Origin of the sequence: Archangium sp. Cb G35 (assembly GCF_001896145.1) — a bacterium.
Classification (GTDB): domain Bacteria; phylum Myxococcota; class Myxococcia; order Myxococcales; family Myxococcaceae; genus Archangium; species Archangium violaceum.
In genome coordinates, this window is the sequence record NZ_MPOI01000018.1 from 57,672 (window position 1) to 115,342 (window position 57,671).

The following is a 57,671-nucleotide window of genomic DNA, read 5'->3' on the forward strand; positions in this document are numbered from 1 at the left end:
TCGGGGTACACGAAGAAGGCCCAGGTGCTGATGCAGTGGTACCGGCTGATGAACTTCGAGAAGGGCGGACTGGATCCAGAACCCATCCTCACCGAGTGGACCGCCACCGCCGAGCGCGCCGTGAAGCTGAACCCTCGGGACGTGTACGCCTACGACATGCTGGGCTACAGCCACTTCATGCGCGCGCTCCGGTTGGCGCGGGACGGTGCGGCTCCGGACGCCTCATGGGACGCGGCCATCTCCTGGCTGGGCAAGGCACTGGAGCTCCAACCCGAGTACCCGTGGGGGCACAACGACCTCGCGCAGGTCTACCGCTGGAAGGGCAACCACGAGCGGGAGCACGGCAAGGATCCCCGCGAGTCCTACGCCCGCGCCGAGCACCACTTGAACCAGGCGGCGCGCAGCGACCCGTCGTACCTCCTGGCGCACACGAACCTGATCGAACTGTACGGCGCGAGGGCGGTGTACGAGTTCTCGCACGGGCGCAGCCCCCAGGAGGATGTGGACAAGGCGCTCCAGGCGGGCGAGCGGGCCCTCTCGCTCGATGGCAACTACTTCCTGGCGCTGAACCAGGTGGCCCTCACGGAGCTGACGCTCGCGCGCTACCTCGTCGCCAGCGGCGGAGACCCGCGTCCGGTACTGGAGCGGGCATTCCAATACCTGGAGCGCTCCGCGGCCATCAACGCCACCTACGGGCGCACCCCGCTCTACCGCGCCATGGGCCACCTGGTGGAGGTGGAGCACGCGATGCGCGAGGGCCAGGAGCCCACGGCCTCGCTCGAGGCGGGACGGCGGGCCCTGGCCGAGGCCTACCGCCATGACTCCGGTTGGGTCGAGTGCCGGCTGGTGGGCTCGAGGCTCGCCCTGGCGGAGGCGGAGTGGGCGAAGCGGCGGGGACAGCCGGAGTTGCCGCTGCTCCAGCAGGCGCTCGCGGAGGCCCGGCGCGCCGTGGAGATGTATCCCTATTACGAGACCCACCAGCAACTGGCGCGCGTCCACTGGCGGCTGGCGGAGGCCTTGCCCGCGAGCAAGGCGTCCGGCTCCATCTCCGAGGGCCTGGCCCAGGTGGACCTGGCACTCCGGCTCGACCCGAACCTGGCGCACGCCCAGGCCCTGCGCGGAGGACTGCTCCTGGCCCGGGCCCGGACGATGCGCGAGGCGGAGCGCCCCGACACCGTCCAGCGGGCCCGGACCGCGCTCGCCCGGGCCCTCGAGCTCAACCCGCTGCTGCGGCGGGAGTACGAAGCGCCGCTGCGCGAGGCGGAGTCAGGGCAGCGTTGACGGGTCCTCCACGGGGCCGGTGAAGACCTTCCCCTGAAGGGTGTAGTCCTCGGGCGAGCACGGTCCCACGCCGTAGGTCTTCAGGTTGTTCTCATTCTGCCCGAGCCAGGGCTCGGCCGTCGGACGGCGGCGGTTCTTCGTGTTGAGGCACACCGCACCGAGCGGGCTCCAGAGTGCCTCGACGTCCTCGAACGAATCCTGTGGCTTGCCGAAGCCGTACTGGTCCCGCCTGTAGATCTTCGTTTTGCGCTTCGTGTAGCTGCGCCAGTCCCCCTTGCCGACGAAATAGGCGGCACGCTTCGCCTGCAGGCAGGACTGATAGACGTAGTCGCGAGTCTCGTCCCGCAGGCCCGTGGCGGGATCCCATGGCGTGTAACCCCAGGCCAGGCAGGTGACGATGGAGCCCTGCTCGCAGCCCATGGTGACCACGGTGGCGTCGTCCTTGACGTAGCCGGTCGCGCCACTGACGCGCTGCCCCGGGAGGAAGGAGACGACGGTGTCGTCATCCCCCGAGCAGAGCCGGAGCCAGGTGTTGTTGCCCGGACGGACTTCCCGGTAGTTGAGCCTGTAGCGGTGCACCCCATCCTCCGCGGTCTTCTCCTTCTGGTCGGGGGCGAACCGCATGTCGTAGGAGATGAGCTGGGTCGCGTCTCCATGTCCCATCGGCATGGACTTGAGGCTGAGAATCACCTTGCTCACGTCGGCTCCCGTCAAGGTGTGCTCCACGCCGTTCTGCCGGTACTTGAGGGTGAGCTGGGTCCGCTCTCCCTCGACCGCGAGCATGTACACAGGCGAGGAATCAGACGCGAGCCTGGCCTCGACAGGAAACTCGACGACGCCAAACACACCGTTCAGATAGCGGACGGAGAGCATGAGCCCCTTCGGCCTGTGGACGAAGGCCTCCGGGCAGAAGTACTTCGTGTCTCCGACCATGAAGCAGTAGTTGCCGCCCTCGGCGGTGTAGAGGCCCTTGGCATTGCCATTGCCGCCCGGGTCGCAGTTTCCCGTGGGGCACTCGTCGGTCACGGTGATTCCCGCGATCAGCGCCTTGTCGATGCCGCAGACGGGCCCACCAGGGCAGGTCGAGACCGGGCCCGTGGTGGGCTCCGCCGGCCGGATCACCTGCTGGCACGCGCCGCATCCGCTGGCCACCGTCACCAGGGCCATGCAGATGAGCCATGCCGGCCAACGCCCGCTGCCCTCGCGGGTACCCACTCGCTGTGTCTTCGCCGTCTCCATATCCATGATGAACTCCCCCTCGTGCGGCGGTACGGGCGGGCTCCCCCCTGCTGCGAACCCACCCGCGCCACCGCGAACACTGGTTGGCAGGCGGCTTAGCCAAAGGCATGCCAGCACGTCAAAACACGAGGCGCCGAGCAATCCCGGGCACATCCCGCGCACCTCGAGCCAGGAGACACCCGACTGCTGACGAAGTGGCACGGCACCGGGCACAGGTGCTGACACAACGAGCCGTGCCAGACACACCGGCTTATAATGCGCGCGCATGGAACAGGACGGGTCGACCCTCAAGCCAAGCGGAATTTTGAATGACAAGAATGCCGCCGTGGAGCGAGTCCCGGGCCTGATGCGGCTGTTCGCCGCGGGGGCGGCGATGGCGGTGGCTCTGCCTCTCAAAAATGGAGAACTGGAGCTGGGGCGGGGCTCGCCTGCGTTGGGCGAGGCGCAGGACCCGCGGATGTCCCGCCGCCATGCGCGGATCCACTTCGACGGGCGGCGCTTCTGGGTCACCGATCTGGGCAGCCAGAATGGCACCTTCGTGGATGGAGAGCCCGTGCCCGCCAACACGCCCCGCGAGGTGCAGCGGGTCATCCGCATGGGGGACTCGCTCTTCGTGCCTGGCGCGGATGTGCATCCCCTGGAGCAGCGTGGCGTGGTGACGCGCGAGGGCTTCATCCGGGGCCCGGCCCTGCAGGGACTGCTCGACGAGGTCTCCCGCGCGGCCCGGCTCGGGTTCCCGCTGCACATCCACGGCGAGAGCGGCACGGGTAAGGAGGGCGTGGCGCGCGCGTTCCACGAGAACGGACCACGCGGCACGGGCCCCTTCGTGGCCGTCAACTGCGCGGCGATTCCCCAGAGCATCGCCGAGCGGCTGCTCTTCGGAGCCAAACGCGGCGCCTACTCGGGGGCCGATGCCGATGCTCCGGGCTATCTCCAGACGGCGGACGGCGGGACGATCTTCCTCGACGAGGTGGTGGAGCTGGACCTGGCGGTGCAGGCGAAGCTGCTGCGGGCGCTGGAAACCAAGGAGGTCCTCTCGCTCGGAGCGGCGAAACCGAAGCAGGTGGACATCCACATCTGCTCCGCGAGCAACCGGGACCTGCGCGCACTCGTGGCGGCGGGAAAACTGCGGGAGGATCTGTACTTCCGCATCGGCCGGCCGGAGGTGACGCTGCCGCCCCTGCGCCAACGCCCCGAGGAGATCGCCCTGCTGCTCCACCGCGAGGTGCGGCAGGTGGCGCCCCAACTGACACTGCATCTGTCTTTCGTGGAGGCATGTCTGATGCGGCCCTGGCCGGGCAACATCCGGGAGCTGCTCGTCGAGGCCCGCAGCGCCATCCAGGCAGCGCTCATGCAGGAGTCCCCGCGCGTGGAGGCCCGCCACCTGAGCCCGAGTGCCGGCACCGCGTTCGGCGCCACGGCGCCGGTCCCTGCCCCACCCTCTCCACCGCCAGAGCACCGGGAGCCCTCGAAGGAAGCGCTGTCGCGAGCGAAGCCGCTCGATACGGACGAGCGGACGCGCATCGAGGAAGCACTGCGACAGAACGGCGGCAATGTGGCCGCCACGGCCCGGGCGCTCGGCATGCACCGCACGCAGCTCCGGCGATTGCTCGAACGCCACGCCATCTCCGCTCCCGCCGACAACGAGCAGGAATAGGCGGGTTCGATTTCCGCCGCTGGTCACGGCCGGAAGCAGAGGAGCCCTTGCCTGCTTGCTCCCTGATTCCGGATTGCCACCCCCGCTCGCATCCTCCTGCGCAGTCCAAAAGAGGGGGTTCAGATGTCGATTCGTCTGATGTGGTGCGGTGTTCTCGTCATTGGCGCGGCACTCTGTGGCACGGGCTGCGCTCCCAGCGCCGAGGCCCAGCAAGAGTTGGGAATCCAGCAGCAGAATGCCGCGGGAGACTTCTGCGGTGGTTTCGCCGGCACCCCTTGTTCCGAGGGCTATGCCTGCATCGACAATCCCAGCGACAGTTGTGACCCGGACCAGGGCGGCGCCGATTGTGCGGGCACCTGTCAGAGGGAGACTCCCGCCGCCTGCACGGGTCAGGAACCGGGCCTCAAGTATGTCTCCCGCGACCCCGCCCAGTGTGCCCTCATCCGCTACACCTGCAAGGAGGGTTACGTCCCGTTCTCCAACGAGTGTGGTTGTGGCTGCCAGAAGCAGCCGCCGGCCTGTGACTACAACGACCCGAACCGCGACTACATCTCGAGGGATCCCGACGCGTGCGCCGCCATCACCTTCATCTGCGAGGGGAACACCCAGGGGTTCTTCGACCAGTGCGGCTGCGGCTGCGAGGTCATTCCGTAGCGCGTCCCAGGTCTGAAAACACAACCGGCGCGGCCGCCAGCAAAGGCGGCCGCGTCCTGGAAGTGAAGCACTCCCGCTAGAACAGGACGACCATGGCGCCCTCGGGGATCTTCTCGTAGAGGGCGGCGATGTCCGGTGTATGCATCACCACGCATCCCCAGGACAGCCGGCCGCCCGTCTCCTCCCGCGTCCAGGGCCCCACCCAACCGTGGAAGCCAATGCCGCTGCCCAGGCGCGTGGAGCTCTCGGTGGGTTTGCGCTCCGCCCACGCGCGGGCGATGCGGTCGCGCACCTCGCGGGTGATGAGTCCTTCCGCGAGGCCCCGATCCGCGTCCCACGTGTTGGGATAGTTCAGGCGGATCCAATGGCCGCCGTAGTACTCGGCATAGGGTCCCGTGAAGGTGCCCCGATGCTTCTGCACCACGTGGTACATGCCCATGGGCGTGCGGTTGTCCCCGCGGACCTGCTTGCGGCCCTCGGCCTGGCCAAAGCCCACCTCCACCCGAGCCATCTCCCGCCCCCGCGTGTACAGCCGCATGGCTTGGTCCGTGTGTGAGACGAGCAGCAGCACGGGCTCCTGGGCGGGTTGGGGCAAGCGCGCCCGCGCCTGGAGGAAGCTCCGGGCCTCGGTGTTCGACAAGCGTTTGCCCCCATGCAGCGTCACCGACAGCCGGCCCTTCGGGGCCACCCGCCCCAATCCCTGTCCGCGCTTGACCGTGTCACCCGGGCCCAGCTTCCGCTCCGCCAGCGGGGCGTACTCCGCGCGGATGCGCAGCAACTCGTGGTTTTCGTAGAAGAGATGCTCCAGCGTGAGCGATTGGGCCTTGGCATCCACCGCCACCACACGCCCGTGGGCCAGGGCGCGGACCTCGCTGCCCGCGGGTGCACGGGAGGGAGCCGGCAACGGATCGAATCCATCCGCGGGCGGTGTCGAGGGGTGGAGCCAGGCATCGAAAGCATCCACGGTCGGGGTGGCCTGGGCCCCCAGCGGCAGGAAGAGGCCCAGGGCCCACATCACGGCAAGGACGGGGAGCGGGGACGAGGACATGGAGGCAGCTCAAGGGGAGCAGCACGATCCACAGGACTGACGTAACCCAGTGTCGAGTGCCGCATCTGGCGGTTGTAAAAGACCTCAATGTACTCGACAGGCGCGGGGCTTACGCCCGGTTCTTGCTCCGGCCGAACGGATGTCCAGGCTGCGCCGACTCGACCGGTACCGCGCGCCGGACATTCGGCGCGCGGCTTGGGGCCGGAGGGTTCCCGCTGCCTCAGTACGGGTGCACAAACACACCCGCATGGCCGAAGCCGATGACGTCGGCACGACCATCACCGTTGACGTCCGCCACGGTGCGCGGGTGCTGCTCCACACGCCAGGTCTGGTTGTAGCCGAATTCCGCCAGCCTGCGTTGGAGCGGGGCGAAGCCTGTTCCCGTGGACAGCGCGACCGTCACGCCCCAATCGCTAAAACCGATGACGTCGGCACGGCCATCGCCGTTGACGTCCGCCACGGTGCGCGGGTGCTTCGCCACCCGCCAGGTCTGGTTGTAGCCAAAGTCCACCAGCCAGAGTTGGAGCGGGGCGAAGCCTGTTCCCGTGGACAACGCGACCGTCACGCCCCAATCGCTAAAGCCGATGACGTCGGCACGGCCATCACCGTTGACGTCCGCCACGGTGCGCAGGTGCTTCTCCACCCGCCAGGTCTGGTTGTAGCCGAAGTCCGCCAGCCAGAGTTGGAGCGGGGCGAAGCCTGTTCCCGTGGACAACGCGACCGCCACGCCCCAATCGCCAAAGCCGACGACATCGGCACGACCGTCGCCGTTGACGTCCGCCAGGGTGCGCGGGTGCTTCGCCACCCGCCAGGTCTGGTTGTAGCCGAAGTCCACCAGCCAGAGTTGGAGCGGGGCGAAGCCTGTTCCCGTGGACAACGCGACCGCCACGCCCCAATCGCCAAAGCCGACGACATCGGCACGACCGTCGCCGTTGACGTCCGCCAGGGTGCGCGGATGCAGATCCACGCGCCAGCCCTTGTCGTAGCCGAAGTCCGCCAGCCAGAACTGGGCGCTGGTGAACTGGCTTTCCGTGGACAACCCGACCCATACGCCCAAATGACCGAAGCCGACGACGTCCGCACGGCCATCCCCATTGACGTCCGCGACGGTGCGCGGGTGCTGCTCCACACGCCAGGTCTGGTCGTAGCCGAAGTCCCGGCTCCACAGGACATCACCATAGAGTTGGATGACGCCCGCGATATCGGTCGCGCTCAACTGCCCGTTCCCGCTCCAATTCGGGTTGCAGTAGTTCATCACCGAGTGGAGGTCCCAGGCGCCAATCATCAAGTTGCCGTTGGAGCCCTGGGCGGGCTCGGTGCAGGAAGAGGGCCGGTCCGGCCGATTCTGCTCGTGCGCGAAGCCGAGCGCATGGCCGAACTCATGCACCGCGATGGTCCGGATGCAGAACTCCCGATCGGACTGGCAGCTCGGGCTCCAGTTCACGAAGGTGAAATTGAGTTCCATGCCGTTGACGAAGCCGTCCAGTCGACTGCCGAGCTGCTTCACGTGCGGCCCCGTGTCCGCGATGCGGATGCGGATGCCGCGTGAGGCCGATGTGCACTCATCCCAACCGATGAAATCCACCCGCGAGACATTGCCCCACGTGCCCTCGGCCGCGTTCTGCACCCAGTCCCGCTCGGTGAGGTTCGCGTCAGACGGGTTCTCCCAGCAGACGCTGATGACCGGAGAACTCCAGAGCGAAGTGGTGTCGACGTAGAGCTCGCTCGCTTCGGACGCGAGGGACTGCCGCGGCTCGGCGCTGGTCAATGACTGCTCGCTGGGACCACATCCTGAGCCAAGGAGGGTTCCCGATACGGCAAGGAGGAACGGCAGGACGGAATAGGGGGTTGTTCTCTGCACTATGCTCTCGCTGTTGAGGGGGAAGGACTGTCCGGCCCCGGCGGGAACAAACCAAAAAACGGAACGAGCTGGACGAAAGCCTCGTGCCAAACCAACATCCACCTCCACGGCGCCTGGGGACTGGGACAGTTCGGCAGCGATTGGCCCCTGGTCCAGCGCATAAGAGGAATGGGGGAGCCGTGGCTGCTCGAGGCTCAACTCCACGCGGCGTTCCCCGTCGGAGTGGAGCCGCCTTCCCGACGAACGTGCTGGGAAGACGGCTCCGCCGCAATCCACGCCCCGAGCAGGCGGCCGGGACGGCTTCAGTCCGCGGTATACACGCGGGGCTGTTGACCTCCTCCCAGGTAGACGGCGTCGATCGGCCCGGACGCCTGGGTCCCGGTCGCCATCCTCGTCCAGCCACCATTCATGACGGCCGTCTGGTACAGGTTCCCCGCTTCGGCGGTGAACACCTGCGGCCACCCACCGCCCATGTTCAGTGCCGACAAAGCCGCGCCGGGCGCAATCGCGATACCCGTCGACATCGTCACCCACTGCGTGCTCGTGGCCCAGATCTGATGGAGCTGCCCGTTCAGCACGGTCATCACCTGAGGTGCGCTGCCCCCCATGTACACCGCCTCGAACGCATCGCCGACCGGCTGTCCGGTCGACCCGATGTGCCAGGCGCCGCCGCCGGTCCACACCTGATACAGCGTTCCACCCTGATTGATCATCGCCTGGATCGAATTGTCCGCCATCACCACAGCGGAGACCTTGCCCGTCGTGCTGATGCCGGTCCAACCCTTGTGCCACCCGTTCGAATCGCCCCAGACGTGCATGAGCCGGCCATCCTCCACCGCGAGGATCTGCGGCGACGCCTGCCCGACATGCACAGCGGACATGCTCGTGGCGTTCAATGCGAGCCCGGAGTTGAGGGTGACCCACCGTCCACCGTTCACGAACGTGTGCCAGAGGTAGCCGCCGGAACTGCTGAGGATGTCACCCCATCCCGTCCCCATGTTCACGGTCGTGAAGACACTCGAGAAGATCTGCTGCCCCGTGCTCATCTTCTGCCACGCGCCACCGTGTACCGCCGTCTCGTGAATCGTCCTGGCCGTGCTGGACTGGAGCCCGGGGAAGTCCATGGGGATCGGGTAACCCCTCGTCACCGTCTGGCCGCACGAATAACCCTGGTTCGCGATGTTCGCCCCGCTCCGCTTGAGCTCGAAATGCAGGTGCGCTCCGAATGAGTTTCCGGTGTTGCCAACGACGCCAATCGTCTGGCCTTTCGTCACGGTCTGGTTCAATGCGACGGCCGGAGCCTGCTGCATGTGCGCGTAGAGCGTCGTGTAACCGGACGCGTGTGTAATGATCACATAATTTCCATAGCCTGACGTGCCGAAGTTGACGACGCGAGTGGTGACAACCCCGTCGTACGCGGCCACGATGGGCGCGCCCGCCGGGCCCGCGATGTCGATTCCCATGTGCGTCGGCCTGGGGTCGGAGGGGCAGCCGCCAACGACATACGTGACCTTGCCCGAGGCCGGTTGGATCATCGCCGCGTAGTCGGCCCGGGCCGGCGACGCGCCGACGAGCGTTGTCGCGATGATCCCAAACACCGCCAGGGTCGCCATGAAGCGCCTACGTACCGCGGTGTCCCCGGCGAACCCGGCTTTGCTGGACCACGAATCATTGTCGATGACCAACACGCGCTCGAACACGACACCTCCAGGGGCCACGCGAAGAACACTGGCGAGGGGCAGCCCAGCGCCAACGCTCAAGCTAACACGGCTCAACGCGGCGGGTTGCCCTGATGGAGGCGGCGGGAATCGGCTCTTCACCGGCGACGGCTTCGAGGAGATGGAAGCCGCCTCCGTCCGCTGTCAGGCTCGGCGTCATGATCCATCCCACTCCCCGCTGGACGTTCACCTCCCGGTTCGGACTGAGGCAGTGGTACGGGCACGTGATCCTCCTGCCGGACAAGGTGTTGGGCCAGTGGTGGTGTGTGGAGCGCGCGAACGGGACGGTCCTCTGGGAGCGGACGTACCAACGGCCCAACACCATCGACGGCATCACCGGGGAGGTGATCGTGGCGAGCGAGACGCGCTCCGATGGCCCGTGGACGGCGGCGTACGGGTGCTATGGCTTGTCCCTGAAGACGGGCGAGCGGCTGTGGACGTCGCATCGGGAGGGGCTGTGGGGCTGGGTGATGGAACTGATCGACCTGGTCCCCGGAATCACGAATGAGTTCCGGGACACGGCGGTCCTCGTCAGGGGCGCGGAGTGCATCTGCGAGAGCGGCAGGGTCCTCGATGCGCGGACGGGCCGCCTGTTGCGGCGCATGCCCCGGGAGGACGTGGAGCGCCTGCGGTCCGAGGCTTCGGAGTCGCGGCCCTTCCTCCAGTACAAGGAAGAGCTCCCCCTGGCGGAGCAGGCCTTCGCGCGCGTGGCCACCGGCTTCGCGTCGGGCCCCTGGAACTTCTTCACCTACCGGTTCGCGGGCCCGTACCTCTACCTCGTCGTTTCCGAGGAGGGGACCTCCCGGCCCCACCCCCGTGAGCCGGGGGTCCACGTATCCCAGCGGGCGCACTTCCACCTGCTGACGCTCGATCGGGAGCGGGCGACCATCATCCAGGACCTCCGTGTGGGCGACGAGCCCCTCTCGGAGTGCCGCATCGAGGACCTGGATGAGAGGGGTCTGGCGCTCAGCCTGGATGGCACGGAGCTCCGGTACTACGAGCGGGTCTGAGCTCCCCGCGCGTGCTCACCCGCGTACTGCGTTACCAGAACTTCAGCTTCTTGACCGTCTTCTTCGTGCTCTTGTAGGCGCTATTGGCGGTGTTCTCGATGGTCTTGCCCGCCTTGTTCACTCCCTTGCTCACGTCGTTGGCGAGCGCCTTCGCCTCCTTCTCGCTCTTCTTGTAGACATCCCTGAAGACCTTGGCGGTGTCGCCAACCCCGTCCATGACGCCATCGGCGACGGCGTTGGCCCACTTCGTCGAGTCCTTGAAGACCTCGTTGAGCGCGTCCGCGCACTTCTTCTCGATGATGTTGGGCAGACGCGAGAACGTGTCGCCCGTCACCTCGACCTTGAACCTGCCGAGGTCCACGCGCTGGCCGGCGAACTGGAAGTTGGCCTCCAGCTCGAGCTCGGCGCCGCTGCCGTCGCCACCGCGGCCGGTGTTGCTCGCCCACTTCGCCCTCCCGGTGCTCTCGTAGATGACGAAGTTGCTGTCGGCCTGCAGCTTCATGAGCCCGAGGTTCGGGGTGTTGCTGCCGGTGGCCCAGATGGGACCCTGGGGCGCGTAGATGACGAGGTTGCCGTCGTTCTGGTACAGCAGCGTGTTGCCACCCTTGCCGCCGCTGTTCGAGGCCCAGATCCGGCCCCAGTTGGCGCCGTCGATGCGGTAGAGCACCAGATTGCCATCGGCCTCGAAGACGAGCCTGGCCACCTCGTTCGCGAGCACCGTGGAGCCCGGCGCCCAGCGCGTGTCCGGCGCGGCGCTCACGTCGTGGGCCCTGCCAGTGATGTCGAGGTCCACGTCCACCTCGATGTCGGTGTTGATCTTCGCCTTGCCCAGCGCGCCGAGGTCCACGGTGCCGACGCCGACCTTCACCTTGCCGCTGACGCCGAGTCCGGATTTGCCGAAGCGCGCATCCAGGTCGAACTTCACGCCCGGCATGAGGTTGCCCACGAGCTCGAAGTCGATCCCCTGCGTCGTCACGTTCGCGTAGAGGCCCCGCTTGACGCCGAGCAGCGTCAGGCTGCCGTTGATGTAGAAGTGCGGCGGCTGGAACTGCACGTCCTGCTGGCCGGGCTGGGAGTACGTCGCGGCGGAGATCCTCGGACCGCCGCCTCCCTGCAACGCGGCGATGGAGAAGAGCTTGTCATCGAGGAGCGAGATCTTGTCCATCTGCGCGTCGATGGCGATGCCCCGGCCCGGCACGACGTCGATGGTGGCCTCGGCGTCGAAGCCGCAGAACGAGATGGCCGCGTTCAGGTAGAAGGCCTGCCGGAACTTGATCGTCCCGATGCTGGTCTCCTGCGGGGCGAAGTAGAACTGTGGCGAAACGAGCACCCGGATGTCGTTGCCCTGCTTGTCCAGCTCGTAGTGCCGCATCTTCGTCAGGTCGGTGAGGTGCCACGAGGAGCCCTTGGACCTCGGCACCACCGCGAGCTGCTGTGACGACGACGGGATGGCCACCTTCGCCGCCTTGTCGAACGCGCTGGAGATCTTGTCGCACTCCAGCCCGTCGAGCTCGCCGGTGAGGTCACCCGGGAGGGTGAACTCGCGGGTGCCCTTGATGGCGACGCTCTCGAGCACCGCGTCCACCGGCGACTTCATTCCGCCGAGGAACACACCCGCCACGTCCTTGAAGGTGAGGCCACTGATGGAGCCAGCCACCAGGCTGTTGGCCGGGTTGGTCGAGTCGAAGAACACCGCCACCGAGGAGGAGAAGCTCTTCGTGTCGATGGTCGCGGCGACGCCGAGGCTGGGGATGCCGCCCCAGTTCACGCCGACCTGCAAGGCCACGTTGCTCAGCTTGAAGGGCCCGCAGTCCACCGCGGTGGCGCCCTTCATCGTCGCGGACATGAACGCGCCGCCGGAGACGAAGGCGGTGGTGACATCGAAGGTCTGCTGCTGCTTCTGGATCTTCGCGGTCAGCGAGCCGTTGAGGAAGAAGCTCGGCTTGCCGTTGCTGAGCATCACGCCGAGCTTGTAGTTGAACGGCAGGCCGTTGATCTTCGACTGTTGTGAGAGGAAGAGCTGCGAGTCCTTGGCCGGGTTGGCGCCCACGGCCACCGTCACCCGCTGCGTGCCACCGAGCCCCAGCAGCTTCATCACCAGGTTGTGCTGTTTGTCATTGGGGTCCAGCTGCCACTCGGCGAAGGCCATGAAGCCCTTGCTGACCCCGGTGGCGCCGGTGGGCAGTGACAGCTTTCCGGTGGAGAGCGCCGGCGTCTTGAACTGCGCCAGGTCCGGGAACTGGAACTTCGGGTTGTCGATGGACGAAACGATCAGCATCAGCTTCTGCAGCCTGACGACGTCCTCGATGGACTTGAGCGCGGAGAGGCCGGGGAGGCTGGAGAGCCTGGCCGCGCCGAGATCCATCCCCGCGGCGAAGCCCCACTTGCCAGCGGACCTGCTCGCCTCGAAGGCGAAGAGGCCCACCTTGTCCAGCGCGGCGGCGAGTTGGAGCACGTAGTCCTCGCCGCGCTTCTGCACGAGCGCGGAGGCGGAGGAGAACGTCAGGTCGAAGTCCGCTGGCATCTCGCCCACGAGATCGCAAATCTCGTTGATGAGGCCTCGCAGCTGGATGTCCTTGAAGTCCCCACGCAGGGCGAAGTTGGCGGGGATCTCGTAATTCATCGCCAGGCGGAGGTTCTTGCCGAGCGACGCCGTACCGGCGAAGGAGCCCGAGACCGGACCGGTCTTCGGAATCCTGAAGTCGAAGGACACGTCCCCGATGGTGATGCCATTGCGGCCCACCGGAAGGGTCCACGGATTGGGCTTGCCGGCCAGCTGCGTGGTCATCGAATAGGATCTGCCCGGCGAGATGCTGAGCCCCAGGTGGGTGACGGTGAGGTCACTCGGGGCGGGCACGCCCGGCACGTAACTCTTCATCAGTGACGCGAGCGGGATGGTCTGGTTGTCCATCCGCGCGTAGAGGGTGAACTCACCGAGGATGCTCTCGCCGATGATGGAGATGGGGACACCCTCGATCTTCACGGTGCCCATGACGGAGACCGCGGTGGCGGTGTTCTTGCCACCGAACGGATCGAGGATGCGGAAGCGGCAGGCGAGGTTCTCGACCACCAGCGTGTCGTCCCAGATCTTCCAGCGGAGCTTGGGCATGCCCACCGTCAGCACGATCGAGTCCACGGTAGGGGTGGTACCGCCGGTGGAGAGCGCCAGCCCGAGCTCCATCAGCTCCAGCTTCTCCAGCGCGTTCACCGCGTCCCTGAGGTCCGCCGGCAGCGCGGAGGCGAGGTTGCCGGTGCCGGCGATGTCCACCAACTGGCTCAGCTTGCCCAGCGTCACGCCGTTGCACCTGGCGGAGAGGAACGCGCGGGGCAGGCCCCACTCGAGGTTCGCGGCCAGGTCCAGCGAGATACCGGCGCTCGCGACGGAGAGCCGGCCGGTGTAGCCGTACCCGGGCTGGAACGAGGCGTTCGCATCCTGCCAGTCGGTGGACGGCGGGGTGTAGATGCGCAGCGCCGCGTCCTCGAAGGCGAGCTTGCCGATCTTGAAGTCCAGCGAGAGCGCCGCCTTCAGGTGGATGCCCGGAGCCTCCGGCCGATCCCACACGAGTTCCCGCGGGGCGAGGCCCCGCGTCTTGTCCATGAGCTTGGGAATCCGCACCGGCCCGTAGAGCACGAGCGGCTCGGCGCCGTTGATCGCGTACTCGAGCACGCCGGCCATGCCCTGAGGCCGCATCTTACCGAGCACGTTCACGCCGGGCTCGAGCGGGACACCGGAGTCCGGATCCTTCCGCACGTGGGTGGAGACCGCGCAATACGTGTCGAAGAGGTCCAGCGAATCCACGTACGGCTTCTGCTGGGCCGAGACGTCCACCGGGGCGTCATTGGTGGGGTACCCGGTCGCGTAGTTCCACACCGCGGGCAGCTTGGGGAAGCTGCGCGAGAACGTCCAGGCGGCGGGCCCCGGCATGCTGTCCCGCAGCTGGTAGCGGAGCAGCGCCTGCACGTTGCCCTCGCCATCCAGGGAGAAGCGGGCGGTGACGGGCAGGTCCGCGACGCCGAGGAAGGTCGACCGGCCGGTGATGACGACGGTGTTGTCGACACCATCACCCGGCCCCGGGGCGGCGTCCGAAATCACGATGGGCTGGCCCTGATACGGATCGTCCAGGAGCGCGTCCACGCTCGAGCCCAGGGCGGCGCGCGAGACGGTGAGCGTTCCACTGCTGGGGACGAGCGCGGCGCGCAGGTTTTCGAATTTCATCGGAGTTCACCTGAGGCTCGATGCGACAGAGCCTTGAAACGAAGAGGGAAAGGGGTGCCCGGGAGGGCAAGAGAGAGCGGGAGCCGCACCGGACGAGCCGCGCGGCCCGGATCAGTGGGCAGTGCCGTTATCAGGCGTTCTGCGCGACAGGGCCGGGATACAACAGCCGCAGGGTCGTGACGTCACCCAGGCTCGGGGTCCAGAGGCCCGCCTCGACCTCCTGCCGGGTGGGGTAGTTCAACGGGCAGGGCCGCCCCATCTTCTTCTTCCACCGGGCGTAGTTGAACGCGGGCTGGACCGCCTTGAAGAGGGGATCCGGGTTGGCATCCATGTACGCCTGGAGCTGGTCATCGCCGCAGTTCCACTGGTAACCCGTGACCTCCGGGTAGTGCATGATGGACCAGATGTCGTAGTCGCCGACGGCCTGGTACTTGTCCCGCTTCTTCTGCAGCATTTCGGGGATGTACGACAGCGTCGGGCACATCAGCGGGTTGTTGCCGGTGAAGGGGTTGTCCTCGAGCATGCCCTCCACGCGGTCGTTCTCGTGAAGCAGCCCCATGATGTGTCCGAGCTCATGGGGGATGCTCTTGATGTGATCATCCGCCTGCCTCTTCCACTGGATGTAGAAGGGACTGGTGCCGTCGTAGCCATTCTGGCCCGAGCCGCTGCCTTCGTTGTTCTTGGTCAGGTCGATGACCTTGAAGACCGGAGCATCCTTGCTCCAGATGAACTGGATGTGGGTGATGCCGTCGGCGTTGACGAACCGCATCCACCGCTCCATGCACTCTTCGATGGTGTCGACGAGCTTCAGCCGGTCGAGATCCAACTGCTGCTGTCCGCCCGCGGCCGTCGACGTGTCGGGGAGCTTGTAGTCGTAATAGATCTTGCCGCCCGGCCACTTCTTGCCGTCGTCCTTGAGCCGATGTCCCATGGTTCGGTCCTCTCTCGCCGTGTACGCAGTGCGTAGAGAGAGACCCGTGAGATTTATTTTCGGGCAACACCCCCCCAAAAAAGACTCGAGGCCCGGCCCAGGCCCGCTCCGGGAGAGCCAGGCGGCGGCTTCGATTCCCGCCGCACGTGCTCGGCGAGGTGTTGGTGCCAGGTGCAGCTGCGCGCGGTGCTCGGAGTGAGCGGGGAGTGAGAGGAGGCACCGCACCCTGTGCCACCTCTCCATGGTTCTTGGAATGGACTTCTATCGCGGTTTCAATCCCTGCCAGAGGTTGAGCAGCGTGGACTACTGCTTCAGGAAGAAATGGGAGTACGAACCACCCAACCGAGCGTAGTCGGTGCGACCGTCCCCGTTGAAGTCTCCCACCATGGTGGGCCATGAGGCATTGAAGCCAAAATCCCAGCCCGCCGGGTAGTAATGGACGGGGTTGGAGAAAGTGCCGTCACCGTTACTGAAGAAGAAGTGGGCGTACGTGCCGCCCACCCGCGCGTAGTCGGTACGACCGTCCCCGTTGAAGTCTCCCACGATCGTCTTCCAGGGGGACGGATTGCCGAAGTTCCACCCAGGCGGGTAGGCTTGGACGAGGTTGGAGAAGGTGCCATCACCCTTGCTGAAGAAAAGGTGGGCGTATGAGGCACCCAACCGGGCGTAGTCGGTGCGGCCGTCCCCGTTGAAGTCTCCCACCATGGTGGGCCATGAGGCATTGAAGCCAAAATCCCAGCCCGTCGGGTAGTAATGGACGGGGTTGGAGAAAGTGCCGTCACCGTTACTGAAGAAGAAGTGGGCGTACGTGCCGCCCACCCGCGCGTAGTCGGTGCGACCGTCCCCATTGAAGTCTCCCACGATCGTCTTCCAGGGGGACGGATTGCCGAAGTTCCACCCAGGAGGGTAGGCTTGGACGAGGTTGGAGAAGGTGCCATCACCCCTGCTGAAGAAAAGGTGGGCGTATGAGGCACCCAACCGCGCGTAGTCGGTGCGACCGTCCCCGTTGAAGTCTCCCACGATGGTTTCCCAAACGGACGGATTGCCGAAGTTCCAGCCCGCCGGGTAGTAATGGACGGGGTTGGAGAAAGTGCCGTCACCGTTACTGAAGAAGAAGTGGGAGTACGTGCCGCCCAACCGCGCGTAGTCGGTACGGCCATCCCCGTTGAAGTCTCCCACGATCGTCTTCCAGGGGGACGGATTGCCGAAGTTCCAACCCGCGGGGTAGTAATGGACAGGGTTGGCGAAAGTGCCGTCACCGTTGCTGAAGAAGAGGTGGGCGTAGGTGCCGCCCAAGCGAGCGTAGTCGGCGCGACCATCCCCGTTGAAGTCTCCCACGATGGTTTCCCAAACGGACGGATTGCCGAAGTCCCAACCCGCTGGGTAGTAGTGGACAGGGTTGGCGAAGAGACCATTTACGGCCTGGGCTCTTGCTTCCGTAAAAAACAAACCAGCGACAAATAACGGAACGGCTCTCAATGGGAGCATCGGGTTCTCTTGAAATGAGATTTCATGCTTTTCGTGTAATCACGGAAAGCACGCGCAAGCTAGAGGCCGCGGATTCTCGATGCGTCGTACCAAAGGGAGGGATGCCCATTCGTGCAGTTGTCTGTTCGCTGCCCTTCACCAGCGAGGAGTCACGCTCCATCCGCGACGAGACGCTCGGCTGGGACCAGTACGTGAAGCGGGAGGAGGCACTGCCCCCAGTGCCGCTTCCTCACACGGCCCGGTCCTCATCTGGGCCGAGAATCGACACATTCTGTTCCACGGGCTTTTTCGGCACCTTGAGATGGTTCGCGGGAAAAGCAGGGTCCGCATACCCCAAGGACAGCCCACAGAGGATCACGAGCTCCTCGGGGAGGGCCAACTCACTGCGAATGACTTCTGGATACGTCGTCAACGCTGCTTGGACGCAGGTGCCGATACCACGAGCCGTCAATCCCAGGACCAGGGTCTGGAGGTACATTCCGACACTCACCGCATCCGCGAGACCGAGGTCCCGGTGCATGCACAAGATGCCGGCCATGGGCGCGCCGAAGAACTCGTAATTGCGCTCCGAGGCCAACGCTCTTCCGGCGACATCGTCCCGGGAAATCCCCATCGCCCCGTAGACGATCGTCCCCAGCTCACGGCGATACACCTGGAAGGACGCTGGCAGCGGTGCCAGCTCTCTCGGATTCGCTTTCACCTCCGCCCGAAGGACCTCGCGCAGGCGCTCCAGGCGTTCACCCTCCACGAGGAAGAGGCGCCAGGGCTGGATGTTCGAGTTGGAGGGTGCGAGCTGCGCGAGCGCCAGGGCCTCCGTGAGCAGCTCTCGAGGAATGGGGGTAGGGAGAAAACGACGGCTCGAGCACCGGCTTCGGACGAGTTCCTCGAAATCAAACATGATGACCTCTTCAAACCCACATCTGCGGGAAGGCTTGTCGCACTCCCGTTTTATTCGACTACACGGGAAGTGCGGCCCGCCGTGGGGTCTTGGCCCGAAGGTGTAGTGACAGGCGGCGGGTTCGCTTCCCGCCGCCGCTACGAAGCCCCCGCCAGGGTGAGTGGAAGCTCCAGCGTGGCGACGGCGCCCTGACCCGGCCCCTGGCTCTCCAGGGTGAGCTGGCCCTTGAGCATCTGCGCCGCCAGCGCGCTCGCGTGGAGCCCGAAGCCGTGGCCATCCTTGCGCGTCGTGAAGCCGTGCATGAACAGCTTCCCCATCAGCTCCGGTGCGATCCCCACCCCATCATCCACCACCCGGATGCGCGCCACATTGCCCGCGGCCTCCAGCTTCACCCAGAGGTTGCGTTTCCCCTCGGGCACTCCATCCAGCGCTTGTCTCGCGTTGCTGAGCAGGTTGATGAGGATCTGCAACACCTTGTGCTTGTCCACGAACACCCGGGGCACCTGCGACACCTGCCGGTGAACGGTGACACCGTGGCGCTGCAGGGACGCCATCTGGATGCGGAGCGCGTCGTCGATGAGCCCGGACAACTCGCACTCCTCCATCATCAGCGAGTTTCGCGCATACGTCTGCTGCACCTGGACGATGGCGCGGATGTGCTCCATGTGCCGGTCCATCGCATCCAGGTCCTCCATCAAGCGCATCTGATCGCTCATCATGTCCTTCCCCAGCGCCGCCAGATAGTCCGGAAGCTTGCCGCCGCGAGGGTCCTTCGTCAGGAAGTCCGCCAGCTCGCCCCGGTGATCCACCAGCAGCGCCGCGGCCTGATTCAACCGGCCCACGCGCAGGGAACCCACGATTTTACGCATCATCTCCAGGTTGACCACGGCACTGGTGAGCACATTGCCCACGTTGTGCAACACATTGGAGGCCACCTCCGCCATGCCCACCTCGCGCGCGGTGTCCATCAGACGCGCCTGGGCCTGCTTGAGCTCGAACGTGCGCTCCTCCACCCGCCGCTCCAACTCGTCATTGGCCTGACGCAGCTCCGTCCGGGCGCGCTGCACGGCCGCGTACAGCCGTGCGTTCTCGATGGAGATGGCCGCCTGCGAGGCGAGGTGTCCCAGCAGCGCCAGGCGCGCCGGGCTGAAGGCGTTGGTGGTCAGGTTGTTCTCCAGGTACAGGGCCCCGGCGAACCGCTCCCGCCTCATCAGGGGCAGGCACAACACCGAGCGCGCTCCGCTGTGCGCCAGGTACGCATCGGAGGCGAAGGGGTGGGGATGGGAGGCATCCCCGATGAGCACGTGTTCCCGCGTGCGCCGGACATAGGAGAGGAGCGTCCAGGGCAGCGCGTGGTGGCTCTCCTCGCCCGAGGCTTCCATGGCGCCATCCGGCGAGAGCTGGAAGAGGGCCGCCACCGAGAGCCTGTCTCCGTCGTGGAGCAGCAGCGCGCCTCGCTGGGCACCCGCGTTCTCGAGCGCCGCCTGCATCAGCGCCGTCACCAGTTGCTCCAGCACGATTTCGCCAGAAACCGCCTGCTGTGCCTTGACCACCGTGAGCACGTCGATGCGGGTGGAGTCCGTGCTGCTGGTGGTCAACGGCTCCGGGGGGAGCTCCGTGGAGACGAGCTCCGGCCATTGGGACTCCAGGTGCTGGACCTTGGCCCGCGCACCCCACTGCTGGTAGGCCGCCCGGGCTTCGCGCGCGAAGGCATGGGCGACGATGGGCGCCTGGCGTGTGCGCCAGAATTTCGCCGCCAGCTCACTGGCCAGCCCCACGTACTGCGTGGCCGCGTTCTCCCGGGCCACGCGGATGGCCTCCTCGTAGGCCCGCGTCGCGTCCTCCGAGCGCCCGAGGATGCGGGCCCGCTCCGCGAAGACGAGCCGCTCGAGCGCCCGGAAGTTCTCGTGGCACAGCTCCGCCCATTGCTCGAGCTGCCGGTAGTGCTGCTCGATGGCCTCGAGGAACTCCCGCTGCTGCTCGGGCGGGGCTTCCTCGAAGCACGCGGCCAGGGTGAGGGCGCGGAAGAAGTGGCCTTCGCGGGAGTTGAGGGTGCCCAGGTTGGCCCACAACAAACCGGCCGCCTTGTCCGCCGCTTCACGGGCTTCCGCATAGGCTCCACACATGAAGCGGGACTGCATCTTGTAGACCCAGTAATGGCACCGCGTGCCCCCCAGCCGCGCGGGCGTCATCCGCGCCTCGAAGGCGCTTTCGTCGAAGCCCTCCCCGCTCAGGGTCTGGAACGACAGGGAGTGGCCCCGCATCTGTTGCACGTAGCGCTGGGTCACGAGATGCCAGTCCAGCGGATCCTGGAAGCCCGCCTTGCGCAGGTACTCACCGCGCACGAGCGACTCCTGGTAGACCTCGTCCAGCGGGTGCCCCATGGCGAGGCGATTGGTGACGAGATAGCCGCTGCAGTAGGTGGCGGGCGCGACCGCTCCCACTTGAAGCGAATGCTGCAGGCCGCTGAGGAGGAGCTCCTGCGCCCGGGCGAGGGGCTGGACCCAGTAATGGCTGAACTGCATGCCGAGCAGCACATCTCCCCGCTGGGCGGACAGGTTGTAGCGCTCGACGAATGCGAGTGCGAGCCGTGAGAAGGCCATTCCCTCCCGGTGGCGCTTGAAGAACGAGCCGGTGATGACGGCGAACCAGACGATTCCGAGCACGGCGGCGTCCACGAAGCCGTGGCGCAGGGTGAGGGAGACAATCCGGCTCAGGATGACGATGAGCAGGTGGGGGTCGGAGGAGTAGGCACCCGGGAAGAGCTTGAAGAGGGCGAGAACGGTCAGCTTCACGTCCGGGTCGGTCATGAGAGGCAAATCGATGAGGCTCTCGATGGGGCGCTGCCCCAACAGGGCCCACACCTCTTCATTGGCGGCGACGGCCTCCTCCCACGTGATCTGCCGCGGCACCGGCGAGCCCAGCAGCTCCAGGCACTCCCGGATGCTGTTCATGCCCTGCAGGTACTCACCCGTGGCGAAGTGGATGTCCTGGGTCAGGATGTAGGTTGCCACGGTGTCCGCGCGGGAGCGTGCCCGGGGGCGGAACTCCGCGACCTGGCGCCGCGCCTCGGCGGGGGAGCCGCTCATGAGCTCCGTGCGCGCCTGGGCCAGCCGCACCTGGAAGGCCAGGGCGTGGTCCGTCTCCCAGGGGTCCCCGGGAATGAGCGAGAAGGCCATGGCGAAGTAGCCGAGGGCGGGGATCAGCGCGAGCGCGGCCTGGGCCTTGCTGCCCGCCTCGGCGTTGAGCCGCGCGAGCTGGTGGCGCTCCGCGGGGTCTTCCATCAGCGCCACCCCGGTATTGAGCTGGCTCACCACCTCGAAGAGTGACTCGCGCACCTGCTCCGGGGACAGGCTCTGGAGCAGCAACCGGCCGATGCGCAGGTGCACCTCCTGGCGCTGCACCTCGGAGCTGAGCGAGTGGGCCGCCTGCTGGATGCGGTCATGCAGGAAGCGGTACGTCTCCGCCCCCACACGCCCCAGCATGCCCTCGCGCAACGCGGGCTCGAGGCCCTGCTCCACCTCCTCCACCGCGGAGAGTCCCGAGAGGGTGCCCAACAATTGGAGCGAGAAGGCGGTGCCCGCGCACGCCGCCAGCCGCAGCAGGTGCTGGGTGCCTGGAGGGAACTGGCGCAGCCTGCGCACCATGAAGTCGACGATGTTCTCCGAGTAGTCCCGGGCCCGGACGCCCTCGGCATCCCACCGCCAGCCACCCTGGGGCAGGCGCACGAGCAGGCCCTCCTGGTGGAGCATCACCAGCAGTTGCAGCAGGAAGAAGGGGTTGCCCCCCGTCTTCTCGTGCACCAGCACCGCCAGGGGGGCCACCACCTCCCGGCTGGCTCCCGGGAGCGTCGCGTCCACCAACTCCTCCACCTGCGCCAGGTGCAGCGGCTCCAACCGGATGTCCGCGATGCGCGCTCCCGCCTCGCGCACCTTCTCCAACACCGCCATCAGCGGGTGGGCGGGGCTCACCTCGTTGTCCCGGTAGGCGCCGAGCCACAACACCGGGGGACTCTCCGGATGGGACATCAACTGCTCGAGCAGCTTCAGGGTGGAGGGGTCCGCCCACTGCAAATCATCCAGGAACACCACCATGGGGTGCTCCTGCGTGGCGAACACCGACAGGAACTGGCGGACCACCCGGAAGAAGCGGTGCTGCGCCTCGCTGGCGGGCAGGGCCTGGATCGCGGGCTGACGGCCCACCAGCGTTTCCAGCTGGGGCGCCATGTCCACGAGCAGCTGACCCTGGCCATCCCAGGCCTGATTCACCTGCTCGCGCCACCGGGTGAACGCCTCCTCGCTCCCCGCGAGCAGTTGCTGCACCAGTCCGCGGAGGATTCCCGTCAGGGTGGCGTAGGGGATGTCCCGCTGGAACTGGTCGAACTTGCCGCGCAGGAAGAAGCCGCGCCGCTGGACCACGGGCTTGTGCAGCTCGTTCACGACGGAGGACTTGCCGATTCCCGAGTACCCGCTGACGAGCAGCAACTCCGGCCGGCCCGTGCGCGCCACGCGCTCGAAGCCCTCGAGCAGGGAGCTCACCTGCGCCTCGCGCCCGTACAGCCGTTGCGGCAGTTGGAAGCGCTGGGGCCTGTCCTGTGTCCCCAGCGGGAACACCTCCTGCGCGCTCCGGCTCCACGCCTCGCGGCAGCGCTCCAGGTCCACCTTCAAGCCCTCGGCGCTCTGGTAGCGCTCCTCGGCCACCTTGGCCAGCAGCTTCATCACGAGGGCGGACAGGGCCCGTGGCACCTGTGGATTCAGCTCGTGGGGCGGCCTGGGCTTCTGCGCCATGTGGGCGTGAAACCACTCGAGCGCGTCCTGGGCCTGGAAGGGCCTGCGCCCCGTCAGCAGCTCGTAGCAGGTGACGCCCAGCGAATAGAAATCCGTGCGGTAGTCCACCGTGCGGTTCATCCGTCCGGTCTGCTCTGGCGACATGTATGCCAGCGTGCCCTCGATGAGGTGCGTGGGCGCCGCCTCCAGGTGCTCCACCCGCTGCAGCGTCGCCACGCCGAAGTCGATGAGCCGCGCCTCTCCCGACGGCTCCACGATGATGTTGGAGGGCTTGATGTCCTTGTGGATGACGTCGCGGCTGTGGAGCTCGGCCAGGGTGCAGGCAAGCGAGAGGGCCAGGCTCAAGAACCGGGAGACCTCCATCGGCTCGCCCGTGGCCTCGGACAAGGTCTCGCCGTGGACCCGCTCCAGCAGGAGCAGGGGCCGCCCGTGCAGGCGCTCACAGGCATAGGGCCTGGCCACCCCGCGCACGTCCCGCAGCCGCTGGAGGATGGCGAACTCCCGCCGGTACCGCTCGTTCTCGCTGGCACTGGGAGCGGGCGCCATCGGCGTCTTGATGATGAGGGGCACACCATCGGCTTCGCGCACGGCCTGGAACAGCACGCTCGACCCCGTCGCGCGGAGCGTGCCCTGAATTCGGTAACCCGGGATGTCCAACATGAAGAAATGTCCCCATGCGCCAGAGCCACTCATCGAGGCTGCCTGGCGCCAGACCCCGATGGTATGCGGTTCCAGGCGGGGCACGGTGGGTGGAATCGTCCTACCCGTGGAGGCTCCTCGGACGCTCGCCGGTCGTGGTACCGGGAACGGCGCCTGGTTCGTAGACGGCCCGCCGTGGCCTCAGCTCGCCGGAGGGCATGGAAACCGGTGATGATGGGAGGGGAGCCCAGGAAAAAGCCATGAATGACATCGCCACCCACTTCAATCCGATGGCCCCCGGCCAGCTCCACGATCCCTATCCGCTCTATGCGCGGATGCGGCGGGAGCAGCCCGTCTTCTACAGTCCCATGTTCGACCTGTGGGTCGTCACCCGGTTCGCGGACATCTCCGAGGTGGAGAAGGACACCGCGCGCTTCTCCTCGGTGGGAGCGCTCGATGCCAGGGCCGAGCCGCACCCCGAGGTGCGCGCCGTTCTCGCGCAGGCGTATCCGCGCTTCCTCTCCCTCGTCCAGAGCGATCCCCCGGACCATGCCCGCGTCCGTGCCGTGTTCGGCAGGGCCTTGAGCGCCCAGCGCATCGCGGCGATGGAGCCCACCATCCGGGAGACGGCGGATGCGCTCATCGACGGCTTCGTCCGCGATGGCAAGGCGGACCTCATCCAACGGTTCGCCTACGCGCTGCCGGGCTTCATCATCTGCGACCTGCTGGGTGTGCCGCGCTCCGACATGGAGCAGCTCAAGCGCTGGTCCGATGACAAGACGCTGTTGATGTCGGCGACCGCGCCCATCGAGCAGCAGGTCCAGAGCGCGCACGGCTTCATCGCGATGGAGCGCTACTTCCAGGAGCAGCTCCACGAGCGGCGGCGCAACCCGCGCGAGGACCTGCTGACGCTGCTCGTGCCACAGTCGCTAGGCGGCACCGCGCCGCTGAGCGAGCAGGAAGCGGTGTGCAACGCCATGGACCTGTTCGCCGCCGGCCACGAGACGACGACCGGACTCATCGGCAACGGCCTGTGGCTGCTGCTCAATGCCCCGGAGCAATGGGAGGCCGTGCGGAAGGACCCCGGCCTCCTGCCCAACGCCCTCGAGGAGGTGCTGCGCATGGAGTCACCCATCCGCGGCTTCTTCCGGACGGTGATGACCGATACCTCGCTGAGTGGGGTCACCCTCCCGAAGGGCTCGCGGGCGTTCATCCTGTACGCGTCCGGCAACCGCGACGAGACGCAGTTCACCGAGCCGGACCGCTTCGACATCCGCCGCGCCGACGCGAAGAAGCACCTGGCGTTCGGCAAGGGCATCCACTTCTGCGTCGGCGCCCCGCTGGCGAAGCTGGAGGGGCGGATCGCCTTCGAACAGTTGCTGCGGCGCTTGCCCGGCCTGCGGCTGCGGACGGACGAAGCCCCGGTGTTCCGGCCCTACTTCATGCTGCGCGGCTTCGAGCACCTGCCCATCGCCTGGGACGTCTAGGACAGGTGGGGCCATGGCCTGGCGCCACCGTCAGGAGTCGAGGTGTCAGGCCACCGCCGGGCGGACCATCCCGGCCACGGGCAGCAGCAGGACGAAGCGGGCACCGCCCTGGGGAAGATTCTCCGCGTGGAGCGAGCCGCCCACCCGCCCGACGTACTCGCGGCACAGGGCCAGCCCCAGGCCGGTGCCCTTTCCGGGCGGCTTGGTCGTGAAGAAGGGAGCGAAGAGCTGGGGCAGCACCTCCGGAGCGATGCCCGGCCCGTTGTCGTCCACCTCCAGGCGCACGACATCGTCGAACCGCCTCGCGCCCACCAGGATCCGGGGCTGACGCGAAGGATCGGCCGCCTCCACCGCGTCCGCCGCGTTGAGCAACAGGTTCAACACCACCTGGACCAGGTGCCGCTCGCCCAGCCGGACCAGGGGCAGCTCCGGCGCGAGGCTCAACCGCACCTCGCTCCGCCTCCCCAGGCGCACCGAGGCCAGCCGCCGTGCCTCCTGGAGACAGTGCTCGAGCCGCCCGCCCTCCTCGAGCGCCTCTCCGGTGCGAGCGAAGTCCTTGAGGTCCATGACGATCTGCTGGATGCGCAGCACGCCCTGCCGCGTCTCGGACAGCACGTCACACAGCTCCTGGCGATCCAGCGGCGTGTCCGCGCCTCGCGCCTCGCGCTCGAGGAAGGCCAGGTTGGACTTCACGTAGGCCAGGGGATTGTTCACCTCGTGTGCGACACCGGCGGCCAGCTGGCCCACGAGCACCAGGCGCTCCATCTGGGCACGCTCCCGCTCGGCACGCACCCGGCGGCGCTCGCTCTCCGCGAGCTGCTCGAGTGCCTGGAGCCGCTCCTGCTGGGCCTCGTGCGCCGCGTCCATCTGACGCCGGTAGGTGCGGGTGCCGATGAGCGACAGCACCGTGAACATGGCGAAGCCCGTCAGCTGCAGGATCATCAGGTGGGTGGACACACCCGCCATCGTGTCCAGGAGCACCACGGCCCCCAGGGTCATCGCGCCGCACAGCACCGTGGGCAGCCGGTCGTCCGGGGTGAACATGGCGATGAGACACGGCGTGGCACCGAAGATCTGGAAGTAGGGGCTGGCCGGACCTCCCGTCAGGTGCACGAGCAGGGTGGCGGCCACCATGCCGATGAACACGGAACCCAGGCGCGAGCTCCGGAGCGACAAACGGCCCCGGCCCACGGCCACGCCCATGACCGCGAAGCTCGCGCTACAACCGAGTTGCAGCGCGATGAGCGGCCAGGTGATGTCCTTTTCCACCAGGACGAACAGGAAGAGCGCCACCACGAAGAAGGCCGAGCAGATGAAGAAACTCTTGCGGTGCACCCGGCGCAGGGCCTGCTGCTCTGAAGAATCGGGACTCATCGGCGCGGGCAACGCTACTCCCGCTCCGTCACGCCCACCGGGGACCGGCTCCGCGTCTGTACGCTGGAGGATGGTCACCGGGTGCCACCTGTCCCACCCCACCCCTCCGGCCCTCCCCCCGCCAGTGCTCCCCCACCGCACATCGGGTGCGACTCGTCTCGGCGGCGCTGACGAGCCAGGAAGGGCGCGGTAGCATCGGCCCCGGAACGCCCCCCGTCCCAGGAGAAGGAGCGCCGTGGCCGAGTTGCTGAAGGGAAACGTATTGCTGGTGGACGACGACCCCGCCGTGGCCAAGGTGCTCGGTGCGCTGCTGGGACAGGCGGGGCTCACCGTGCATACGGCGTCCAATGGCCAGGAGGCGCTCACCCTGCTGGGCCGCAAGCCCATCGACGTGGTGGTGAGCGACGTGCGCATGCCTGGCATGAGCGGCATGGAGCTGCTGGCCGAGGTGGGGCGCTCCTGGCCCGACATCCCCGTCATCCTCCTCACCGCGCACGGCACCGTGCCGCTGGCCGTGGAGGCCATGAAGGCCGGCGCGGCGGACTTCGCCCTCAAGCCGTTCGACCGGGAGGAGATCCTCTTCAGCATCCGCAAGGCGCTGCTGCGCGCGCAGCAGCAGGAAGGGGCGCGCCCGCTGGTGAAGGAGACCAGCTCCTTCGTGGGCGGCAGCACCGCCATGTCCGAGGTGCAGGCGATGCTGACGCGAGCCGCCTCGGGCACGGCCACGGTGCTGCTGCGCGGTGAGTCCGGCACGGGCAAGGAGCTGGCCGCCAAGGCGGTGCACGACGCCAGCCCCCGGCGCGGCGGGCCCTTCGTGAAGCTGCACTGCGCGGCCCTGCCGGACACGCTGCTGGAGAGCGAGCTGTTCGGCTACGAGAAGGGCGCCTTCACCGGCGCGGCCACCCGCAAGCCCGGCCGCGTGGAGCTGGCCAACGGGGGCACCCTCTTCCTGGATGAGATTGGGGACATCACCCCCCAGGTGCAGGTGAAGCTGCTGCGGCTGCTGCAGGAGCGCGAGTTCGAGCGGCTCGGCGGCACGCAGACGCTGAAGGTGGACGTGCGCTTCGTGGCGGCCACGCACCGCAACCTCGAGGAGATGGTGCGCAAGGGCGAGTTCCGCGAGGACCTCTTCTACCGGCTCAACGTGGTGCCGGTGTGGCTGCCCCCTCTGCGCGCCCGGCCCGAGGACATCGAGCCGCTCGTGCGTCACTTCCTCGACGTCCACGCGAAGGCCAACGGCCGGCCGCCCTTCACGCTGACGCCGGACGGGCTCGAGGCCCTGCGCGCCCAGCCGTGGCCCGGCAACGTGCGCCAGTTGCAGAACTTCATCGAGCGCCTGGTGGTGCTCTCCGACGGCTCCGTCCTCACCGGGGACGAGGTGCGGCGCGAGGTGGCGCGGCAGCCGGGCATCGTCCCCGCGGCGCCGGCGCCCGCTCCCTCGAGTCCCTTCCCGAACGCCCCGGCCATGCCCGCGCCGGGCGGTACTGGCAGTGAGGGACGCACCCTGGAGTCGCAGCGCAAGGACATGGAGCGGCAGGCCCTGGTGGATGCCCTCGACCGTGCCGGGGACAACCGCACGCTGGCCGCGCGTCTGCTCGGCATCAGCCGGCGCACCCTCTACAACAAGCTCGAGGAGCACGGGCTGGTGTAGGGGTTGCCGGGACCTACCGGCGCGCGACCAGCCGGCGCATGAAGACGGGGGCGACGAGGAAGATGAGCAGGAGCCGCCCCACCTGCACGGCGACCACCAGAGACAGGGTGGCGTGGGTCCCGAGGGCGATGGCGAGCACCGAGTCGGCCCCACCGGGCGACGTGGCGAAGTAGGTGGTGAGCAGATCCACTCCGCCCACGGAGGACCAGAGCCAGGCGAGCAGCAGGCACCCGCCCACCATGGCCAGCGCGGCCCCGAGGGCGCCCAGTGCTACGCGCTTGAGCTCGTGCACGGCCGCCTCATCGAAGTGGCTGCCCACGCGAGTCCCCAGCGCCCACAGCGACACGAGCATCACGCCCGGAGGCCACGCGCCCACCGGGATGCCCAGGGCCGTGAGGGGAATGCCCAGCAGGAGGGGCCCGAGGAAGCCCCCCGCGGGCAGCTTCAGCCACGTCCCCGCGGCCCCTCCGATGATGGCGACGAGGGCCGTGGTGCCCCACGCCACCAGGGGAGAAGGAGCACCGGGCAGCGACGCGACGGTGGCCACCTGCGTATCCGGCACGGTGCCCGACCACCGGCCCACGGCCGCCGCCACGACGATGACCACGCCCAGGCGCAGGTACTGGAAGAGCGTCACCAGGCGCGAATCGGCACCGAGCTCCTCGCTCAGGGCCACCATGGCCGAGGCCCCTCCCGGCATCAGCCCGAGGGTGGCGGTGCGGACATCCACGCCGCCCAGCCGGGCGAAGACGAGTGCCACCGCCTGGCCGATGGCCACCACGCCCACCACGTTGACGAGCGCGACGAGCCAGTTCTCCGCGAGCGCGCTCCACGCGGAGGGCTGGAAGGAGGAGCAGAGGGCGGCGCCCAGCATGGCCTGCGCGGCCAGCAGCAGGGGCCGGGGCACGGGGACGTGGACGGACAGGGAGAGCGCGGCCACGAGTGACACCAGCATGCCGCCGAGGAGCGCCCCGGCGGGCACATGGGTCCACTCGCCCAGGGCGGCGCCCAGCAGCGTCGCCACCGTCACCGCCCATACGCGCGAGTCCTTCGCCATGAGGACATCTCCCTACCCCAACCCCACCGCGATGGGCATAGTCTGGGCGGCGCATGAGTATGGATGAGCATGTCTTGGAGAAGCTCGGCTGGGGGTCCCCCTTCCAGGAGGCCTGGCGCTCCCGCGCGAGCGAGGGTGAGGAGCCGGCGCGCATCGGCGCCGACTATGGCGTGGAGTACGTGCTCTACTCGGCGCGCGGGGACATGCGGGCCACCATCCCGGGGCGGTTGCGCATGGCCATCCGCAAGGGACAGTCCGTGCGCCCGGTCGTCGGGGACTGGGTCTCCTTCGAGCCTCGCAGCCAGGAGGGCACCACGGTCATCCAGGCGGTGCTGCCCCGGCGCACCCAGCTCGCCCGCAAGGCCGCCGGCCGGGCGGATGAAGAGCAGGTCGTGGCCGCCAACGTGGACGTGGTCTTCCTCGTCTCCGCGCTGACGAGGGATTTGAACCCGCGGCGGCTCGAGCGCTACCTGGCGGTCGCCGGAGACAGCGGGGCCCAGCCCGTGCTGGTGCTCACCAAAGCGGACCTGTGCGAGGACGTGGTGGCCGCCCGCGAGCGCATCGCCGCCCTGGCTCCGGACGTCCCGCTGCACACCGTCAGCAGCGTCACCGGCGAGGGACTCGACGCGCTCTGGCAGTACATCGGCGGCAACCGGACGGTGGCGCTCATCGGCTCGTCTGGCGTGGGCAAGTCCACCCTCATCAACCGGCTGGTGGGCTCCGCGCGCATGGAGGTGGGCGCGGTGCGCGAGGACGACAAGGGCCGGCACACCACCACGCACCGCGAGCTGTTCGTGCTGCCGCAGGGAGGCCTCGTCATCGACACACCGGGCATGCGCGAGCTCGGACTCATGGAGAACGAGGAGGGCCTGCGCACCGCCTTCACGGACATCGAGGAGCTGTCGGGCGGGTGCCGCTTCAGCGACTGCCGCCATCAGAAGGAGCCGGGGTGCGCCGTCCGCGAGGCGCTCCAGAGCGGACAGCTCGCCCCGGAGCGCCTGGAGAACTACCGCAAGCTCGTCCAGGAGGCCACGCGCTCCCCTCACGAACCACAGAAGAGGCGCGGCCGGTGAACGCCGCCTCCCCAGCTGGCGCTCATCCATCGACCGGCCCTCGAGGGAGCCAGGCATGTGCTTCCTGGGAATGGAGCACCTCGGTGGCCAGGCGCAGCGCGGCCCAGGCCTGCATCACCAGCAGGGTGGACAGCACGACCAGCACCACGAGCAGGAAGGGTCCTCGCTGTCTCTCGGGGAGTTGACGAAGACCACTGTGGAAGAACAGCCAGGCGAACAGGAGCGAGAAGCCGAGTGAGCCTCCAGCGAGCGCCGTGAGGAAACGCTCGGGGGGTGCGGCCTGGATGACGAGCGAGCCAGCGACGATGAGGGCCACCGCGCTGGTTCTCGTCCTGCGGGATGCGAGGACCTTCACGAGCTGCACATAAGAATGGGGTGTCATGACGCTCTCCTTTGCGTCGACGAAAGGACCGGGACATGTCCACGCGCACTCCTGCCCAGGCTCCGGCTCGTGAGAGAGCGAAGCGGGCAAGGTGCACCTCGGGCGGGAGCCCGACGGGCATGGGCCGGCTGGGACAAGAGAGATGGAAAGCGGGCGGCCACCCCACCGCGGACTTAGCAGCAGTGCGGCGGAGTGGCCCGGCCAGCCCCGGGCATTCTGGGGATGACCGCCCCGTTCAGCATGCGGTACCGCAACAGCCACGCGCCCAGCCAGGCACGGGCAGGTCTCGCGGTCTCCTCTCGCTGCTCGAGATACATGACGCTGGGCCACCCTCTGGAAGTGGAGTCTTCCGGGAAGACAGACATCCGGGCCGTCATTTGTGAGCCCGGCATGTCCCTGCCCGCTCTCCCAGGTGCGGACCCGTCCGGGCTCGGATGAGCTGGATGGGCTCGGCCACCGTGTCGCCTCCCTCATGGGCCTACATCACGGAGCGCGGGCGGCGCGCGCCGTGGACTGGAGGCATCTCAGCAACTCCTGCTCGAGGCCTTCCTCCGACGGTTTCTCCGGCCGGTAGCGCTTGACGGCTTCGTTGCCCAGGGTGATCAGGTCTTCACTCAATCGGCGACCGATCGACAGCGAGGCAACGCGGATCTGGATCCGGTCACGGGCTGCGATGGAGACCGTCGGTGCCCCCTCGAGGCATTGGCTCTTGCCGAGCGGATCCCGGCGGCCATCGGTCGTGATGCAGTTCCCGACATCATGGAACGTGATCGGCTCCGGGCTGTTGAGCAGATTGCTGGCGCGCACGAACACAACGCGGATCCGCTGCCTGGTCTCCGCTCCCAGTTCCGAGAGCAGGCCATTGGCCAGGCTCTCCGCGGCCTGCCGGTTGAAACCGAGAGGCGGGGCACCGTTCGCGAACACCATGCCGAAGCGGCCCGACAGCAGGCGGTCCTTCAGGCTTCCCTCACTGCCGGGCCAGGCCGAGACGCTCGCATCCGAGGGCTGCATGGCCCCGTCAATCACGATGACGAGCCCGTTGCGGTCCGGGTGGGCCTTCACGTCGTTGGCCACTGCCATGATGCCGTTGACGAGCCCGAGATTATCGGACTGGCCTCCGTCCGCCAGGAGCACGTATTGCGGCTTCGAGTCGGTCCGCGTCCGGGCCACCAGAGGGCCGATGCCGGGAAACGCCATCGAGAGCACGAGGGCGTGGTGGTAGTCCATGTCTTCCAGCCGCACCCAATGGGCCGCCGAGGGAGAGTCCGAAGAGACGAGATCCAACCCATCAATCCCCAACGCATGGAACGTGCTGGGAATGGCGGGAATGTGGGTGCCCGTCGTGTACAACGTCGTGCCGGGCAACCAGATGGGCCACTGCGGCGCGAGCGAGGTGCCCTCCGCCACGAGCAGATCACTGAACTTCAGCCGATTGATGCCCGAGAGATAGCATCCCGGGCGATCGGTGCTCGTCCGCAGGTCCAATTGCTTGCACGGGAGCGCCTCTTGTCCGGTGAGCGCTGGCCCCATGTTGTCGTAGATGAGCTCCGCGGGAGACGAGAAGATGCCCTTGGGGAAGACGTCGATGTCCTTGACGAACTTCCAGTCCATGACGCCGCGGAAGCGGGCATGCTCGAAGAAGAACGAGAGGTCGTCCCGAGTGGGTTTGCGCCGGGGCTGGCGGAGTGAGTGCTCGCGCAGCATGTCGATGAAGATGGAGGCGGTAATGCCACCGCCGGAGGCGGTCGACAGGTAGTCGATCTCCTTCAAGACGCTCTGGCCATGGGGTAGCTCGACGGACTTGTTGAGCTGCTCGAGGACGCCATAGCTGAAGGCGGCCGAGATGGTCCCGCCTCCGGAGATGGCCACGGCCAGGGCGCACTGCGGCTCCTGGCCGGAACGCTCCTGCGCGGACTTGTACCCGCTCAGGGGAGCCGGCACGTAGCCATGATTCCAGTCCTCGGGCAAGGGCTGCGCCTGCTCGAGGGCATGCTGCGGAGTGGTCGCGCAGGCGAACAAGGCACTGCCCAAGAGGAGGGTGAGAGCATGTCTGGGCTTACGCATTGTGTCTTCCTTTCATGAGAAGTCTCTTGGGTTCGCAACGCTACAGCGTCTTCAGGAACTCGAGCAGCGCCAGCTTGGAGTCCGCGGGCAGCTCCACCCCATGGAGGTGGCCGCCGTTGCCGTTGCCTGGAAGAGAGGTGTCGTAGCGGAAGAGCGTATACGTCACTCCGCCGCGCTGCACCGACGGCTTGTCGGAGACGAAGCCCACCCGGGCCGGGTCATAGACGTCATTGCCGCGGTAGAAGCTCGTGGGACGCTTCGCGGGAGGCTGCAGCAGCTCCTCGAGCGAAGGGACCGAGCCGTTGTGCAGGTAGGGAGCATGCAGCCACAAACCGGTCAGCGGAACGGCGAGATACCCCGCGGTCTTGCGGAAGGCGCTCAGCTTCCAGGACTCGCCCCGGGTGTAGTCATTGAAGCGCTGCGCGGCCTCCTCGGACCACGAGTCCCAGCGGTGGGCGTCCGTGCCCACCTCGGCGATGGGGATGAGCTGCGGTGTCCCCTGGCCCTGCGCACCGTGACAGGAAGCGCAGTGGGCCGCGTAGACTGCCGCCCCCGCCTTCACCCGCTCCGGGTCGAGCGTGAACGGGTAGGCCGGCACGGCGCTTTCGAGCAGGAAGTCCTGCACCTTCTGGAGGCTCGCTCCCACTTCCCGGCGGTTGATGGCCTGGGAGGAGGTGCCATTCTCGATGGCCGCGCTGAGCACGATCTCCCGCAGCACCGGGTTCAACCCGTCCCAGTGGTGTACTCCTTCCGGACGAGCTTTCATCCCCCATAGGGCTGGCACCTCGGCGGTGCCGATCGTCCCGTCATCCGGCATCCGGAGGAAGCCGAACTTGGCCGGGTTCATGGTCTCCGCCCGTCCAGGGCCCCAGGCGGGGCGCGTGTCCATCCAGGCGAAGTGTTGCTTCTGCTTCAACAGGGCTTCGCGTGTCTTGGGAATCACCACGTACCGGTAGAGTTGCTTCTGGACCCAGGAGAACCCGTGCAGCTTCTCGAGCTCGGGCAGCAGGACGTCGGCGTTGAAGCGGGGATCCGAGGCACATTCGAACAGGAATCGCAGGTAGCCCTGCGCATCGAAGCGCTGCCCGGCGCCCGCGGAGACGATGACCGGACTGCCATCCGTCTCGCTCCGCCGGTAGCTCGAGGTATGGCAGAGGGCGCAGTTCGGGCTCACCAGGGAAATGCTGGCTTCCTTGCGGGAGAAGCCCACGGGGAGCTCCTGGCCTTTCTCCCAGAGCAGCCCCAGCGCGGTGTACCCGCCCGGTCCGGGGAGCTTGTCCGAGAAGACCCGGGGCAGCACCAGCCAGAGCCAGTACGGCATGCCCTGCTGGTCTTCATTCCCGATGGAGCCGTATTTGAAATGCGTCTCGAGTGAATCGTATTGGGGAGTCCGTTCCGGGAAGAAAGGGTCCCAGGCCTGGTAGAGCGGGACGCCCAGGCCCAGCACCAGCAGGAGCACGCCCCCCCCCAACCAGCGGCGCCGCACACTCTGTGGGCCGGATCTGAACGCATACGTGTTGTCCGTCGACATGGATGATCTCCTTGCACGCGGTGCGTGGAAGTCAGAGGGTCTTCATGAACTCGACCAGCGCCCGCTTCTGCTCGGGCAACAGGTCCGTTCCGTACAGGTGGCCCGCGTTGCTGTTGCCGGGCTCCCGGGTATCGAAGGTGAAGAAGGGGTGGCCGTTCTCGGACCCGACGTCCGACACGAAGCCCACGTGCACCGGGTCATAGACGTCGTTGCCCCGGTAGAACGTCGTGGGGCGCTGGGCGGGCGGCTCCAGCAGATCCATCAGCGATGGCACCGAGCCGTTGTGCAGGTACGGTGCCCTCAGCCAGATGCCGTCCAGCGGATGGTTGGCATAGCCGTTCGTCTTGGTGAAGTTGGAGAAGACGCGGCGGCACTCTTTCTGGCCCGCATCGCCGGCGTACCCCGTGTAGAGCGTGTTGAAGTTGGACAGCAGTTCGTAGCTGAAGGCATCGAGGCGGTGGCGGTCCGTCTGGACCTCCTCCACGGAGGTCACCTTGCCCGTCCGCTCCCCGCCGAAGGCATGGCAATCGGCGCACTGCTGCCCGAAGATGTCCTTTCCCTGGGCCGCCAGGGCGGCATCGACCTGGAACGGATAGCGGGGCGCGGGCAGGCCGTTCAACCATTGCTCGAGGCGGTTGATGCTCTCGCAGTCGAGTGTGGGCGGCGTGACGCCAGCGCCCAGGGCGGCGCTCATGTTCCGCTCGTGCACGTTGCTGTTGTTGCCGTCCCAATGCAGATCCATTCCGTCGCGGGGCGCCTGGTTCCAGATGGCTGGGAAGTCCGTGGTTCCGATGCTGTCGTCTCCCCGCACGTCGAAGTTGAACTGGAGCGTCTTGTATGGGTTGAAGGTGTCCACCCGGCCCGGGCCCCAGTCCGGCTGCTCGCGCATGAATTGCATCTTGGCCGCCTGCTCCAGCAGCCCGCGGCGCGTGGCGTCCACCACCACGTAGCGGTAGAGCAGCCGCTCCACCCAGCCCAGCGAGTAGCGCTGATCGATGAACGCCATCACGGTCTCCGGTGTGAAGCGCGGGTCGCGGGCGCAGTCCGAGAAGAAGTCCACGTAGGCGCGGAGATCGAACCCGTTGGCGGGCATCCCCACGTAGAGCTGCCGCTCACTCCCGGGGGCCGTCCGGACCGAGCCGGCATGGCAGAAGGCGCAGTTGAACCCCACCCGGTCGACGATGACCTTGCGCTTGGAGGTCCCCACCGGGAGATCCCTGCCAGGCTCGAACATGAAGCCGAGCGACTCGTAGCCGCCCCCGGGCCGGGGCAGCTTGTCCGCGCACAGCTCCGGCATGACCTTCCACACGTAGTAGGGAATGCCGTTGGCGGCGTCGCTGCCGATGGAGCCGTACTTGAAATGCTCCTCGTCCGCCGCGTACCGCACCGGCTCGTTGGAGGTGAGCTCCTGGTACAGCGTCCAGCCGAGGAGAACGAGGGCGGCCGCCCCCACCGCCAGCAGCGCCCATACCCGGCGGTTACGATCCTCTCGTTGGACGGGCGTCAGGTCCTCCAGGACGCCCAGTTCGTCACCACGCTTCTGCTTCGAGGGTTCACGCGCCATGGCTCACGCTCCGAAGGAGGTCGGGTGGAAAACGGACATGACCTGCGCGATCATCGCGTCGTAGTTGCCACCGAAGCGGTCGACGTCGTAGCAGCCCAGCGGGTTCTCGATGGCGTTGACCAGGCACTTGTTGCAGTGCGAGCAGGGCCGGTCCGGCTGATCCTTCCCCTTGGCGAAGTACTCGTTCACCAGGTCGTTGTTGGCGATCAGTGGACGCGCGATGGACACCGCGTCGCAGTACCCCTCGGTGATGACCTTGCGGATGAGCGAAGCGCTCTGGAAGCCTCCGGTGCAGATGACGGGCACCTGGACGTTCTTGCGGATGGCCTCGGCCTCGAGAGCGGTCAGCCCCTCCAGGGGGCTCACTTCGCTGCCCATGCCCAGCTTCTTGTGGAGCGCCGCGTTCTCCCGGGCCTTCTTCTTGACGCTCCGGTTCCACAGCAGGCCGAAGAGGCCGTGCAGCCACGAGTAGCGGAACAACGTGTAGTTGCGCATCGCGAGCACGCCGCTGGACAGCATGGTCTCGTACGTCCGGGCCGCCGTGTTGTAGGGGAAGTCGGGCGCCACCGGATTGAGTGGGTGCGGGAACATGCTTCCCGTGGAGACGTGGAGGGCATCCACGCCGGCTTCCTCCAGCCACTTGCAGATCTGCACACTCTCCTGCAGTGAGTTGCCCTTCTTCTCGTAGAAGAACGGCTGGTCGTTGTGGTCGATAGCGCTGATCTTGAACTGGACGTGATAGTCATTGCCCACCACGCGGCGGATCTCCCGCACCAGCTCGATGGCGAAGCGCGCCCGATTCTCCAGCGAGCCGCCGTACTCGTCCTTGCGGTCGTTGATTCCGGAGCTGAGGAACTGGGTGATGAGGTAGCCGTTGGCGCCATGCAGCTCGACGCCGTCCGCTCCCGCCTCACGGGCCCGGCCCGCGGCCGCCGCGAACCAGCCGATGAGCTGCTTGATTTCCTGGACCGTCATGGCCCGGCACAGGATTCCGTGGAAGGGATCCTTCTGGTCCGTGGAGCTCGCCGCCCGGTTGAACTGGTTCTCCACGCCGCCCTGGTCTCGCTGCCGGCCGGAGTGGCTGAGCTGCATGATGAACCGGCAGTCGTACTCGTGGACCTTCTCGACGAGCTTGCGCCAGAACGGGATGCGGTCGTCGCTCTCGATGGTGGCGTAGTTGGGGAGGATGCGGCCGCTGCGGTGTACCGGCACGTAGGAGGAGATGATGGCTCCCACGCCCCCCTTGGCGAACTTCGTCTCCCAGTTGATGCGGGTCTGCGTCCCGCTCCCATCGTAGTTGTCGAACTTGCCCGAGACATTGGAGCGGAAGATGCGGTTCTTCACCGACAGGTTCCGGAACTTCAGCTCATTGAAGATGACATCACCTTGCGTGGTGTTGGACATGGTTCCTCCAGGGGTGGATGAGGGGGGACGGTTCAGGCCGCCGCGAGCAGGGTGGCCCGGGGCTCCTGCGGGGCCGCCAGTTCCTTCGTGCGGAGGACGCAGCCACGGATGATGAGGTACTGGCCCAGGATGTACGTCGCCATGACGGAGAAGTCCTCGAGCGGGAGCTCCTGGTCGACGAACCTGGCCACCGCGATGAAGCTGTCGGACTGCACGAACAGCACCACCCCGGCGAGGATCGACGCGGCCGAGAGCGAACGCTGCTGGTGGAAGCGGAGGAAGCTGCTCAATCCATTGGAGATCAGCACCACCATGTAGAGCCCGAGCGGGAGGCGCATGGACTCCTCACCCGGGTCCACCATGTCGTGGTAGAGGACCGAGTACATCATGAAGGCGTAGACGATGAAGGGCAGGCCATAGGCCAGCACCGTCTTGTCCAGGCGCTTCAGGTCCACGGCCTTGAGGAAGCCGCGGATGTAGAAGAGGTGGGCCACGCCGAACGCGCCCATGCCCAACATGAAGTGGAGGCTCGGGTCCTTTGTTTTGAGCCCCAGGAAGATGTCTCCCAGCCAGCAGGCGAACAGCGCGAGCATGAGGGCGAGCCGCGGGATGTCCGAGGCCGCCCCCCGCGTGCGCAGGAAGTAGAGCGCCGCGAGCAATGGCATCAACAACACCTTCGAGATGAAGGCCGGCGTTTCGAAGGGCTTCTCGGCGGCATCCCTGGCCTGGGCCGCTTTCTTCTCGGCGGCGCACTTCTCGGCGTCTGTCACCCCGGTAGCGCCCTGCTTCGCCGTGCACTCGCAGGTAAAGGCCGTGGGGCCGGCGGCCGGCCGGAGGTCATTGAGCAGGTTGCTGCTCAAATTGACGGCGGACACCAGGAGGAAGGCACACAGCAACGCTTTCTGGGCAGGAGTCTGCGCCAGAACACCAGACAGGGCGGACATGGGGCTCTCTCTCAATGGGAACTGAACGGCGGGGAGCGGGGCGCGGGACCCGGGCCTGGGCCACCACGCCGGAATGCGAGGCTCAAAGTACCGGCCTCACGGCGCCGTGCCTGTAATGCAAATCATTGGAAACGAGTGGACTGGATCACAGCCCAGGCGCCGAGCGGAGGCAGACATCGGGAGGGTGGACCCGCGCACGCTCGCTCGTCTGGGCTTCGTACATGCGGGAGGCGGGACGAGCTGCTACTGCAAGGGGCGCCCGGTATTCACAATGGCACGTGAGGCGAAGTGGGGCTTAGACTGGGGAGCCCCACGACGGGTGCCCGCCGAGCACGGCCGGCGCCGCGGAAGACCGCCATGGCACACTGGCCGGGTTACACCCTCCACCAGACACTCCACGACAGCCCACGCTCCACGCTGGCCCGGGCCACCCGCCTGAGTGACGGCTGCTCCGTCATCCTCAAGTTCCCCTCGGACGGCCAGTCCAGCCCGCGCCGGGCCCTGGAACTGCAGCGCGAGTTCGCCATCGCACGCCGCATCGAAGGCGACGGTATCCTGCGCGTCCTGGGCCTCGAAACGTTCCCGGAGCGGGTGGCGCTCGTCCTGGAGGACTTTGGAGGCACCTCCTTGCGCCACCTGCTGGACGCGCGGGGCCCGCTGGAGGTGGACACCTTCCTGGACTACGCCCTGCACATCTGCGAGGCCCTGGGCCACATCCACCAGCGCGGCGTCATCCACAAGGACCTCAAGCCGCAGAACATCATCGTCAACCCGTCCACGGGTGTGGTGAAGATCGCGGACTTCTCCCTTTCGGCGGCCATCGCGCTGGAGACCGCCACCCCCGAGACGCCCTCTCACCTGACGGGCACGCTTGCCTATATGGCGCCCGAGCAGACCGGACGCATGAACCGGGGCGTGGACTACCGCGCGGACTTCTACGCCCTGGGCGCCACCTTCTTCGAGCTCCTCACCGGCCGCCGGGTCTTCACCAGCCAGGTGCCTCTGGAACTACTTCACGCGCATGTGGCCCAGGTGCCCCCCTCACCGCGAGAGGTCATCCCCGGATTGCCGGAGCCCCTGGCGGCGCTCGTGCTCAAGCTGTTGTCCAAGGACCCGGAGGCCCGCTACCAGAGTGCCTGGGGCCTCATCGCGGACGTGAAGGAGTGCCTGCGCCAGCTCCGGGAGCACTGCACGCTCACCTCCTTCCCGCTGGGCGCCGAGGACCGGGCCCAGCAGTTCCGCCTCCCCCAGGGCCTCTACGGGCGCGCCTCGGATGTGGCCTTCCTGGTGGAGACCCACGCACGGGCCGCGGCGGGCCGCTGTCAGGTGCTGCTCATCACCGGCTCCGCGGGCATCGGCAAGTCCTCGCTCGTCAACGAGCTCCACCGGGTGACGGCCGCCAGCCGGGGCCGCTTCGCCGCAGGCAAGTGTGATCAGCTCCACCGCAGCGTCCCCTTCGATGCCGTCCACCAGGCCCTGAGCCAGCTGGTTCGCCAGACCCTCTCCGAGGGTGAGACGGAGGCCCGGCGGGTCTGTGAGCGCCTGCGGGAGGCGCTCGGCGCCAATGTGGCCGTGCTCGTCGAGGCGATCCCGGACACCCGGGCGCTGCTGGGGGAGCAACCCCCGCCCGTGCCGCTGCCGGCCGACGCGTCCAAGAACCGCCTCACCCTGGTGCTCGCGCGCGCGATCCAGGCGTTCGCCGCTCCCGAGCGCCCGCTCGCCCTCTTCCTGGATGATCTGCAGTGGGCCGACAGCGCCACGCTCTCGCTGCTACAGGTGCTCGCCCGCGAGCCCGACACCCGCCACCTGCTGCTCGTGGGCGCCTACCGCGATACGGACATTTCCGCAGCGCACCCCCTCCCGCTGATGCTCGACGAGCTGCGCGCCGCGGGCACGCCGCTGCGCTCGCTCCACCTGACGCCGCTGGGCATCGAGGAGGTCGCACAGATGGTGCGCGAGACGACCGCCGCCAGTCCGGAGCGGGCGCTGGAGCTCGGCCGCTTCGTCCATGCCAGGACCGGAGGCAACCCCTTCTCCGTCAAGGCGTTCCTCCGCTTCCTCCATGAGCAGGAGCTGCTGCGCTTCGACACGCAAGCGGGCCGGTGGGAGTGGGAGTTCGCCCGGCTCGAGGCGCGGGAGATTCCCGACGATGTGGCGGCCCTGATGGCGGCGGAGATCCGCCAGCTGCCCGCGGAGACGGTCGAGTTGCTCCAGCTCGCCGCCTGTCTGGGCGTGAGCTTTGGCTTCCGCGACCTCACGGTGGCCTCCGGGGCCACGGCGGAGCGGACAGCACACGCGCTCTGGAGCGCCATCCAGCGCGGGCTCGTGCTGCCGCTCAGCCAGGACTACCTGCTGCTCGAGCCCTATGGCGCGAGGGCGGCTGCGGATCTGGAGGTGCCCTTGCGCTTCCTGCATGATCGCGTCCGCCAGGCGGCCTACTCGCTCATCGCCCCGGAAGAGCGTGCCGAGTGGCATGTACGTGCGGGCCTGCGGCTGCTCGAGGAGGCCCGGGCCGCGGGGACGCTGGAGGAGCGGCTCTTCGCCATCCTGCCGCACCTCGGCCATGCCCCTGAGCGCATCGGTCCCGCGTCCCTGCGGCTGGAGTTGGTCGATCTCCACCTCAAGGCGGGCCGCCGGGCGAAGGCCTCGGGCGCCTACCGCACCGCCTGCGAGCTGTTCCGCACGGGCAGCGCGCTGCTGCCCGCGGACGCCTGGGTGCAGGAGCACGAGCGGGCCTTCTCGCTCCAGATGGAGCTGGCCGAGTCCCATTACCTGGCCGGCGAGTTCGAGGCCGCCGCGTCAGGCTTCTCCACCCTGCTCACCCGAGCCCGGGCCCCGGCGCAGCGCGCGGGCGTGCATGCCATGCAGGCCATGCTCGCCTCCGTGAGGGGCCGGCATGCGGAGACCCTCCGGCTGGGGCTCGATGGCCTGCGCCTACTCGGCGTGGATCTGCCCCTGGAGCCGGATCAGGCGGCAATCGCCGCGGAGCTTCAGGCGGTGATGGGCCGGCTGGGGGGCCGGGAGCCGGCGCTGTTGCTCGATCTGCCGCGTGTCAACGACCCGGGCGTGGAGCTGTCCATCCACGTGCTGGCGAGCATGACGACCTCGGCGTACCTGAGCAACCAGGGGCTCTTCGCGCTGCTGGTGCTGCGGATCGTCCGTCTTTCGTTGGAGCACGGCAACAGCCGCTTCTCACCCTTCGGCTACGTCACCTTCGGCATCATCCTCGCCGTCACACTGGGAGAGCCCTTCATGGGCTGGCGGTTCGGCCAGCTCGCCAGTGAGATGGCCGCGCGATTCGAAGATCCGATGATGCAGGCCCGGCTGCGCTACGTCCGCGCGGCGCACATCGACCTTTGGACGCAGAGCGCGCGCGCCGGCATCTCCGAGCTCGCCGAGGCCTACAAGGGCTCGCTGGAGAGCGGAGACTGGCAACACGCGGGGCTCTGCCGGGTCGCGCAGCTGTGGCGGCGCGTGTCGATGGGCGGAGAGCCGCTGTCCGAGGTACTGGAGGAGAACCGCAAGCTCCTCAAGTTCCTCGAGACGAGCAAGGACCCGGAGACAGAGGCCATGGCCCTGTGCCTGCAACGGCTGGTGCTCACCCTGATGGGCGCCGGGCAGGAGGCCCCGGAGTACATTCCCGGCTCGGATGGATACACCTGGCGGGTGACGCTGCACATGGGCGCGGCCAAGCTGCTCTACCTGCTGCGTCAGCCCGAGCAGGCGCTCGTGGAGGCGGAGAAGGCGCAGCCATACATGCCCTTCCTCTCGGGCCTGTTCCACGAGGTCACGTACACGTTCTACCACGCGCTGATCGCGGCGGCGGTGTATCCGGGAGCTCCTGGGGAGAAGCAGGAGGCGCTGCTCGCGCAGGTGGAGCGGCAGTGTGCCTACCTCGAGCGGTGCGCGCAGCGGGCGCCGGAGAACTTCTCGGCGTACCACCTGCTGGTGTGCGCGGAGCTGGCGCGTATCAAGGGGCAGGAGGCCGAACTCCCCACGCAGTACGAGCGGGCCATCGCCACGGCACGCGCCAACGGCTTCGCCAACCTGGAGGCGCTCGCCAACGAGCTGGCCTTCCGCTTCCACCTGGACCGAGGCCACCGCGCCCCCGCCTCCGCCTACCTGCTGGAGGCGCTCGACGCCTACGCGCGCTGGGGGGCCACGGAGAAGGTCCGGCTCCTGACCCGCGAGCAGTCCGCCCTCCTGCGGGCCCATGCCGCCACCCTCGCGCGCTGGGAGCCCCGGCACGTGGAGCGTCTGGATTCCTCCTCCATCTCCCGCTCCAGCTCCAGCTCCAGCTCCGACTCGCTCGTGGAGACGCTCGACATGAGCTCGGTGATGAAGGCCTCCCAGGCCATCTCCGGAGAGCTGCTCCTGCCCCAGCTCGTCGCCAATCTCATCCACATCGTCATGGAGAGCGCTGGGGCCCAGCGCGGCGTGCTGGTTCTCAAGCACGGCGAGGAGCTCTTCGTCGAGGCCGCCGGCGAGATGGGCAGCCGCGGCGGGCAGCTCTCTCCCGTCCAGCCGCTGGAGCGGAGCGACTCACTCTGCATCGCCATTGCCCAGCAGGTGCTGCGCTCCGGTACTCCCGTGCTCATCGACGATGCATCCGCCCAGGCGACCCTGCGGGAGAACCCCTACATCTCCAGCCACGGGGTACGCTCGGTGCTCTGCGCCCCCATCCTGCACCGCAGGCAGTTGCTCGGCCTCTTCTACCTGGAGAACAACCTCACCCCGGGCGCCTTCAACTCCAGCCGGCTCCACGTGCTCGGCATGCTCTCGGCCCAGGCCGCCATCTCCATCGAGAACGCCGGGCTCTACGGCAAGCTCGAGGGGTACAGCCATGCCCTCGAGCAGCGCGTCCACGAGCGCACCGACGAGCTCCACCGCAAGAACGCCGAGCTGCAGCGCACCCTGCGGACCCTCCAGGCCATGCAGGCGCAGATCATCACTCAGGAGAAGCTCGCGTCGCTCGGCGCCCTGACGGCGGGCATTGCCCACGAGCTGAAGAACCCACTGAACTTCGTCAACAACTTCTCCCAGCTCTCGCTCGAGCTGCTGCGAGAGGTGCGCGAGGGGCTCGATGGCGCCTGGCCGGGTGCCGCAGCGCAGCGGGAGGAGTTTGTCAGCCTCCTGGGTGAGCTGGAGCAGAACACCACCCGGGTGCGTGAGCATGGCCAGAGGGCCAGCGGCATCATCGATGGAATGCTACGGCATGCGCGCGGCAACCGGGGCGAGCGGCGGCCCACCCATATCAACCCGTTGGTGGGGGAGGTCATTCGCCTCGTCCAGCACGGGTTGGGTGCCAGGAACCCGCCGATTCACGTGCGCATCGAGACCGGTTTCGACGCTGCCATGCCGCAGCTCTCCCTGGTGGCTGAGGACCTCCGCCGGGTCATCCTCAACCTGATGGACAACGCTTGCTATGCGGCTCATCAGAAGGCCCGCCAGGCCGCCACCCCCTTCCAGCCCGAGGTCAGGGTATCCACGCACTGGTCGGGCAGCGAGGTGGAAATCCGGGTGCGCGACAACGGCAACGGCATCCCGGCGGCAGTGCGCGACAAGCTCTTCACGCCCTTTTTCACCACCAAGCCCCCGGGGGAGGGAACGGGCCTGGGGCTGTCCATCAGCCACGACATCGTCGTGGTGGCCCAGGGCGGCAGGCTCACGGTGGAATCCAGGGAGGGGGAGTACGCGGAGTTCATCATCACCCTCCCCGCCATCCCCCGCCAGCACACGCAGCAGTCCTGAGTCCGCAGCATCGGGGCCCGGGCCAGGTGCGGACCCGTCCGGGCTCAGTGCAGCGGACGGGAATGGCCGGAGTCCCTCACCGCCTCGGCCAGGGACTCGAGCTCCGCCTCGAAGTCCTCGATGAGCTCGCGCGGCTCCGGCACCAGGCCCTCATCCGCCGCCACGCCCAGGGTCACATGGCCCGCGTAGCTGAAGATGCTCAGGCCCACGCCCAGCCGCGCCGCCATGGGCACCCAGAACATCACCCCCGCGAGCCGCGCCCCCGCCAGGTACACCGAGCGCTTCGGCCCCGGCACGTTCGTCAGCACCACCGAGGCCTTCTTCCTCATCACGTCCACCGCCATCCGCTCCACCGGCGCCGGCGCCAGCCCCGCCGCGGACAGCATGCCGAACACCACCGCCGCCTCCGGCGAGCGCTTCAGCTTGTCCATCCGCCGCTTCAGCTCCCACAGCCGGTCCACCGGATCCGCCAGCCCCAGCGGCAACGGCAGGAACACCACCCCGAAGCGGTTGCCCAGCTCTCGCGGAATGGGCTCCCTCGGCGAGCGCAGGTTCACCGGCACCACCGCCCGCACGTCCTCGGGCGGCTGTCCCCGCGCGTCCATGTAGCGGCGCAGCATGCCCGCCACCACCGCCATCACCACGTCGTTCACCGTGCTGCCCGTGCCGTGGCCGATCTCCCTCACCTTCCCCACCGGCACCGGCCGGGACCAGGCCACCTGCTTCACCCGGCCCAGCTCCCCCGTGAAGGGCGAGGGCGGATCGTTCATCAGCGTCAGCACCCGGCTCAGCGCCGAGGCCCCCCGCGCGCCCTCCACCGCCAGGTCCATGAGCTGGATGGGCTCGGCCAACAGCTCCGCGCCCCGCTTCCACGCCGCCCGGGTCGTGCCCACCACCGTCCGCGCGCCCCGCAGCAGCCGGCCCAGCGTCCCCGGAGTCTCCTCCTCCGCCTGCTCGAAATATCCGGCCCGCCCGCCGCTCCCATCCGCGCGCTCGTCCGTCAGCGACAGCAGCACCCGCGCCAGCGAGATGCCATCCGCGATGCAGTGGTGCACCCGCATCAGCAGCGCGCACCCCTCCTCGTACCCCTGGATGACGTGCAGCTCCCAGAGCGGCCGGGAGAAATCCAGGGGCGTACTCATGGACTCGCCCACCATCCGCTCCAGCTCGGCCCGGTCTCCAGGAGGCCGCAGCTTCGTGCGCCGCAGGTGCGCCTCCAGGCGGAAGCCCGGGTCCTCTTCCCAGCGCGCCGCCCCCAGCAGCCCTCCCGTCACCACCCGCTGCCGGAAGCGCGGATAGCGATCCACCAGCCGCTCGCCCACCACCTGCGTCAGCCGCTCCCAGTCCAGCGGCTCGTCGAACCAGAGCACCGCCGTGATGACCATGAGGCTGGTGGGCTCCTCCATCTGGAGCCACGACGCGTCGGAAGGGTGCATCCGCTCGGACATAGACGCCTACTCTGCCTGCTGTTCCTTTGTCTGTCGCCGGAACTGGAACGTCTGCTGCGAGGGCGTCTTCGCGGTGAGGACGAGCGTGTCCCCCGTCACCTCATACGTGTACGTGGTCGGCTGGAACTTCCCCTTGGACAGGCCGATGACGCGCGGCTTGCCGCACACCGGCCCCACGGCCTGCCCGGACTTCGTTCGCAGATCCACGGCGTCGTCCTTCTCGTTCACCTGGAAGGCGCCCCAGGAGCGGATCTCCAGCGCATTGCCCCGGCCCAGCGTGGCGTCCTCCAGCTTCATCCGCATGAGGAAACACCCCCCGGGCGTCACCACCAGCGAGCGCGCGTAGTCCGGGCGAGGCTTCGCGTCCGAGTTCTCCTGTCCGACGATGCGCGCCTTCTCCTCGGGGCGGATACTCGCCGCCTCCAGGGACCAGCGGCCCACCACCTCCTTGGGCACCGTCCCCGCCCCCACCGAGGCGTCCGCGCACGGGTCTGGATTCTCCTTCTCGGGGCTCGGCGGCGCGGGCTCGAAGGTGCGCCCGCACTGCTTGCCACACACGCGAGACACGCAGTCCGAGTCATCCGGGCCGCAGCCGGACTTCGCGGCGCACTGCGCGAGTGCCCCCAGCGCCTTCTCACAGCCCTCGGCCAGGCACCGGTCCACACACGACACATCGATGCATTGCGCCACACACACCCAGTTGGCCGAGCCGCAACGGCCGGCCAGGGTGCGCGCCCCGCCCTGGGCCCTCGAACCTCCGGGGGCCTGTGCACCAGCGGACGAGGTCAACAACAGAGCGAGGACGGCGGAACCGAAGACACGCAGGCGGGTACCCTCACAGGAAGCTCCACCGCCATGTGGTGACGTCCGACAGCTCCGGCAACGACATCTCCAGGCGGATCGTCTCGTAACGGGCAAAGTCCCGCGGATCCGTCCGCAGCAGTAGCACCGGAGTACACGCCTGCCGGCGCTCGGGGAAGGTGTCGAAGGACAGCTCGGAGTCGAAGCGGGCCCGGTAGAAGAGGCACAGGCCGTCCACGCGGCCCTCGTGCACCACCGGCCGCTCCAGGCGCAGGCGGTGGGGCAACGAGCCCGCCCGCAGCGTCTCCAGGTCCAGCGCGAAGGCCGGCTCCGGGTGGCACAGCAGCCGCTCCACGTCCTGCGGCCGGACGAAGCGGGTGAAGTACGCGGGGCTCAGCGTGTCCCGCAGCACCTGCATGCAGCTGAAGTCCACGTCCGGCAGGCGCTGGTTCCAGATGAAGGGCAGGCGCGCCTCCTCGCGCAGTTGCACCGGCTCGAAGAAGACCTCGAAGCGGTTGGGGAGGATGCGGCCGCCGTTCACCAGCAGCCGGTCGCGCAGGCCCAGCAGGCGCGGAATCAGCCCCGCGTCGAAGAGCGCGTCCCCGAGCTGCTCGTGCAGCAGCACGTCCACCCGCTCCGCGGGGCGGAAGCGCGAGCTGTCCGTGCGCACGAACGAGATATCCGACAGCCCGTTGCGCCGGGCCACCCAGCGCGCCGTGTCCAGGTTGCGCGAGGCATCCACCGCGTACAGCTTGCGCGGGCCGCGTTTCGAGGCGAGCAGGGCCCGCAGTCCGGTGCCCGTGCCCACGTCCACCACCACCTGGCCCGGCTTCACGTAGCGCTCGATGGCGCGCTGGTACGCCTCCACGCGCTCGGCGTCCACCAGCCCCGAGTCACGGGGCGCCGGGCTGGACAACTCCGGCGCCTCCACGAGCATGTTGCGCAACGTCCCCATCAGCGGCAGGTGGCGCAGTCTCGACTGCAGGTCACCCCAGGCCTGACGCGGCAGGTCTCTCAGGTTCGCCATATTTCCCCCCAGGCGCATGGCGCCGGTTTCCGGCCCTTACATCGGGAAACCCTTGAATACATGGAAGGCAGGGCACTGGGAAAGGGCCGGCGCCGCCGCTGTCCCGCCCGCGACGGAGAGACTTTTCGCGGATGAACACTCGCGACTTTTCCGGGGTGTTTCCGTTCTCTCTTTCGAGAACCCCACACTCGAAGCACTCACAGGTCATCCATGCGCGCCACTCGCCCCCTTGGTTTGTTCCTCCTGGCCTCGTTCATCGGAGCGGGAACGGAAGCCCACGCCTCTCCCGAGTCCTCCTCGCCGGCAACGGAGCGCCCGCTGCGGATCCTCCTCACCAGTGACGACGGCATCAACGGGTCCGGGCTGCGCCTGCTGCGCGACACGCTGTGCGCCGCCGGCCACCAGGTGACCGTCGTGGCGCCCGCCACCGACCGCAGCGGCAGCAGCGCCGCGCTCAGCCTCAACGTGTACCTCCGGGCCACGCGCTCCGAGTTCTCGTGCGGCGGCACGACCCGTGAATCCTGGGCCGTCACGGGCATGCCCTCCGACTCCGTGCTCTTCGGCCTGTCGGCGGTGCTGGGGGACGTGCCTCCGGACCTGGTCGTCTCGGGCATGAACTCCGGCCAGAACGTGGGGCGCGCGGTGAATCACTCGGGCACCGTTGGCTCGGCCGTCACCGCCGCGGAGGAGGGAGTGCCCTCCATGGCCGTGAGCATCTCCATCCACCCGCAGGACGCGAGCACGGGCTTCTCGCAGACCGGCGCGGCGGCGCCCCATGCCGCGGCCTTCGTCAAGGACCTGATCGCTCAACTGCGAGACACGGCGCGGCCTGGAGAGCCGCTGCTGCCCGACCGTGTCGCCCTCAACGTCAACTACCCCGTCGTGCTCGATGCCGAGGGGAAGTTCGATCCGGCGCTCGTGCAGTCTCCGCGCGTGACGTCCGTGGGGCACGGCGAAGTGGTCCGCGCGCGGTACTACCCGGTCGACGCGAACGGCATCTACCTCGCCGCGGGGCACATCTGCGGGCTCGACATCCAGTGCGCCCCCGAGACCGAGAGGGACGCCGACACCACGGCGTTGGAGCAGGGTGCCATCTCCATCACGCCGCTCTCCGTGGACGGCTCGGCGCGTCCGGGCCAGGGATGGCTGAAGTCGCGGCTGCGCCGCCCGTGAGCGAGGCGGGCCCCGTGCCCCTCAGCCGGTCCGCGCCCCGAGGCGGCGCAGGACTGGCGGGACGAGCAACAGCCCCAGCGCGAACACGAGCAGCAACGGGTACTGGGGCTGCAGGCGGCGGGTGACCAGACCCGTCATCGTCCCGAACAACCCCTGGATGCCAAGGGCCGTCACCAGGGTCGGCATCCAGGGCACGGGCGCGGCGGCGGGCTGGACGGAGCCCGGGGAGGGCGCGAACAGCACGCCCTTCCACCGCGGGTAGTCCCAGCACACCAGGTAGAGCACCGCGAGCAGCATCAGCCCGGTGACGGCCCACGTGCCCTGGAAGCCCAGCGACACGGTGATGACGAAGATGTTGAGGATGATGGGCAGGAAGAGGAGCGCGCCCACGGTGGGCCCCGAGCGGGGCATGAGCAACAGCAGCGCCGCGGCCACCTGGCACACCCCGATGAAGCGCCAGTAGCCCCCGGTCCGGTACATCGCATCGAAGAAGTAGCCGATGGGCGTCTCCACCGGGTAGTCGGTGAAGGGTCCACCGAGCGCCTTGACGAGCCCCGCCCGGATGAAGCCGATGGCCAGCAGGCCCCGCGTGAAGGCCGTGAAACCGCGCAGCCATGGGCTCGCGGCCACCCGGGCGTGAAGAGAATCCAGAGAAGTTTCGAGACTCATGTTCAGAAGCGGCCCAGCACCTTCAGCTTCAGCATCCCCTCGAAGGGCTGGGTGTAGTCGGCGGCATCATAGCCGCGCATCCGCATGTGCAGCTCGGCCTCGGGCCGGGTGCGGAAGATGGCCCAGGGCTTCTCGGCGATCGTCGCGACCGTGTAGAGCATCATCCGCGGGATGGGGCCGGGGATGGCGCACACCACCTCCGTCGTCCGCTCCGCCAGCTCGCGGTCGAGCTCCTTGAACGCGCTCGCGTAACCGATGCGCGCGTTCACCATGCCGGTGCCATCGTGGAAGAAGCAGAAGGTGCCCGGCTGGTTCTTGAGCAGTTGGCGGATCTGATCGCACAGCGCCTTGCCGTTGAATTCATCGCCATGCTCGGGATGCTTGATGAACACCAGGCAGCTTGCCAGCGGCGGAGCCCTGATGCTTTCCAGGGCCGCTCGTGTCATGGACGCGCGGTGGGTGACATGAAGTCCTGGCTTGGGTGGAACGGGCATGACGGCTCGATTCTACCCACAGGAACGACATTCCTCGGAGCGGCTCTCGCGGCAAGAGCGTTCACCTTGCTTCATGGCGCGATTCAGACGGAAAGATGTGCCTCCACCACGCACTGAATTCCGGCGTGCGCGGGGAGAGCGGGGAGCCAGATGCCAGCGGAGTGACAGGGAGTGCGAGCAAGGCGTGCGCGGAGCCCGCGAGGTGAGCACCATGACAGCCACGAGGCTCTTCTCGTGGAGGGTGTCCCATGTGCTTCGTGCCCCGCTTCCTCGTGCCTCCCGTCCTCGCGGCCGCGCTGCTGTGCCCGGCCGCGTGCCAGCCCCCGGAGGACACCGATGAACAGCCGGGCGCTGATGCGGGCACGGACGCGGGACAGGACGCGGGCACCCGCGCTGACGCTGGCACTGGCACCGACGCGGGCACAGGCTCCAGCCCCGACGCGGGCACTGGCTCCAGTCCCGACGCGGGCACCGGGACCGGGGGCGACACGATGACCTCGAGCCCGCTCGGCGCATTCCGGGACGGGGTCATCACCTATTACGTGGAGGCGAACGGCACCGGGAACTGCGGCTTCGATGCCACCCCGGAGGATCTGGACGTCGCCGCCATCATCATGACCGAGTACCAGGGCAGCGCGGTGTGCGGCGCCTGCGCGGAGATTCAGGGGCCCAAGGGCACCCTGCGCGTGCGCATCGTGGACAGCTGCCCCGACTGCACGACGCCGGGCCATCTGGACCTCAGCCCCTCGGCCTTCGCGAAGCTGGCGGACCTGGCCGCCGGCCGCGTGCAGGTGAAATGGCGCTTCGTCACCTGCCCCGTATCCGGACCCATCCGCTACCGCTTCAAGGAGGGCAGCAGTCAGTGGTGGACGGGCATCCAGGTGCGCAACCACCACAAGCCCATCCGCAAGCTGGAGTGGCTGCGCCTCGGCACCTGGGTGGAGATTCCGCGCCAGGACTACAACTACTTCGTCCATCCCACGGGACTGGGCCTGGGCCTGCTCCCGCTGCGCGTGACGGCGTGGGACGGAGAGGTGGTGCAGGACACCTTGCCCGGAATCCTGGACTCGCAGGTCGTCAGCGGTCTGCGCCAGTTCTCCCCGCTTCCCTGAGACCTCGTGCGTCCGCTGCACACTGCACTACTCGCCACGATGATCTTCCTCCCCAAGGCCCCGGGGATGTGCTGCGCTACGCGCGTTTCGTCCGGCTCGCGGCACGGTGGCGCGAGACGGGTCTCCGGTGGGGAGGCGCCATGAGCAAGAAGAAGCACAGGGGTGAGGACACCTGGGCGCTCATCCGCGAGAGCCTCGATGACTTCAGGCCCGCGCAGCTCGCGGCCCGCCTCCGGGAGTACCTCGCCCCGCGCCTCGCCTCCAGCCCCCGCCACGCCGACGAACGCTCGCGCCGCGCGCTCCTTGAGGGCGTGGACGCCCTGCTCTCCGAGCACGCCGGGGCCTGGTACACCCACGGCTTCCACGGCGACCTCCCCCGCCCGGGCGCGCCGTCCGAGCCGCCGGGCGTGGAGGGATACATCGAGCGCATCCTCTCCACGCTCGGCGTGGCGCACGAGTGGTTGTGCACGCTCGACACGTACTTCCGCTCCGTGGCGTTGCCGCCGGACGAGGAGGATCGCGCGGCCGTGCTGTCGGACGCGGTGCGGCGGGTCCTCGAGCTCACCTCGGAGGCCCATGGCGAAGAGGAGGCCTGGCACCCCCATGCCCACCTGGGCCTGGGCTGGCTGTTGGAGTCACAAGGCATCCGCCGGACCGAGCGCCTGGAGCAGGCCCTGCACGAGGCCCTGGCGGACTTCACCCACGCGGCGCCTTCTCCCGAGGAGGCCCGCCGGGCCGCGGACACCATCGCCCTGACGGCGGTGAAGGAGGAGTCCGCCGGGCGCTACCGCGACGAAGGCGTCTCCTGAGCGCGAGGGCTCACGCCGGCTGGATGCCGAGCCGCTCGTCCCGGCGCCGCAGCCAGGCGACGAGGGGCAGTGACAGCAGCACCATCCACGCCTTGCCCACCACCTGCCCCGCGAGGAAGTCGAGACGGCCGAAGGCGAGCTGGAGGAAGAGGAGGCTGTCCACGACGAGGCCCACGAGGCTGCTGGCGAGCACGGCCAGCACGAGGCCGCGCCGCTGCAGGGGCGTGTAGACGGCGAAGTCGGCCAGCTCGGAAATGGCGAAGGCGGCGCTCGAGGCGACGACGAGCGGCGGAGGCGCGAGCACGGCCGACAACAGCGCGCCCAGGGCGATGGCCAGCAGCGTCCAGCCCTTGCCCAGGCGGCGCTGCACCAGGTCGCGCAGCACGAAGGCGATGCCCACGACGAGGACGCCGCTGGGGGCGAGCAGGCCCGGGCCCACGGGCAGCAGACAGGGCCCGTTGTCCGGGCACACCACGCCGACATGGCCGATCATCCAGTTGGACAGCGGAATCGAGGCCCCGAAACCCGCCAGATAGATGAACCCCTCGACTCGACGCTGCTCCATTGCCGCCTCCACCGGGGCGGGCGGAATAGCACGTTTCCTGGAGGCTGTCAGAATGGGGCCATGCCCGCTTTCGACAGGGCCAGCTTCGATGATTCACGCTGGCCCCTGCTGCACCTCTGGCTCCCGGGAACGCTTCCCTCCCACGGGCAGGAGGAGTGTCTCGATACCCTCGCCGGCTACCTGGGACGCGGGGAGCGGTTCTTCCTCCTCGTGGACCTGAGCCGGATCGGCCTGGTGCCCATCGAGCAGCGCTGGCGCCAGGTGGAGTGGTTCGAGCAGCACGAGCTCGCCCTGCGCGGGCTCGTGGTGGGCACGGCCATCATCCTCGTGTCGCCCATCGTCCGGCTGTCGCTCAGCGCCATCCTGTTCTTCAAACCGCTGCCCGTGCCGCTGGCCACCTTCCCGCACCTGGCCGCCGCGGAGGCCTGGGCGGCCGAGCGCCTCCAGGAGGCGGGGCTCACCCAGGCCGGCAAGGACTGAACGGCTGAGGCGCGCTACATCATCGGCGCCGTGGACTCGAGCTCCTGGGTCTCCAGCAGGCCCGTCTGCTTGAGCAGGGGCTGGGTGCTGGGAGCGCGGCCGCGGAACTCCTGGAAGACCTCCAGCGGGTGGCGGCTGCCACCGAGCGCGAGCACCGTGTCACGGAAGCGCCGGCCGGTACGGGACAGCGCCTGCGCGTCGGACAGCCCGGCCTCCTCGAAGGCGGAGAAGGCGTCCGCGGAGAGCACCTCGGCCCACTTGTAGCTGTAATAGCCCGCGGCGTAACCGCCCGCGAAGATGTGGGAGAAGGAGCAGAGGAAGCGGTCCTCCGGGAGGGGCGGGAGGACGGTGTTCTCCCTGGCCACGCGCTTCTGCGTCTCGAGGAATCCGGCCTGCCCGTCACCGCCGGGCTGGTAGCGGTGGTGCAGCTCCAGGTCCAGCGTGGCGAAGTACACCTGGCGCAGGGACATGGAGGCGGCGCGGTAGATGCGGCCGGCGCGAATCTTGTCCTGCAGGGACTTGGGCAGCGGCGCTCCGGTGTCCACGTGGCGGGCGAGCCGGGAGAGCGTCTCCTCGTGGAAGCACCAGTTCTCCATGAACTGGCTGGGCAGCTCCACGGCGTCCCACTCGATGTTGTTGAGACCGGCGGCCTCGGGGAAGTCCACGCGGGTGAGCATGTGCTGCAGGCCGTGGCCGAACTCGTGGAAGAGCGTCTCCACCTCGCGGAAGGTGAGGAGCGCGGGCTGTTTACCCACGGGCGGCGTGTTGTTGCAGACGAGGTAGGCCACCGGCAGCCGCAGGCTTCCGTCCGGCTGGCGCTTGCGGTCGAGCACGTTGTTCATCCACGCCCCGCCGCGCTTGGTGGCCGGGCGGCTGTAGGGGTCCAGGTAGAAGGCGGCGATGTCCTTGCCGGACTCATCGGCCACGCGGAAGAACTGGACGCTCGGGTCCCACACGGGGACCTCGCCGTTGGCGGCACGCACGGAGATGCCGAAGAGCCGCTTGGCGGTGTCGAACAGGCCCTCCAGCACACGGGGGAGCGCGAAGTACGGCCGGAGTTCCTCGTCGGTATAGGCGTAGCGCTCCTCGCGCAGACGCTCGGCCCAGAAGGGCACGTCCCACAGCTTCAGCTCGAGCGAGGCATTGCCCGTCTTGCGGCGGGCGTACTCGGTGAGTTCGGTGTTCTCGGCGCGGGCGCGCGAGCGGGAGGCGTCACGCAGCTCACCGAGCAGCTTCTCGACGGCCTGCACACCGGGCGCCATCTTGGCCGCGAGGCTCACCTCGGCGTACGAGGAGTAGCCGAGCAGACGGGCCTTCTCCTGGCGCAGGGTGAGGATGCGCTCGATGAGGGGGCCATTGTCCGAGTCCCCGGAGGAGGCACGGGTGACGAAGGCGCGGTAGAGCTTCTCGCGCAGGTCCTGGCGGCGCGAGTGCTCCAGGAAGGGCACGTAGCTGGGGGCATCGAGGGTGATGCGCCAGGGACCCTTCTCGGGGGTGGGCTCGGGGGCACCTTCGGGCAGATCCTGCATTGCCATCTGGGCGGCCATGGCGAGCGCGCTGGGGGGCAGGCCCTCCACCTCCTCGGGCCGGGTGAGCGTCATGGACCAGGCCTTGTTGGAGTCGATGACGTTGTTGGTGAAGCGGGTGGACAGCTCGGCCGACTCGCGCTCGATTTCCTGGAAGCGCTCGCGGGCCTTGCCCTCCAGGCCCACGCCGGACAGCTCGGCGTCACGGATGGAGGCATCGACGACGCGGTGCTGGGCGGGGTCGAGTTTCTTCCACTCCGGCCCCTCGCGCAGGGCCTTGAGTGCCCGGTAGAGGGGCACGCTCTGCCCGATGCGCATGAAGGTCTCGACGACGTCGCCCTCGACGGCGGAGTGGGCCTGGCGCAGCTCCGGGCTGTTCTGCACGCTCATGAGGTGGTTCACGACGCCCCACGCGAAGCCGAGCGGCTCGGTGATGGCGGACAGGCGCGCCACCGAGCCCTCCCACGTGGGCTGGACGTCACGCTCGAGCGCATCGAGGTCGGCGTTCAGGCGCGTCAGCAGCTCGCGGATGGCGGGCTCGACATGCTCGGAGCGGATGCGGTCGAACTTCGGGAGTCCTTCGTTCTGAAGCAGCGGATTGTCGGCAATGGTCGCAGTCATCACCCGCTGACGTTAGGGCAGGCGCTGGCGATTGGCAGCAATCACGAAGGGGATGCCCGGCGGGCAGTCAGGGAGTTCACGAACTCCCCATCCCCGAGAGCCCCTTCAATCGCCTCGACAACGAGCTCCGGGGCATCCCTCCAGACCGCATGGCCGGCGTCGGGAATCCGCACCATGCGCACCCGGGGGTTCCCGGACGCGATGGCCTCGCCCAGCCCGGGCCCACCCCACGCGTCCTTCTCGCCCCACACCAGGGTCGTCGGGACCGCGAGGTCCTTCCAACGCCCGGCAAGCAACAAATCCTTCTTCATCCCCCGTACGTCGAAGGCCCGGTCGATGAGGGTGAACCAGCTCGGAGCGTTGCGCCGCTGGCTCTCGGTCAGCAGGTCCAGCAGGTCATCGTCGAGTCGTTCCGGATGCACCACGAGCAGTTGCTTCCAGAAGGCCCGGGTGCTGTCGCGCGTTGGCTGGCGCATCACCGACCGCACGAGCGTCTTCAACACCGGCAACGTCCCCAGACGCATCTGAAGGGGCAGTGCGCGCGTGACGCCCGCCGGGGCCCCGGTGAGCACCAGCCGGGACACCCGCTGCGGATGGGTCAGCGCGAAGTCGATGGACCAGAGCCCTCCCATGGAGGCGGCCACGATGGGCACGGAGGGAAGACCCTCGGCGTCGAGGAGCTCCCCGAGGAAGCGCCGCGCGCACGCCAGCAGGTCCACGCTCCCGTAGTCGAACGGGTCCGCGAGGCCGTGTCCGGGACGATCGACGGCCATCACCCGGTGCTTCCGGGCGAGCGCCGGGAGGATGTTCGCCCACTGGATGGCTTCGCCCAGGCCTCCGTGCAGCAGGAGCAATGGGGGCCCGTCGCCCAGCTCGATGATTTGCGTCGTGCCACCGGACCAACGGACCCGGCGCGTGCGGTGCCCCGGTGCACAGCGGTCGAGATAGGCCGCCTGGGCCAGCTCGAAGGCGCGGTCACGGCTGCTCTCGGAACCAGGGGTTGGCTCGTTCTTGCTCATGAAGCCCGGATGGAGCCCGGCGGTTCATCGTCCGGCAACGCCGTCACCGCCCGCGAGCCCTCCGAGTGTTGGCCCCGAGACGCTCTCCGTGCCACCTTGACAGGGCACCGGGCGCGCTGTTCTCACACGGGCCATGCTCGCCCTCGTGCTCGCGGCCTCGCTCGCCGCCGCCCCCGCGCCCCGCGCCGCCAGTTCCTCGGGAACCGTCGTCCATATTCCACGGTTGGACGCGATCCAGGGTGTCACCGCCTTCCTGGACCGGGCGGGACAGTATGCCGCCTTGTTGCGGCCCATCGTCTGGTACGCGGAGCTCCACCCCTGGCTCTCGCTCGACCCCAGCCAGCCGGAGGCGCTCGCGGGCCTGGGCATAGACCCCGCCGGTCCCGTGACCGTCTCGCTGCGAGCCAATGGCCGCATCTCATGCACACGGTTGAAGGACCCGAAAATCTTCCAAGAGAAGGCCGCCGGAGTGCTGGTCTCCGGGAGCAGCAAGCAGGAGGTGAAGCCCACGACGTCAGGGGGAGTCACCACGGTGAGCATCCCGCGCGAGTCCGGTGGACATGCGGGCTATGCGCTCAAGGGCCAGGAGGCGTGCGCCTTCGCGACGACGGGCGGGGGCTTCGTCGACGATGGGCAGGGAGCGGCGATGGTGAAGGAAGCCTCTCGGCTGGTGGGCAAGACCCCCAAGCCGGACACGCGTTTGGGGCAGCTTCCTGGAAGCGTCTACGTGCTGATGCCCGGACGCGGCATGGTGGTGGGCATGGAGGGCAGCGCCACCGAGCTGAGGCTGGAGGGGACGGCCACACAGCTTCCGCTGCCGCCCTTCCAGACGGCGGGGACGAGCCCCTACGGAACGATGAAGCCCGAGGGGATGCTCTTCTCGCGAGCGAGGGTGGCCCCGGCCGGGGTGGGCCAGGCGGTGGGCAGCGTGCGCGCACTCGTCCAGCGGGCGTGCCCGGCATGTCCTCCAGCCGCGGTGTCCTCGGTGGCCCAGGCGGTGTCCGAGCGCCTCACCGGCAACGTGCTGGTGGTAGTGGACAGTGTGAGGTCACGTCCCAACCTGCGCACACCCGAGGGCCAATTCTTCGCCCCGCGCCAGGCGGTCGCCGCGGAGGTGACGGATGCGGCGGCGATGAAGACAGCGCTCGCGCCGGTGGCGAAGTTCCCCGGCGCGAAGGCACTGGAGGACGGCTACGCGCTGGAGGTGAAGGGAGGCACCCTCTTCGTCCGGCTCAAGGGCAAGCAGCTCGTGATGGGCAATGACGAGGCGGTGGTCCAATCGCTCCTGGGAGCGGTGCCACAGACAGGCGCGAAGCTGCCGCACGCGGTGGACTTCACCGTGGACCCGAAGCGGCTCGCGAGCGGGTTGAACCAGGTGTCACTGATGGATGTCGTCTCCAACCAGCAGCTCGCGGGCCTCTTCACCGTGGGGCTGGAGCTGGGACCGCTGCTGGCCCGGAGCGAGCGCATCTCGGGATGGCTCGACAGCGCCGGCGGGGCGCACCGGTTCTCCACCCTCTGGACGCTGCCCGCCGCGCATTGAGGGTTACGACGGAAACGCGCACCAACAAGAGCCCAGTTGTTAATCAACGAGCGGATTGAAGGTGCCCGCATTCCACTCCCTCAGTGTCCACCCCGCAGTAAAACCCACCAGACTCCTGTGGATTTTCGCGAGTTCGGCAAGTACGAGTTCCGCTTCGCTGGGCGCGAACTCGAGCGCGTACGAGGCAACCCAGTAGCGAGTTCCGGGCGCAGGAGAATCCATCAACTTCAGCAGTTGCCGCTGCGCCTCGGGGCCTCGCTCCCTCAACTCCCTACGAATCGCCACGAGGACGTTGTACTTGCGATTGGCAGCCTTGGGCTTTGCCGTTTCGATGTCACGTCCATGCCCGGCCGAGAGCACTCCAAACTCTTCGACCAGGCGTTCTGTCGAGAGATTCTTCCACTGCGCCTTTTTCACGGGCGGAGTCCTATCTACTCAGGGTCGAGTGCCCAGGTCCCTTCCTCCCACCGCTTCAACGTTTCTTCAGACTCAAACGCGACCAACCCCTCTCCCTTGGCCGCTTCCTCCAAAATCGCTTTGGCTTCCGCTGTCCGGTAGCGCAGGAGGAAAGCAGCCGCTGTGGTCCTCACGTCCATATTGGGATGTGTGAATAGCGTGGCGAGTGCATTTCGCCCGGCATCACCGTGAGCACGTAGTTTCTTGAACGCGGCAATG

General features: G+C 68.1%; 40 protein-coding genes (2 of these 40 cut by a window edge). 13 read left to right on the top strand and 27 right to left on the bottom strand.

The window, feature by feature from the left end; genetic code table 11:
• Positions 1-1,281, top strand: partial view of a serine/threonine-protein kinase gene (locus tag BO221_RS43790; RefSeq protein ID WP_233166528.1) — the end only. It extends 1,974 nt beyond the left edge of the window; only the last 1,281 of its 3,255 coding nucleotides appear in the window; its start codon lies off the left edge, out of view; its stop codon occupies positions 1,279-1,281.
• On the opposite strand, the gene BO221_RS43795 is transcribed toward BO221_RS43790, so the two are convergent.
• Positions 1,267-2,526 carry an ADYC domain-containing protein gene (locus tag BO221_RS43795; protein ID WP_073566881.1) on the bottom strand — a complete coding sequence of 420 codons (1,260 nt, stop codon included), beginning with the start codon at positions 2,524-2,526 and terminating at the stop codon, positions 1,267-1,269. The genes BO221_RS43790 and BO221_RS43795 overlap by 15 nt on opposite strands.
• A gap of 319 nt (positions 2,527-2,845) precedes the next feature.
• On the opposite strand from BO221_RS43795, the gene BO221_RS43800 reads away from it, so the two are divergent.
• A complete protein-coding gene (locus BO221_RS43800) occupies positions 2,846-4,177 on the top strand; it encodes a sigma 54-interacting transcriptional regulator (RefSeq protein ID WP_233166529.1) in 1,332 nt (443 codons plus the stop codon).
• 123 nt (positions 4,178-4,300) lie between these two features.
• On the top strand, positions 4,301-4,831 hold the full coding sequence (locus BO221_RS43805; RefSeq protein ID WP_143196031.1) for a hypothetical protein: 531 nt from the start codon (positions 4,301-4,303) through the stop codon (positions 4,829-4,831).
• Between the two features lie 76 nt (positions 4,832-4,907).
• On the opposite strand, the gene BO221_RS43810 is transcribed toward BO221_RS43805, so the two are convergent.
• The 3 genes from BO221_RS43810 to BO221_RS43820 form a co-directional block, all read right to left on the bottom strand.
• Positions 4,908-5,879: a L,D-transpeptidase family protein gene (locus BO221_RS43810; protein WP_073566884.1), complete on the bottom strand. Its 972-nt coding sequence runs from the start codon at positions 5,877-5,879 to the stop codon at positions 4,908-4,910.
• A 220-nt stretch (positions 5,880-6,099) separates the two neighbouring features.
• Entirely contained in the window at positions 6,100-7,647 is a 1,548-nt protein-coding gene (locus BO221_RS43815) for an FG-GAP-like repeat-containing protein (RefSeq protein WP_233166530.1), read from the bottom strand.
• 395 nt (positions 7,648-8,042) lie between these two features.
• On the bottom strand, positions 8,043-9,440 hold the full coding sequence (locus BO221_RS43820) for a M23 family metallopeptidase (RefSeq protein ID WP_073566886.1): 1,398 nt from the start codon (positions 9,438-9,440) through the stop codon (positions 8,043-8,045).
• Between the two features lie 176 nt (positions 9,441-9,616).
• Between BO221_RS43820 and BO221_RS43825 the strand changes: the two genes are divergently transcribed.
• Entirely contained in the window at positions 9,617-10,468 is an 852-nt protein-coding gene (locus BO221_RS43825) for a hypothetical protein (RefSeq protein WP_073566887.1), read from the top strand.
• Between the two features lie 31 nt (positions 10,469-10,499).
• Here the strand turns inward: BO221_RS43825 and BO221_RS43830 are convergent, their stop codons facing one another.
• From BO221_RS43830 to BO221_RS43850, 5 genes are all read right to left on the bottom strand, one after another.
• Complete coding sequence (locus BO221_RS43830; protein ID WP_073566888.1) at positions 10,500-14,684, bottom strand: hypothetical protein; 4,185 nt, start codon at positions 14,682-14,684, stop codon at positions 10,500-10,502.
• Positions 14,685-14,814: 130 nt separating this feature from the next.
• Positions 14,815-15,615, bottom strand: coding sequence for a hypothetical protein (locus BO221_RS43835; RefSeq protein ID WP_073566889.1), 801 nt, complete (start codon positions 15,613-15,615; stop codon positions 14,815-14,817).
• 303 nt (positions 15,616-15,918) lie between these two features.
• The gene (locus BO221_RS43840; RefSeq protein ID WP_073566890.1) at positions 15,919-16,953 is read right to left on the bottom strand and encodes a VCBS repeat-containing protein; all 1,035 of its coding nucleotides are present in this window, start codon (positions 16,951-16,953) and stop codon (positions 15,919-15,921) included.
• Positions 16,954-17,332: 379 nt separating this feature from the next.
• Positions 17,333-18,001: a nitroreductase gene (locus tag BO221_RS43845; protein ID WP_073566891.1), complete on the bottom strand. Its 669-nt coding sequence runs from the start codon at positions 17,999-18,001 to the stop codon at positions 17,333-17,335.
• Between the two features lie 137 nt (positions 18,002-18,138).
• On the bottom strand, positions 18,139-23,448 hold the full coding sequence (locus BO221_RS43850) for a trifunctional serine/threonine-protein kinase/ATP-binding protein/sensor histidine kinase (protein WP_073566892.1): 5,310 nt from the start codon (positions 23,446-23,448) through the stop codon (positions 18,139-18,141).
• Between the two features lie 239 nt (positions 23,449-23,687).
• Between BO221_RS43850 and BO221_RS43855 the strand changes: the two genes are divergently transcribed.
• A complete protein-coding gene (locus tag BO221_RS43855) occupies positions 23,688-24,914 on the top strand; it encodes a cytochrome P450 (protein WP_143196032.1) in 1,227 nt (408 codons plus the stop codon).
• Positions 24,915-24,959: 45 nt separating this feature from the next.
• On the opposite strand, the gene BO221_RS43860 is transcribed toward BO221_RS43855, so the two are convergent.
• Entirely contained in the window at positions 24,960-26,288 is a 1,329-nt protein-coding gene (locus BO221_RS43860; RefSeq protein WP_073566894.1) for a sensor histidine kinase, read from the bottom strand.
• A gap of 235 nt (positions 26,289-26,523) precedes the next feature.
• Here BO221_RS43860 and BO221_RS43865 point away from each other — a divergent pair, with 235 nt between their 5' ends.
• On the top strand, positions 26,524-27,939 hold the full coding sequence (locus BO221_RS43865) for a sigma-54 dependent transcriptional regulator (RefSeq protein ID WP_073566895.1): 1,416 nt from the start codon (positions 26,524-26,526) through the stop codon (positions 27,937-27,939).
• Between the two features lie 13 nt (positions 27,940-27,952).
• Here the strand turns inward: BO221_RS43865 and BO221_RS43870 are convergent, their stop codons facing one another.
• The gene (locus BO221_RS43870; protein WP_073566896.1) at positions 27,953-28,996 is read right to left on the bottom strand and encodes an AbrB family transcriptional regulator; all 1,044 of its coding nucleotides are present in this window, start codon (positions 28,994-28,996) and stop codon (positions 27,953-27,955) included.
• Between the two features lie 59 nt (positions 28,997-29,055).
• On the opposite strand from BO221_RS43870, the gene rsgA reads away from it, so the two are divergent.
• Positions 29,056-30,069 (top strand): ribosome small subunit-dependent GTPase A, encoded by a 1,014-nt coding sequence (gene rsgA / locus BO221_RS43875; RefSeq protein ID WP_073566897.1) that lies wholly within the window; start codon positions 29,056-29,058, stop codon positions 30,067-30,069.
• Between the two features lie 22 nt (positions 30,070-30,091).
• Here rsgA and BO221_RS43880 read toward each other — a convergent pair whose 3' ends face one another.
• The 6 genes from BO221_RS43880 to BO221_RS43910 all read right to left on the bottom strand — a co-directional run bounded on the left by BO221_RS43880 (position 30,092) and on the right by BO221_RS43910 (position 37,958).
• The gene (locus BO221_RS43880) at positions 30,092-30,451 is read right to left on the bottom strand and encodes a hypothetical protein (RefSeq protein ID WP_143196033.1); all 360 of its coding nucleotides are present in this window, start codon (positions 30,449-30,451) and stop codon (positions 30,092-30,094) included.
• A gap of 483 nt (positions 30,452-30,934) precedes the next feature.
• A complete protein-coding gene (locus BO221_RS43890; protein ID WP_073566900.1) occupies positions 30,935-32,515 on the bottom strand; it encodes a patatin-like phospholipase family protein in 1,581 nt (526 codons plus the stop codon).
• Between the two features lie 40 nt (positions 32,516-32,555).
• Positions 32,556-34,046: a cytochrome c gene (locus tag BO221_RS43895; protein WP_083682395.1), complete on the bottom strand. Its 1,491-nt coding sequence runs from the start codon at positions 34,044-34,046 to the stop codon at positions 32,556-32,558.
• 31 nt (positions 34,047-34,077) lie between these two features.
• Positions 34,078-35,610: a hypothetical protein gene (locus tag BO221_RS43900; RefSeq protein WP_198956311.1), complete on the bottom strand. Its 1,533-nt coding sequence runs from the start codon at positions 35,608-35,610 to the stop codon at positions 34,078-34,080.
• 3 nt (positions 35,611-35,613) lie between these two features.
• A complete protein-coding gene (locus BO221_RS43905; RefSeq protein WP_073566901.1) occupies positions 35,614-37,014 on the bottom strand; it encodes an NADH:flavin oxidoreductase in 1,401 nt (466 codons plus the stop codon).
• 32 nt (positions 37,015-37,046) lie between these two features.
• Positions 37,047-37,958 (bottom strand): lysoplasmalogenase, encoded by a 912-nt coding sequence (locus BO221_RS43910; protein ID WP_073566902.1) that lies wholly within the window; start codon positions 37,956-37,958, stop codon positions 37,047-37,049.
• Positions 37,959-38,315: 357 nt separating this feature from the next.
• On the opposite strand from BO221_RS43910, the gene BO221_RS43915 reads away from it, so the two are divergent.
• A complete protein-coding gene (locus BO221_RS43915) occupies positions 38,316-43,709 on the top strand; it encodes an ATP-binding sensor histidine kinase (RefSeq protein WP_073566903.1) in 5,394 nt (1,797 codons plus the stop codon).
• A gap of 44 nt (positions 43,710-43,753) precedes the next feature.
• Here BO221_RS43915 and BO221_RS43920 read toward each other — a convergent pair whose 3' ends face one another.
• The 3 genes from BO221_RS43920 to BO221_RS43930 form a co-directional block, all read right to left on the bottom strand.
• A complete protein-coding gene (locus BO221_RS43920; protein WP_073566904.1) occupies positions 43,754-45,157 on the bottom strand; it encodes a wax ester/triacylglycerol synthase family O-acyltransferase in 1,404 nt (467 codons plus the stop codon).
• Positions 45,158-45,163: 6 nt separating this feature from the next.
• A complete protein-coding gene (locus tag BO221_RS43925) occupies positions 45,164-45,820 on the bottom strand; it encodes a hypothetical protein (RefSeq protein WP_233166531.1) in 657 nt (218 codons plus the stop codon).
• Between the two features lie 172 nt (positions 45,821-45,992).
• Positions 45,993-46,985 carry a 50S ribosomal protein L11 methyltransferase gene (locus BO221_RS43930; protein ID WP_073566906.1) on the bottom strand — a complete coding sequence of 331 codons (993 nt, stop codon included), beginning with the start codon at positions 46,983-46,985 and terminating at the stop codon, positions 45,993-45,995.
• A gap of 210 nt (positions 46,986-47,195) precedes the next feature.
• On the opposite strand from BO221_RS43930, the gene surE reads away from it, so the two are divergent.
• Positions 47,196-48,158: a 5'/3'-nucleotidase SurE gene (gene surE / locus BO221_RS43935; protein WP_083682397.1), complete on the top strand. Its 963-nt coding sequence runs from the start codon at positions 47,196-47,198 to the stop codon at positions 48,156-48,158.
• A gap of 21 nt (positions 48,159-48,179) precedes the next feature.
• Here surE and BO221_RS43940 read toward each other — a convergent pair whose 3' ends face one another.
• The gene (locus tag BO221_RS43940) at positions 48,180-48,788 is read right to left on the bottom strand and encodes a hypothetical protein (protein WP_073566907.1); all 609 of its coding nucleotides are present in this window, start codon (positions 48,786-48,788) and stop codon (positions 48,180-48,182) included.
• A gap of 41 nt (positions 48,789-48,829) precedes the next feature.
• Positions 48,830-49,219: a hypothetical protein gene (locus BO221_RS43945; RefSeq protein WP_073566908.1), complete on the bottom strand. Its 390-nt coding sequence runs from the start codon at positions 49,217-49,219 to the stop codon at positions 48,830-48,832.
• Positions 49,220-49,569: 350 nt separating this feature from the next.
• Between BO221_RS43945 and BO221_RS43950 the strand changes: the two genes are divergently transcribed.
• Positions 49,570-50,433 carry an expansin EXLX1 family cellulose-binding protein gene (locus BO221_RS43950; protein WP_233166532.1) on the top strand — a complete coding sequence of 288 codons (864 nt, stop codon included), beginning with the start codon at positions 49,570-49,572 and terminating at the stop codon, positions 50,431-50,433.
• A gap of 140 nt (positions 50,434-50,573) precedes the next feature.
• A complete protein-coding gene (locus tag BO221_RS43955; RefSeq protein ID WP_073566909.1) occupies positions 50,574-51,242 on the top strand; it encodes a hypothetical protein in 669 nt (222 codons plus the stop codon).
• Positions 51,243-51,252: 10 nt separating this feature from the next.
• On the opposite strand, the gene BO221_RS43960 is transcribed toward BO221_RS43955, so the two are convergent.
• On the bottom strand, positions 51,253-51,807 hold the full coding sequence (locus BO221_RS43960) for a VUT family protein (RefSeq protein WP_043389684.1): 555 nt from the start codon (positions 51,805-51,807) through the stop codon (positions 51,253-51,255).
• A 60-nt stretch (positions 51,808-51,867) separates the two neighbouring features.
• Between BO221_RS43960 and BO221_RS43965 the strand changes: the two genes are divergently transcribed.
• Positions 51,868-52,287 carry a hypothetical protein gene (locus BO221_RS43965; protein WP_073566910.1) on the top strand — a complete coding sequence of 140 codons (420 nt, stop codon included), beginning with the start codon at positions 51,868-51,870 and terminating at the stop codon, positions 52,285-52,287.
• A 14-nt stretch (positions 52,288-52,301) separates the two neighbouring features.
• Here the strand turns inward: BO221_RS43965 and BO221_RS43970 are convergent, their stop codons facing one another.
• Together BO221_RS43970 and BO221_RS43975 are read right to left on the bottom strand one after the other, a co-directional pair.
• Positions 52,302-54,434: a M3 family metallopeptidase gene (locus BO221_RS43970; RefSeq protein WP_073566911.1), complete on the bottom strand. Its 2,133-nt coding sequence runs from the start codon at positions 54,432-54,434 to the stop codon at positions 52,302-52,304.
• Positions 54,435-54,475: 41 nt separating this feature from the next.
• Positions 54,476-55,453, bottom strand: a complete 978-nt coding sequence (locus BO221_RS43975) for an alpha/beta fold hydrolase (RefSeq protein ID WP_073566912.1) — start codon at positions 55,451-55,453, stop codon at positions 54,476-54,478.
• 133 nt (positions 55,454-55,586) lie between these two features.
• Between BO221_RS43975 and BO221_RS43980 the strand changes: the two genes are divergently transcribed.
• Entirely contained in the window at positions 55,587-56,996 is a 1,410-nt protein-coding gene (locus tag BO221_RS43980; RefSeq protein WP_073566913.1) for a hypothetical protein, read from the top strand.
• Between the two features lie 39 nt (positions 56,997-57,035).
• Here BO221_RS43980 and BO221_RS43985 read toward each other — a convergent pair whose 3' ends face one another.
• The gene (locus tag BO221_RS43985) at positions 57,036-57,413 is read right to left on the bottom strand and encodes a DUF2019 domain-containing protein (protein ID WP_073566914.1); all 378 of its coding nucleotides are present in this window, start codon (positions 57,411-57,413) and stop codon (positions 57,036-57,038) included.
• Between the two features lie 14 nt (positions 57,414-57,427).
• Positions 57,428-57,671: the 3' portion of a DUF2019 domain-containing protein gene (locus tag BO221_RS43990; protein ID WP_083682399.1), read on the bottom strand. It continues 113 nt past the right edge of the window; only the last 244 of its 357 coding nucleotides appear in the window; its start codon lies beyond the right edge, outside the window; it ends in the stop codon at positions 57,428-57,430.

What these genes read in the sequence shown, in the direction of transcription:
- BO221_RS43930 (WP_073566906.1), bottom strand. Translation starts at nt 46,985, where the DNA reads ATGGCGAACCTGAGAGACCTGCCGCGTCAGGCCTGGGGTGACCTGCAG.
- BO221_RS43795 (WP_073566881.1), bottom strand. Translation starts at nt 2,526, where the DNA reads ATGGATATGGAGACGGCGAAGACACAGCGAGTGGGTACCCGCGAGGGC.
- BO221_RS43845 (WP_073566891.1), bottom strand. Translation starts at nt 18,001, where the DNA reads ATGTTTGATTTCGAGGAACTCGTCCGAAGCCGGTGCTCGAGCCGTCGT.
- BO221_RS43950 (WP_233166532.1), top strand. Translation starts at nt 49,570, where the DNA reads ATGTGCTTCGTGCCCCGCTTCCTCGTGCCTCCCGTCCTCGCGGCCGCG.
- BO221_RS43860 (WP_073566894.1), bottom strand. Translation starts at nt 26,288, where the DNA reads ATGAGTCCCGATTCTTCAGAGCAGCAGGCCCTGCGCCGGGTGCACCGC.
- BO221_RS43970 (WP_073566911.1), bottom strand. Translation starts at nt 54,434, where the DNA reads ATGACTGCGACCATTGCCGACAATCCGCTGCTTCAGAACGAAGGACTC.
- BO221_RS43910 (WP_073566902.1), bottom strand. Translation starts at nt 37,958, where the DNA reads ATGTCCGCCCTGTCTGGTGTTCTGGCGCAGACTCCTGCCCAGAAAGCG.
- rsgA (WP_073566897.1), top strand. Translation starts at nt 29,056, where the DNA reads ATGGATGAGCATGTCTTGGAGAAGCTCGGCTGGGGGTCCCCCTTCCAG.
- BO221_RS43980 (WP_073566913.1), top strand. Translation starts at nt 55,587, where the DNA reads ATGCTCGCCCTCGTGCTCGCGGCCTCGCTCGCCGCCGCCCCCGCGCCC.
- BO221_RS43880 (WP_143196033.1), bottom strand. Translation starts at nt 30,451, where the DNA reads ATGACACCCCATTCTTATGTGCAGCTCGTGAAGGTCCTCGCATCCCGC.
- BO221_RS43835 (WP_073566889.1), bottom strand. Translation starts at nt 15,615, where the DNA reads ATGGGACATCGGCTCAAGGACGACGGCAAGAAGTGGCCGGGCGGCAAG.
- BO221_RS43900 (WP_198956311.1), bottom strand. Translation starts at nt 35,610, where the DNA reads ATGGCGCGTGAACCCTCGAAGCAGAAGCGTGGTGACGAACTGGGCGTC.
- BO221_RS43850 (WP_073566892.1), bottom strand. Translation starts at nt 23,448, where the DNA reads ATGTTGGACATCCCGGGTTACCGAATTCAGGGCACGCTCCGCGCGACG.
- BO221_RS43955 (WP_073566909.1), top strand. Translation starts at nt 50,574, where the DNA reads ATGAGCAAGAAGAAGCACAGGGGTGAGGACACCTGGGCGCTCATCCGC.
- BO221_RS43960 (WP_043389684.1), bottom strand. Translation starts at nt 51,807, where the DNA reads ATGGAGCAGCGTCGAGTCGAGGGGTTCATCTATCTGGCGGGTTTCGGG.
- BO221_RS43920 (WP_073566904.1), bottom strand. Translation starts at nt 45,157, where the DNA reads ATGTCCGAGCGGATGCACCCTTCCGACGCGTCGTGGCTCCAGATGGAG.
- BO221_RS43895 (WP_083682395.1), bottom strand. Translation starts at nt 34,046, where the DNA reads ATGTCGACGGACAACACGTATGCGTTCAGATCCGGCCCACAGAGTGTG.
- surE (WP_083682397.1), top strand. Translation starts at nt 47,196, where the DNA reads ATGCGCGCCACTCGCCCCCTTGGTTTGTTCCTCCTGGCCTCGTTCATC.
- BO221_RS43855 (WP_143196032.1), top strand. Translation starts at nt 23,688, where the DNA reads ATGAATGACATCGCCACCCACTTCAATCCGATGGCCCCCGGCCAGCTC.
- BO221_RS43825 (WP_073566887.1), top strand. Translation starts at nt 9,617, where the DNA reads ATGATCCATCCCACTCCCCGCTGGACGTTCACCTCCCGGTTCGGACTG.
- BO221_RS43805 (WP_143196031.1), top strand. Translation starts at nt 4,301, where the DNA reads ATGTCGATTCGTCTGATGTGGTGCGGTGTTCTCGTCATTGGCGCGGCA.
- BO221_RS43810 (WP_073566884.1), bottom strand. Translation starts at nt 5,879, where the DNA reads ATGTCCTCGTCCCCGCTCCCCGTCCTTGCCGTGATGTGGGCCCTGGGC.
- BO221_RS43830 (WP_073566888.1), bottom strand. Translation starts at nt 14,684, where the DNA reads ATGAAATTCGAAAACCTGCGCGCCGCGCTCGTCCCCAGCAGTGGAACG.
- BO221_RS43915 (WP_073566903.1), top strand. Translation starts at nt 38,316, where the DNA reads ATGGCACACTGGCCGGGTTACACCCTCCACCAGACACTCCACGACAGC.
- BO221_RS43890 (WP_073566900.1), bottom strand. Translation starts at nt 32,515, where the DNA reads ATGCGTAAGCCCAGACATGCTCTCACCCTCCTCTTGGGCAGTGCCTTG.
- BO221_RS43905 (WP_073566901.1), bottom strand. Translation starts at nt 37,014, where the DNA reads ATGTCCAACACCACGCAAGGTGATGTCATCTTCAATGAGCTGAAGTTC.
- BO221_RS43965 (WP_073566910.1), top strand. Translation starts at nt 51,868, where the DNA reads ATGCCCGCTTTCGACAGGGCCAGCTTCGATGATTCACGCTGGCCCCTG.
- BO221_RS43870 (WP_073566896.1), bottom strand. Translation starts at nt 28,996, where the DNA reads ATGGCGAAGGACTCGCGCGTATGGGCGGTGACGGTGGCGACGCTGCTG.
- BO221_RS43975 (WP_073566912.1), bottom strand. Translation starts at nt 55,453, where the DNA reads ATGAGCAAGAACGAGCCAACCCCTGGTTCCGAGAGCAGCCGTGACCGC.